The organism is Nonomuraea sp. NPDC003214, from assembly GCF_053590035.1.
In genome coordinates, this window is sequence record NZ_JBSFSX010000014.1 from 110,115 (window position 1) to 164,519 (window position 54,405).

Annotated in this window: 55 protein-coding genes (1 of these 55 cut by a window edge); 28 read left to right on the forward strand and 27 right to left on the reverse strand. The window is 72.6% G+C overall.

Translation table 11 applies throughout. The annotated features are described in order from the left end of the window. Positions 1-30 precede the first annotated feature (30 nt). The 5 genes from ACWDXC_RS36150 (at position 31) to ACWDXC_RS36170 (ending at position 5,088) form a co-directional block, all read left to right on the forward strand. Positions 31-450, forward strand: a complete 420-nt coding sequence (locus ACWDXC_RS36150) for a nuclear transport factor 2 family protein (protein ID WP_219506419.1) — start codon at positions 31-33, stop codon at positions 448-450. An 18-nt stretch (positions 451-468) separates the two neighbouring features. Beyond that, positions 469-1,719: an FG-GAP repeat domain-containing protein gene (locus ACWDXC_RS36155; protein ID WP_449989825.1), complete on the forward strand. Its 1,251-nt coding sequence runs from the start codon at positions 469-471 to the stop codon at positions 1,717-1,719. A 75-nt stretch (positions 1,720-1,794) separates the two neighbouring features. Then, positions 1,795-3,840 carry a sensor histidine kinase gene (locus ACWDXC_RS36160; protein ID WP_449989827.1) on the forward strand — a complete coding sequence of 682 codons (2,046 nt, stop codon included), beginning with the start codon at positions 1,795-1,797 and terminating at the stop codon, positions 3,838-3,840. 10 nt (positions 3,841-3,850) lie between these two features. After that, positions 3,851-4,087, forward strand: a complete 237-nt coding sequence (locus ACWDXC_RS36165) for an AbrB/MazE/SpoVT family DNA-binding domain-containing protein (protein WP_231619066.1) — start codon at positions 3,851-3,853, stop codon at positions 4,085-4,087. Beyond that, positions 4,084-5,088, forward strand: a complete 1,005-nt coding sequence (locus tag ACWDXC_RS36170) for an alpha/beta hydrolase (protein WP_449989831.1) — start codon at positions 4,084-4,086, stop codon at positions 5,086-5,088. The genes ACWDXC_RS36165 and ACWDXC_RS36170 overlap by 4 nt, the downstream gene beginning before the upstream one ends. On the opposite strand, the gene ACWDXC_RS36175 is transcribed toward ACWDXC_RS36170, so the two are convergent. Both ACWDXC_RS36175 and ACWDXC_RS36180 read right to left on the reverse strand, forming a co-directional pair. After that, on the reverse strand, positions 5,085-5,447 hold the full coding sequence (locus ACWDXC_RS36175) for a peptidase inhibitor family I36 protein (RefSeq protein WP_449989833.1): 363 nt from the start codon (positions 5,445-5,447) through the stop codon (positions 5,085-5,087). The genes ACWDXC_RS36170 and ACWDXC_RS36175 overlap by 4 nt on opposite strands. Before the next feature lie 72 nt (positions 5,448-5,519). Next, on the reverse strand, positions 5,520-6,590 hold the full coding sequence (locus ACWDXC_RS36180; protein ID WP_449989834.1) for a hypothetical protein: 1,071 nt from the start codon (positions 6,588-6,590) through the stop codon (positions 5,520-5,522). 82 nt (positions 6,591-6,672) lie between these two features. Between ACWDXC_RS36180 and ACWDXC_RS36185 the strand changes: the two genes are divergently transcribed. Then, a complete protein-coding gene (locus ACWDXC_RS36185; RefSeq protein ID WP_449989836.1) occupies positions 6,673-7,587 on the forward strand; it encodes an SDR family oxidoreductase in 915 nt (304 codons plus the stop codon). Here the strand turns inward: ACWDXC_RS36185 and ACWDXC_RS36190 are convergent. Continuing rightward, positions 7,578-8,984 (reverse strand): MFS transporter, encoded by a 1,407-nt coding sequence (locus tag ACWDXC_RS36190; protein ID WP_449989839.1) that lies wholly within the window; start codon positions 8,982-8,984, stop codon positions 7,578-7,580. The two genes, ACWDXC_RS36185 and ACWDXC_RS36190, sit on opposite strands and share 10 nt — an antisense overlap. A 75-nt stretch (positions 8,985-9,059) precedes the next feature. On the opposite strand from ACWDXC_RS36190, the gene ACWDXC_RS36195 reads away from it, so the two are divergent. Continuing rightward, positions 9,060-9,659 carry a TetR/AcrR family transcriptional regulator gene (locus tag ACWDXC_RS36195; RefSeq protein WP_449989841.1) on the forward strand — a complete coding sequence of 200 codons (600 nt, stop codon included), beginning with the start codon at positions 9,060-9,062 and terminating at the stop codon, positions 9,657-9,659. A gap of 11 nt (positions 9,660-9,670) precedes the next feature. Here the strand turns inward: ACWDXC_RS36195 and ACWDXC_RS36200 are convergent, their stop codons facing one another. From ACWDXC_RS36200 to ACWDXC_RS36220, 5 genes are all read right to left on the reverse strand, one after another. Continuing rightward, entirely contained in the window at positions 9,671-9,988 is a 318-nt protein-coding gene (locus ACWDXC_RS36200) for a hypothetical protein (RefSeq protein ID WP_449989844.1), read from the reverse strand. A gap of 217 nt (positions 9,989-10,205) precedes the next feature. Beyond that, positions 10,206-10,382, reverse strand: a complete 177-nt coding sequence (locus ACWDXC_RS36205; RefSeq protein WP_364180675.1) for a zinc ribbon domain-containing protein — start codon at positions 10,380-10,382, stop codon at positions 10,206-10,208. After that, positions 10,379-11,566: a hypothetical protein gene (locus tag ACWDXC_RS36210; RefSeq protein ID WP_364180677.1), complete on the reverse strand. Its 1,188-nt coding sequence runs from the start codon at positions 11,564-11,566 to the stop codon at positions 10,379-10,381. Before ACWDXC_RS36210 ends, ACWDXC_RS36205 begins: the two co-directional genes overlap by 4 nt. Positions 11,567-11,731: 165 nt before the next feature. Then, a complete protein-coding gene (locus ACWDXC_RS36215; RefSeq protein ID WP_449989848.1) occupies positions 11,732-12,058 on the reverse strand; it encodes a hypothetical protein in 327 nt (108 codons plus the stop codon). A gap of 117 nt (positions 12,059-12,175) precedes the next feature. Further along, a complete protein-coding gene (locus tag ACWDXC_RS36220; RefSeq protein WP_449989851.1) occupies positions 12,176-12,745 on the reverse strand; it encodes a TetR/AcrR family transcriptional regulator in 570 nt (189 codons plus the stop codon). A 67-nt stretch (positions 12,746-12,812) separates the two neighbouring features. Between ACWDXC_RS36220 and ACWDXC_RS36225 the strand changes: the two genes are divergently transcribed. Both ACWDXC_RS36225 and ACWDXC_RS36230 read left to right on the forward strand, forming a co-directional pair. Further along, the gene (locus tag ACWDXC_RS36225; RefSeq protein WP_449989854.1) at positions 12,813-13,274 is read left to right on the forward strand and encodes a DoxX family protein; all 462 of its coding nucleotides are present in this window, start codon (positions 12,813-12,815) and stop codon (positions 13,272-13,274) included. A gap of 22 nt (positions 13,275-13,296) precedes the next feature. Then, positions 13,297-14,193, forward strand: a complete 897-nt coding sequence (locus tag ACWDXC_RS36230) for a VOC family protein (protein WP_449989857.1) — start codon at positions 13,297-13,299, stop codon at positions 14,191-14,193. Between the two features lie 59 nt (positions 14,194-14,252). On the opposite strand, the gene ACWDXC_RS36235 is transcribed toward ACWDXC_RS36230, so the two are convergent. After that, positions 14,253-15,395, reverse strand: a complete 1,143-nt coding sequence (locus tag ACWDXC_RS36235; RefSeq protein ID WP_449989860.1) for a methyltransferase domain-containing protein — start codon at positions 15,393-15,395, stop codon at positions 14,253-14,255. A gap of 77 nt (positions 15,396-15,472) precedes the next feature. Further along, positions 15,473-16,705, reverse strand: a complete 1,233-nt coding sequence (locus tag ACWDXC_RS36240) for an MFS transporter (protein WP_449989862.1) — start codon at positions 16,703-16,705, stop codon at positions 15,473-15,475. A gap of 91 nt (positions 16,706-16,796) precedes the next feature. Here ACWDXC_RS36240 and ACWDXC_RS36245 point away from each other — a divergent pair, with 91 nt between their 5' ends. Beyond that, positions 16,797-17,393 (forward strand): helix-turn-helix domain-containing protein, encoded by a 597-nt coding sequence (locus ACWDXC_RS36245; protein WP_449989864.1) that lies wholly within the window; start codon positions 16,797-16,799, stop codon positions 17,391-17,393. Here the strand turns inward: ACWDXC_RS36245 and ACWDXC_RS36250 are convergent. Genes ACWDXC_RS36250 through ACWDXC_RS36265 form a run of 4 tightly spaced genes read right to left on the reverse strand, consistent with a single transcriptional unit; the run spans position 17,385 to position 20,700 of the window. Beyond that, positions 17,385-18,248: an aminoglycoside phosphotransferase family protein gene (locus ACWDXC_RS36250; RefSeq protein ID WP_449989867.1), complete on the reverse strand. Its 864-nt coding sequence runs from the start codon at positions 18,246-18,248 to the stop codon at positions 17,385-17,387. The two genes, ACWDXC_RS36245 and ACWDXC_RS36250, sit on opposite strands and share 9 nt — an antisense overlap. 37 nt (positions 18,249-18,285) lie before the next feature. Further along, on the reverse strand, positions 18,286-18,801 hold the full coding sequence (locus tag ACWDXC_RS36255) for a VOC family protein (RefSeq protein ID WP_449989870.1): 516 nt from the start codon (positions 18,799-18,801) through the stop codon (positions 18,286-18,288). 26 nt (positions 18,802-18,827) lie between these two features. Next, positions 18,828-19,784: a helix-turn-helix transcriptional regulator gene (locus ACWDXC_RS36260; protein ID WP_449989873.1), complete on the reverse strand. Its 957-nt coding sequence runs from the start codon at positions 19,782-19,784 to the stop codon at positions 18,828-18,830. 22 nt (positions 19,785-19,806) lie between these two features. Further along, a complete protein-coding gene (locus tag ACWDXC_RS36265) occupies positions 19,807-20,700 on the reverse strand; it encodes an MBL fold metallo-hydrolase (RefSeq protein ID WP_449989876.1) in 894 nt (297 codons plus the stop codon). Between the two features lie 83 nt (positions 20,701-20,783). Here ACWDXC_RS36265 and ACWDXC_RS36270 point away from each other — a divergent pair, with 83 nt between their 5' ends. The 7 genes from ACWDXC_RS36270 to ACWDXC_RS36300 all read left to right on the forward strand — a co-directional run bounded on the left by ACWDXC_RS36270 (position 20,784) and on the right by ACWDXC_RS36300 (position 28,261). After that, positions 20,784-21,659, forward strand: coding sequence for a LysR family transcriptional regulator (locus ACWDXC_RS36270; RefSeq protein WP_449989879.1), 876 nt, complete (start codon positions 20,784-20,786; stop codon positions 21,657-21,659). A gap of 30 nt (positions 21,660-21,689) precedes the next feature. After that, the gene (locus ACWDXC_RS36275) at positions 21,690-22,289 is read left to right on the forward strand and encodes a dihydrofolate reductase family protein (RefSeq protein ID WP_449989882.1); all 600 of its coding nucleotides are present in this window, start codon (positions 21,690-21,692) and stop codon (positions 22,287-22,289) included. Between the two features lie 82 nt (positions 22,290-22,371). After that, a complete protein-coding gene (locus tag ACWDXC_RS36280) occupies positions 22,372-23,085 on the forward strand; it encodes an ABC transporter ATP-binding protein (RefSeq protein ID WP_364180703.1) in 714 nt (237 codons plus the stop codon). Further along, positions 23,082-23,825: an ABC transporter permease gene (locus tag ACWDXC_RS36285; protein WP_449989885.1), complete on the forward strand. Its 744-nt coding sequence runs from the start codon at positions 23,082-23,084 to the stop codon at positions 23,823-23,825. The genes ACWDXC_RS36280 and ACWDXC_RS36285 overlap by 4 nt, the downstream gene beginning before the upstream one ends. Positions 23,826-23,858: 33 nt before the next feature. Beyond that, a complete protein-coding gene (locus ACWDXC_RS36290; RefSeq protein ID WP_449989887.1) occupies positions 23,859-24,134 on the forward strand; it encodes a hypothetical protein in 276 nt (91 codons plus the stop codon). Between the two features lie 186 nt (positions 24,135-24,320). Then, complete coding sequence (locus ACWDXC_RS36295) at positions 24,321-26,432, forward strand: ATP-binding cassette domain-containing protein (RefSeq protein ID WP_449989890.1); 2,112 nt, start codon at positions 24,321-24,323, stop codon at positions 26,430-26,432. A gap of 11 nt (positions 26,433-26,443) precedes the next feature. After that, positions 26,444-28,261, forward strand: coding sequence for an ABC transporter ATP-binding protein (locus ACWDXC_RS36300; protein WP_449989892.1), 1,818 nt, complete (start codon positions 26,444-26,446; stop codon positions 28,259-28,261). Positions 28,262-28,802: 541 nt separating this feature from the next. Here ACWDXC_RS36300 and ACWDXC_RS36305 read toward each other — a convergent pair. Continuing rightward, complete coding sequence (locus tag ACWDXC_RS36305; RefSeq protein ID WP_449989895.1) at positions 28,803-30,182, reverse strand: extracellular solute-binding protein; 1,380 nt, start codon at positions 30,180-30,182, stop codon at positions 28,803-28,805. After that, on the reverse strand, positions 30,179-31,969 hold the full coding sequence (locus ACWDXC_RS36310) for a hypothetical protein (RefSeq protein WP_449989898.1): 1,791 nt from the start codon (positions 31,967-31,969) through the stop codon (positions 30,179-30,181). The genes ACWDXC_RS36305 and ACWDXC_RS36310 overlap by 4 nt, the downstream gene beginning before the upstream one ends. Positions 31,970-32,200: 231 nt before the next feature. On the opposite strand from ACWDXC_RS36310, the gene ACWDXC_RS36315 reads away from it, so the two are divergent. Continuing rightward, a complete protein-coding gene (locus tag ACWDXC_RS36315) occupies positions 32,201-34,786 on the forward strand; it encodes a hypothetical protein (protein WP_449989900.1) in 2,586 nt (861 codons plus the stop codon). A gap of 52 nt (positions 34,787-34,838) precedes the next feature. Here the strand turns inward: ACWDXC_RS36315 and ACWDXC_RS36320 are convergent, their stop codons facing one another. Next, positions 34,839-36,005 carry a DUF418 domain-containing protein gene (locus ACWDXC_RS36320; protein WP_449989902.1) on the reverse strand — a complete coding sequence of 389 codons (1,167 nt, stop codon included), beginning with the start codon at positions 36,003-36,005 and terminating at the stop codon, positions 34,839-34,841. A 143-nt stretch (positions 36,006-36,148) separates the two neighbouring features. Here ACWDXC_RS36320 and ACWDXC_RS36325 point away from each other — a divergent pair, with 143 nt between their 5' ends. Further along, positions 36,149-36,838: a ThuA domain-containing protein gene (locus tag ACWDXC_RS36325; protein WP_449989905.1), complete on the forward strand. Its 690-nt coding sequence runs from the start codon at positions 36,149-36,151 to the stop codon at positions 36,836-36,838. On the opposite strand, the gene ACWDXC_RS36330 is transcribed toward ACWDXC_RS36325, so the two are convergent. Then, complete coding sequence (locus ACWDXC_RS36330) at positions 36,839-37,276, reverse strand: anthrone oxygenase family protein (RefSeq protein ID WP_449989908.1); 438 nt, start codon at positions 37,274-37,276, stop codon at positions 36,839-36,841. 148 nt (positions 37,277-37,424) lie between these two features. Here ACWDXC_RS36330 and ACWDXC_RS36335 point away from each other — a divergent pair, with 148 nt between their 5' ends. From ACWDXC_RS36335 to ACWDXC_RS36345, 3 genes are all read left to right on the forward strand, one after another. Then, positions 37,425-37,619, forward strand: a complete 195-nt coding sequence (locus ACWDXC_RS36335; RefSeq protein WP_357586009.1) for a hypothetical protein — start codon at positions 37,425-37,427, stop codon at positions 37,617-37,619. A 93-nt stretch (positions 37,620-37,712) separates the two neighbouring features. Next, positions 37,713-38,051: a DUF4190 domain-containing protein gene (locus ACWDXC_RS36340; RefSeq protein ID WP_449989911.1), complete on the forward strand. Its 339-nt coding sequence runs from the start codon at positions 37,713-37,715 to the stop codon at positions 38,049-38,051. Positions 38,052-38,092: 41 nt separating this feature from the next. Further along, positions 38,093-40,642, forward strand: a complete 2,550-nt coding sequence (locus ACWDXC_RS36345) for a polysaccharide lyase family 8 super-sandwich domain-containing protein (protein WP_449989914.1) — start codon at positions 38,093-38,095, stop codon at positions 40,640-40,642. A gap of 14 nt (positions 40,643-40,656) precedes the next feature. Here ACWDXC_RS36345 and ACWDXC_RS36350 read toward each other — a convergent pair whose 3' ends face one another. Beyond that, positions 40,657-41,823, reverse strand: coding sequence for an acyl-CoA dehydrogenase family protein (locus tag ACWDXC_RS36350; RefSeq protein ID WP_219500055.1), 1,167 nt, complete (start codon positions 41,821-41,823; stop codon positions 40,657-40,659). Positions 41,824-41,901: 78 nt separating this feature from the next. Next, entirely contained in the window at positions 41,902-42,066 is a 165-nt protein-coding gene (locus ACWDXC_RS36355; RefSeq protein ID WP_449989917.1) for a hypothetical protein, read from the reverse strand. On the opposite strand from ACWDXC_RS36355, the gene ACWDXC_RS36360 reads away from it, so the two are divergent. Beyond that, positions 42,065-42,712 carry a YciI family protein gene (locus ACWDXC_RS36360; RefSeq protein ID WP_449989920.1) on the forward strand — a complete coding sequence of 216 codons (648 nt, stop codon included), beginning with the start codon at positions 42,065-42,067 and terminating at the stop codon, positions 42,710-42,712. The genes ACWDXC_RS36355 and ACWDXC_RS36360 overlap by 2 nt on opposite strands. A 25-nt stretch (positions 42,713-42,737) precedes the next feature. Here the strand turns inward: ACWDXC_RS36360 and sigJ are convergent, their stop codons facing one another. Then, positions 42,738-43,646 (reverse strand): RNA polymerase sigma factor SigJ, encoded by a 909-nt coding sequence (gene sigJ, locus ACWDXC_RS36365; protein ID WP_357586021.1) that lies wholly within the window; start codon positions 43,644-43,646, stop codon positions 42,738-42,740. Positions 43,647-43,747: 101 nt separating this feature from the next. On the opposite strand from sigJ, the gene ACWDXC_RS36370 reads away from it, so the two are divergent. Continuing rightward, positions 43,748-44,182 (forward strand): hypothetical protein, encoded by a 435-nt coding sequence (locus tag ACWDXC_RS36370; RefSeq protein ID WP_449989923.1) that lies wholly within the window; start codon positions 43,748-43,750, stop codon positions 44,180-44,182. A gap of 7 nt (positions 44,183-44,189) precedes the next feature. On the opposite strand, the gene ACWDXC_RS36375 is transcribed toward ACWDXC_RS36370, so the two are convergent. Then, positions 44,190-44,318: a hypothetical protein gene (locus ACWDXC_RS36375; protein WP_364180746.1), complete on the reverse strand. Its 129-nt coding sequence runs from the start codon at positions 44,316-44,318 to the stop codon at positions 44,190-44,192. 82 nt (positions 44,319-44,400) lie between these two features. On the opposite strand from ACWDXC_RS36375, the gene ACWDXC_RS36380 reads away from it, so the two are divergent. Next, positions 44,401-47,583: a hypothetical protein gene (locus tag ACWDXC_RS36380; protein WP_449989926.1), complete on the forward strand. Its 3,183-nt coding sequence runs from the start codon at positions 44,401-44,403 to the stop codon at positions 47,581-47,583. Between the two features lie 24 nt (positions 47,584-47,607). On the opposite strand, the gene ACWDXC_RS36385 is transcribed toward ACWDXC_RS36380, so the two are convergent. The 3 genes from ACWDXC_RS36385 to ACWDXC_RS36395 are packed head-to-tail and all read right to left on the reverse strand — an operon-like array spanning position 47,608 to position 50,631. Further along, the gene (locus ACWDXC_RS36385; RefSeq protein WP_219500065.1) at positions 47,608-49,113 is read right to left on the reverse strand and encodes a tripartite tricarboxylate transporter permease; all 1,506 of its coding nucleotides are present in this window, start codon (positions 49,111-49,113) and stop codon (positions 47,608-47,610) included. Positions 49,114-49,133: 20 nt separating this feature from the next. After that, positions 49,134-49,595 (reverse strand): tripartite tricarboxylate transporter TctB family protein, encoded by a 462-nt coding sequence (locus ACWDXC_RS36390; RefSeq protein WP_364180753.1) that lies wholly within the window; start codon positions 49,593-49,595, stop codon positions 49,134-49,136. Between the two features lies 1 nt (position 49,596). Next, entirely contained in the window at positions 49,597-50,631 is a 1,035-nt protein-coding gene (locus tag ACWDXC_RS36395; protein ID WP_449989930.1) for a tripartite tricarboxylate transporter substrate-binding protein, read from the reverse strand. Positions 50,632-50,778: 147 nt separating this feature from the next. On the opposite strand from ACWDXC_RS36395, the gene ACWDXC_RS36400 reads away from it, so the two are divergent. Then, positions 50,779-51,453 (forward strand): response regulator transcription factor, encoded by a 675-nt coding sequence (locus tag ACWDXC_RS36400; protein WP_364180759.1) that lies wholly within the window; start codon positions 50,779-50,781, stop codon positions 51,451-51,453. 6 nt (positions 51,454-51,459) lie between these two features. After that, a complete protein-coding gene (locus ACWDXC_RS36405; protein ID WP_449989933.1) occupies positions 51,460-52,860 on the forward strand; it encodes an ATP-binding protein in 1,401 nt (466 codons plus the stop codon). Between the two features lie 5 nt (positions 52,861-52,865). On the opposite strand, the gene ACWDXC_RS36410 is transcribed toward ACWDXC_RS36405, so the two are convergent. Then, positions 52,866-53,789, reverse strand: coding sequence for a TAXI family TRAP transporter solute-binding subunit (locus tag ACWDXC_RS36410; protein ID WP_219500077.1), 924 nt, complete (start codon positions 53,787-53,789; stop codon positions 52,866-52,868). Positions 53,790-53,833: 44 nt separating this feature from the next. Here ACWDXC_RS36410 and ACWDXC_RS36415 point away from each other — a divergent pair, with 44 nt between their 5' ends. Beyond that, entirely contained in the window at positions 53,834-54,190 is a 357-nt protein-coding gene (locus ACWDXC_RS36415) for a hypothetical protein (protein WP_449989937.1), read from the forward strand. 3 nt (positions 54,191-54,193) lie between these two features. On the opposite strand, the gene prfH is transcribed toward ACWDXC_RS36415, so the two are convergent. Then, positions 54,194-54,405 carry the 3' portion of a peptide chain release factor H gene (prfH, locus tag ACWDXC_RS36420; RefSeq protein ID WP_449989940.1) on the reverse strand. 397 nt of this gene lie beyond the right edge of the window, so 212 of the gene's 609 nt are visible here — the last part of the coding sequence; its start codon lies off the right edge, out of view — the gene reads right to left on this strand; its stop codon occupies positions 54,194-54,196.

Below are 54,405 nucleotides of genomic sequence, written 5' to 3' on the forward strand. Positions count from 1 at the left end.
CTGGTCGTTCGAACGGGGAGGAAGCACCGCATGTCCACACGTGACGTCGTTCAGGAGCTGCTGCGCAGGATCGGCGAGGGCGACCCCCGGCGCATCGCGGAGCTGTACGCCGACGACGCCGACTGGAAGCTCGACTGGCCGGAGGCCGAGCACGGCCGCGCCGCGACCCCGTGGATCCGCCACCGCGTCACCCGCGCCGACGCCGAGGCGCACTACCGGGAGATCGCCGAGCACCACGTGCCCGAGGAGGTCGCCACGGTGGTCGAGCGGGTGCTCGTCGACGGGGAGCACGCCGTCGTGCTGGGGGAGATCCGCCAGACCGCCCGCCCGACCGGCCGGGCCTACCGGTCCAGGTTCGCGCTCCACCTCACGGTGGAGGACGGGCTGGTGACGCGGCACCACGTGTACGAGGACAGCCTGGCGGTGGCGCAGGCCTTCGACGGCGCCTGAGCCGTACGATGGGCGGGTATGAGGCGAGTCGTCGGCGCGGTGCTGCTGCTGGTGACGCTCGCCGCCTGCGCACCCCCGCCCGAGACCCGCAGCCTGCCTGCCACGTCCGGCCCGCCTGCCACGTCCGGCCCGCCGGTGACCTCCGGTCCGCCTGCGACGCCCGGCCCGCCCACCACGTCCGGTCCGCCCGCGACCTCGTCCGGCCCGCCGGCGGGAAAGCCGGTTGGCCGGGGCCGGCCCGGCGACCTTGACGGCGACGGCTACGCCGACCTGGTCTTCGCCTCGGGTGACCGCCTCGACGTCGTCCGCGGCTCCCGTACCGGACTGGACCCCGCCACCCGCGTGTCCGTGCCCGCCGACCGGTTCCGGGTGTGGCTGATCAGCCAGAGCGTCCATGCCGACCTCGACGCTGACGGCTACGGCGACGTCGTGGTGCACGGCGGCCCGCCCGACGGGGAGATGGCCCCGCACGTCCTCTGGGGCGGCCCGCAGGGCGTCGGCCTCGTCCCCGTGCGCGTGGGCAGGAAGAGCCTGCTGCATCCGGTGACCGGCGACTTCGACGGTGACGGCGTGGCCGACGTGGCGGCCCCGGCCTCGGGGCGCAAGACCCTGGTGCTGCTGTACGGCCCGTTCACGCGTGAGGGCGTCCCGGCCCGCGAGGAGACCCGGCCTTCCCCGTCAGGAGGGGAGTTCTGGCGCCTGGCCGCCGGGCCGATCGGCGCGGGGCGCCGTACCGGGCTGCTCGTGTACGAGGGCGACGACGGCGAGCAGGTCGCGAGCCGGCTCGTCCGGGGGCCGGGGGAGCCGGTCCGCAGGCTGAACGCGGGGATGGCGTCGGCGTTCGGCGACTTCGACGGCGACGGCCGGGAGGACGTCGCGGTCGGCGACGACGGCGGACGCAACAACGAGCCCGGGTTCGAGACCGAGCCGCCGGGCGTGGACCGGACCCTGACCGTCTACTACGCGGGCGGCCGCGTCGAGAGCCTGCGCGGGGCCAAGGGCGGGGCGGTGGCGGGCGACTTCGACGGCGACGGTGACGACGACGTGGCCTTCGGCGGGTTCTGGCCCGACACGCCCTCGGGGCCGCGCCTGTTCCGGGGCGGTGCCGGGGGGTTGCGGGACGCGGGGCCGATCGGCGCGGGGCGCGGGCTGTCGCCGCTGACCGCCGGGGACTACGACGGTGACGGGGACGACGAGCTGGTGCTGGCGTCGGAGAAGAGCGTCGCGGTGTCGGACGGGCGGGGGGCGATGAGGTCGTTCAGCAGGTGAGCAACCTTTTTATGACGATTTATCAATACGAAGCCGTGCATAATGCGTCCAGCTCCAGGAGAGGCAGGGACCAGCATGGCTCGGAACGCCATCGTGGCAGCGCGGGCCGCGGCCGTCACCTTGGCGGTGCTGTCCCCGCTGCTCGAACTCGCGGCGCTGGCGATCTGGCAGTCGCTGCCGCCCGAGTGGACCCCGGCGCAGACCGCGACCCCGCAGTCGGCCGCCGCCCTGGCGTTCCCCGTGGTCGGCGCCGTCCTGATCTTCCACCGGCCCAAGCTCGGCATGGCGTGGGTCATGTGCCTGGGCGGGCTCGCCGGCGCGGCCAGTGACATCACCAACGCGCTGCTGTTCCACTACGCCGACCTCGGCCGCTACGAGGTGTCGAGCTGGCTGCGGATCGCGACGCTGATCCCGTGGGGGATCTGCGGGGCGACGCTCACCGCCGTGCTGCCGCTCTACTCGCCCGACGGCCGGCTGCTGTCGCCGCGCTGGCGCTGGGTCATCGTCCTCAGCGTCGCCGGGCTCAGCCTGAACATCCTGCGCGCCGTCGTGCGCCCCGACCCGTCCCTCGCCGACTACCCGTACCCGGTCGTCATCACCAACCCGCTGGCGGTGCCCGCGCTGGGCCCGTACCTCCAGGTGATGACCGTGGCCGGGTGGACGCTCATCTACACCTCGATGGCGCTGGCCGCGTGCTCGATGGCGTTGCGGATGTGGCGGGCCGACCCGGTCGGCAGGCGGCAGATCGGCTGGCCGATGTACGCCTTCGCGGGCTACATCGTGTTCCTGCTCGTGGGCGGGGCCGTGCCGGAGCTGATGTGGCTGTCGATCACCTGGGCGGCGCTGATCCCGGTCGCGATGGCGTTCGCGGTGATGCGTTACCGGTTGTACGGGATCGACACCGTGGTCAGCCGCACGTTCGTGGCGGCCGGGCTGCTCGTCGTGGTGAGCGCCGTGTATTTCGGCGTGGGCGCCGTCTCCTCCGTGCTGGTCTCGGGGTACGACCAGATCGCCGGTCTGGCCTCGGCCCTGTTCGCGGGGGCGTTCTTCCAGCCGTTGCGGCGGTGGTTGCAGCGGCTGGTGGACCGGTTGCTGTACGGCAGGGTCGGTGACCCCGCGCTGCTGGCCGAGCGGCTGACCCAGGCGATCCGGCGGGGTGATCCCGCCGAGGCGCTCACGTCGGTCGTGGCGGTGCTGAAGGACGGGCTGGCGGTGGAGGGCGTGGCCGTCGAGGTCGCCGACGGTGAGCCGCGTTACGTCGAGAACGGCCGCGTCGGCGCCGCGCCGCGGCGGGTGCCGCTGGTCTGGCACGGTGAGCAGGTCGGCCGTCTGCTGGTGGGCGCGCCCGGCCCGCGGCGTTTCCCGGCCGCGCACAACGAGCGCGTGCTGGCCACGCTCGCCCCGTACGCCGCCGACGTGGCGCACGCCGTGCGCATGGCCGCCGACCTGCAACGCTCGCGCGAACGAATCCTCAGCACCCGTGAGGAGGAGCGCCGCCGCCTGCGCCGGGATCTGCACGACGGGCTGGGGCAGAGTTTGTCGAGCATGGCGATGATCATCAACATCGCGCGCAGCCGGCTCAAGGACTCGCCCGATTCGGCCGACGCCCTTCTGCAGGATCTGCGTACCGGCATGGACGCGGTGGCCGGTGACGTCCGCGAGCTGGTGCACGGGCTGCGCCCGCCCGCGCTCGACGATCTGGGCCTGGCCCGGGCGCTGCGTGAGCTGGCGGGGCCGCAGGTGCCGGTGCGGGTCGAGGGGGCGCTGTCGGATCTGCCGGCGGCCGTCGAGGTGGCCGTCTACCGGATCGTGCAGGAGGCGCTGACCAACATCCGGCGGCACGCCGAGGCCGAGACCGTCACCGTCACGCTGCGCCGGGAGCGGTGCGTGCTGCGGGTCACCGTCACCGACGACGGGCGCGGCCTGCCGGAGTCCCACCGGCCCGGCGTCGGGCTCTCCTCGATGCGGGAGCGGGCGGCGGAGCTGGGCGGGATCTGCGTCATCACCGGCGAGCCGGGCCGGGGGACGCGGGTGGAGGTGATGCTGCCCCTGCCGACGACGGTCTCGGCGGTGGCGCCGGCCGGGACGGCGGTGCGTGCAGAAAGTAGGAAAAGTAGGTAAAGTCGCACCTATGACCGGAAAAATGATCGAAGGGCCGGATGGCCGGTACATCGTGGGCACCGTGAAGATCAGCGAGAAGGGTCAGATCGTCATCCCCAAGGACGCCCGTGACCTGCTCGGCATCGAGCCCGGCGACACGCTGCTCGTCCTCGTCGACCCCAAGCAGGGCATCGCGCTCGTCGACAACGAGAGGTTCCGGCAGTTCGCCACCGGAGTCCTCGCCGCGCAGAGCGAGCCGGAGCAGTGACCCCACCGGTGAACCCCTACCACGGCCTGCGCGAGCCGCTGCCCGCCGCGCTGTCCGGCTTCCGCCAGGAGTCCGCCGAGCTCGACGGCGTGCTGATCAACTACGTCCGCGGCCCCGAGTCAGGCGCCCCGCTCCTGCTGATCCCCGGCCAGATGAGCCTGTGGAGCAGCTACCGCAGCGTCATGCCCGAGCTCGCCCGCCGCTTCACCGTCTACGCCGTCGACGTCCGGGGCCACGGAGCCTCCTCGTGGACCCCGGGCGACTACTCGTGGGACTCCGCCGGCGGCGACCTGGCGAGGTTCCTGCGCGACGTCATCGGCAGGCCCGCGATCGTCAGCGGCAACTCCTCGGGCGGCGTCCTCGCCCTGTGGTGCGCCGCCAACATCCCCGACCTGGTCGCCGCCACCGTCCTGGAGGACCCGCCGATCTTCTCGGTCGAGATGCCGCGCTTCCGCGACCGCGACCGCTGGGTTTACGCCAGCCTCGTCCACACCGCCGAGGTCGCCGAGAACGGCCGCCCGGCCGACATCTTCCGCCAGGACATCCCGATCGCCGAGGACAAGAGCATCCGGATGCCCGACCGGTTCGTCGACCTCCTCGACCGCCTGGTCACCCGGCACGCCCGCCGCCACCCCGGCCGCCCCGCGAGCCTCGGCGTCCGCTGGCTGCCGCGCTCCCTGGACGAGACGGTCCGGGCGGTCTCGATGTTCGACCCCGACTTCGCCAGGGCGTTCGTCGACGGCCGCTTCTACGGCGACTTCTCCCACGAGGCCGCCCTCCGGGCGGTGAGCGGCCCCGTCCTCCTCATGCACGCCAACTGGAACCGCTTCGTCAAGCACGGCCTCGTCGGCGCGATGGACGACGACGACGCCCGCCGCGTCCGCGACCTCGCCCCCCAGACCGTCTACCGCCGCATCGACGCCAGGCACGTCATCCACGACGACAAACCCCGCGCCTTCCTCACGGCCCTGACGGACTTCGCCTCACACGCGCGGGTCTAGCACTCCCCGCGCCACGTCACCTTGGTCACCGTGCGGATCGAGGCCGGCGGCGCCGGGATGTTCCCCTTGCCGTCCGGGTCACCGAAGTGCACGCACTGCGTCCCGACGAACGCGACCGTGAGGTTGACGTGGTCGTAGCCCTCCTGCGCGTAGGCGTTGTTGAAGTAGGACCGGGCGGAGACGCTGCCGCTCCAGTTCTGGTTCGTCTTGAACGACATGCCCTCGCTCTGGTTGTAGCCGTAGTAGAAGCAGATGTAGCCCTTCGGGCAGCTCTCGGCGGCCTGCGCCGCCGACGGCACCACCGCCAGCCCCCCGAACGCGACGGCGGCGGCCAGTGCGGTGAAGACTCGATTACGCATGTGTCACCCTTCTCGGTAAGAACCCCGTGAGGTGATCTTCACGCGCCCGGCATCCCCTGTGAACCTGTGTCCTTACAGGGGGATCACCCTGGGCAGGATCGGGGCGTCGAACCAGGTGGGCTTGTGTTTGCGCAGCAGGGCTTCGCCGTCGCGCTGCCAGGAGAAGCCGGGCTTGTTCAGCAGCTTGCGGAAGACCTGGTCGGCCTTGGCCGGGTCCGGGGCGGCCAGGCGGCGCAGGATGCCGGGGCCGGTGTCGGCGCCGCGCAGGTAGCCGCTGATCACGTCGCGGTACGGGCGGCGGACCAGGAGCGACGGGTCGGCGAACGCCGCCTGGGCGAGGTCGAAGCCCGGGAAGAAGCTGAGCCCCTCATCCTCGTCGAAGACGACCGCGAGGCTGGGCGCGCCGGACAGGCCGAGGTCGGGCAGCTCGGGCTCACGCCATGCGCCGGGCTCGCCGCCGTTGCGTTCGTGGTCGTGGCGGTAGAAGGCCAGGATCGTCTCCTGGACCGCGTCGCCGGCGACGATCACCAGGTCGCTGCCGTACAGGTCGATGAAGGAGGCGCGCTGCCGCGCCTGGAGGGCGCGGGCCTGGGCGAGTTTGTCCGGGTTGCGGAAGACCATGCGCGGGTTCTGCAGTTGGAGGGTGCGCACGCCGGCGAGGACGGCGGCGACGTCGTCGGCGGAGTAGGCCGTCGCGGCGCCGCTGATCATCCAGTCGTCGCCGACGGGCACGAGGCCGCCGACCATGACGACGCCGGGCGTGAGCTGTTCGACGCCCTCGGCGCCCATGTTGGACCTGATCCGGTAGGTCAGCTCGTCGACGTGGTTGACGGCGATGACGCCGTCGTCGCCGTACGGCTCCTTGATCTCGAACACGCCCTGGACGTAGTCGGCCCACGACAGCAGCAGCGCCCGGTCCGCGCCGGTGAAGCGCTCGGCGAACGAGCCGAGGACGGTCTGGCCGCCTTCGAGGCGTTCGGTGAGGACGAAGGCGTCGAGAGCGGTCGAGAAGACCATCTCGTCACCGACCCCGTCGGGGAACGCGCGCTGGATCATGTTCCGGGTGGCCCGCTGGAACCTCGGCGACCTCGCGTACTCCGACAGCTCGCCCTTGAGCTCCGCGGCCCGCTGCATCAGATCCATGCGCCCAACCTAGCGCCGGGCCGCCGCCGAAGTCCGGGAAAAGATGACAGACGCTGTCGGGTATCGCGGTTACGTTCGGCTCATGCACAACACGTTGAAGGGCAAGGTCGCGCTGGTCGCCGGGGGGACGCGGGGCGCCGGTCGGGGCATCGCGACGGAACTCGGGGCGGCGGGGGCGACGGTGTACGTGACCGGCAGGACCACCGGCGAGAGCCGCTCGGAGTACGGCAGGCCGGAGACCATCGAGGAGACCGCCGCCCTGGTGACCGAGGCCGGCGGTGAGGGCATCCCCGTCCGGGTGGACCATCTCGAACGCGACGAGGTGCGCGCCCTCGTCGAGCGGATCGAACGCGAGCAGGGGCGGCTGGACGTCCTGGTCAACGACATCTGGGGCGGCGAACTGCTGGCCGAATGGGACTCGCCGCTGTGGGAGCACGACCTGGACAAGGGGCTGCGGCTGCTCCGCCTGGCCATCGACACGCACATCATCACCAGCCACTACGCGCTTCCGCTGCTGATCAGGCGGCCGGGCGGCCTCGTGGTCGAGATGACCGACGGGACGAAGGCGTACAACGACGACAACTACCGGGTGTCCTTCTTCTACGACCACGCCAAGAGCGCGGTGATCAGGCTCGGCTTCGCGCAGGCGCACGAGCTGCGGCAGCACGGCTGCGCGGCGGTGACGCTGACGCCGGGCTGGCTCAGGTCGGAGCTGATGCTGGACCTGTTCGAGGTGACGGAGGACAACTGGCGCGACGCCACGGCCCGCGAGCCGCACTTCGTGATCTCCGAGACGCCCCGCTACGTGGGCCGGGCCGTCGCCGCGCTGGCGACGGACCCGGACGTGATGCGGTGGAGCGGCCAGTCGCTGTCCAGCGGGCAGCTCGCCCGCGAGTACGGGTTCACCGACGTGGACGGCTCCCAGCCGGACTGCTGGCGCTATCTCGTCGAGGTGCAGGACCCGGGCCGCCCCGCCGACGCCACCGGCTACCGCTGAGCGGGCAGGGTCAGGATCACCAGCACGAGCGCCAGGGCGGTGATGCCCAGGCCGACCGTGAAGGCGGCTCCCATGCCGTCGGCGACGGCGACGGCCACGGCGTTGCCTGTGCTTCCCGTGTTCCCGGCGACCGAGGCGTACACGCTGGACAGGATCGCGATGCCGAGTGACGCGCCGGTGAGCATCGCGGTCTGGAGCACCCCGGCGGCCGCGCCCGTGTCGGCGGGGGCGACGGTGGACATGATCGCCAGGTTGAACGGCACGACGACGAGCCCGAGCCCGGCCCCCACCAGAAGCAGGGGGCCGGCGATGCCGGTGACGTACCCGGTCGTGGCGGAGATCGGGACCAGCCAGGCGACGCCCGCTCCGATCAGGGCCACGCCGGTGATCGCGACGGCCCTGGCGGTGAGCCGGGTGATCACCCGGGGCGCGCTCTGCGCGGTCAGCAGCATGCCGAGCGCCATGGGCAGGAACGCCAGGCCCGCCTGGAGCGCGTTGTGGCCGAGGACTTCCTGAAGGAACTGCACGATGAGGAACTGCGTGCTCATCGTCACCATGGGGAGCAGCAGGAGCCCGGCGAAGGCGCCGGCGCGGGCGCGGTCGGCGAACAGCCGCAGCGGCAGGATCGGCTGCCGCGCCCGCGCCTCGACCCGGACGAAGGCGGCCAGCAGTCCGGCGCCGCACGCCAGCGCGACGAGCGCGGTGACGTCCCGCCAGCCGTGCTCGGCGGCGCGGGCCAGCGCGAAGGCCACCGCGCCGAGCCCGGCGACCGAGGTCAGCGCACCGGCCACGTCGAAGCGCCCGGGCCGGCGCGGCGCCTCGGCGAGGACGCGCGGCGCCAGCGCGATCACGAGCAGCCCGATCGGCACGTTGACGAACAGCACCCAGCGCCAGGACAGCGCGGTGGTGATGATCCCGCCCAGGACCAGCCCGAGCGTCATGGCCGACGCGGTGACAGACGAGTAGACGCCGAGCGCCTTCGCCCGGGCCTCACCCTGGAAGTTCGTGGTCAGCAGCGCGAGCGTGCTCGGCGCGGCCAGCGCGGCGCCGAGCCCTTGCAGGGCGCGGGCGGCGACGAGCCATCCGGGAGTGGTCGCCAGCCCGCCGGCCAGGGAGGCGACGGTGAACACCGTCATGCCCGCGAGGAACATCCGGCGGTGGCCGAGGATGTCGCCCGCGCGGCCACCGAGCAGCAGCAGACCGGCGTAGACGAGCAGGAAGGCGTTGCTGACCCACGACAGCCCGGCCGGGGTGAATCCGAGACCGCCCCGGATCTCGGGCAGCGCGACGTTGACGATCGTCGCGTCGAGCATCAGCACCAGTTCGCAGGACACGATGACGGCCAGCGTCACCGCGCCGGCGCTGCGGACGGCGGTTCTTTCGCGCAGGCGGGACACGTTCACTCCTCAATAGGGAACCAGGTGGTTCACTATAGGGCGCGGGTAGGGTGGGATCGCAAGGAGGAGGTGCTGATGGCCACCACGGCCGAACGGTCCGCCCGGCCCGAGCCCGCGTCACGGCGGCGCGGCGAGGAGCTCCGGCGAGTGATCTTCGATGCGGTGATCGAGCAGCTCGGGACCGTCGGCTACGCCAAGCTGAGCACCAACCGGATCGCCGCGGCGGCGGGCACCGGCAAGGCGGCCCTCTACCGGCGCTGGCGCAACAAGGACGAGCTGATCCGCGACGCGCTGCGCGAGCTGATCCCCGGCCCGCCCGAGGTCACCCCGGCCACGCCGCTGCGCGACGGCCTGGTGATGCTGCTCTCCTACCTGAACCGGGTGCTGTACGACTCCAACGGCGCGGCCTTCCAGGCGGTCGCCGCCGCGGGCGTGGCGCAGACCACGCAGCTACGCGCTCTCTTCCGCGAATCGGCCACGGAGCCGTGCGAGAAGCGGATCGCCGAGCTGATCGGCATGCACGGCGGCGCCGCCCCGGGCCGCAACGAGACGGCGATCGCCACGGCGGGGCCCGCGATGATCTTCTACCACTGCCTCAGCGGTCAGCCCAGGAGCACCGACGAGCAGATCGAAGCGATCGTCGACGACCTGCTGCTGCCCCTCATCGGCGCCTGAGCTCCCAGGGCTCAGCGGCACACGCCGCTGATCCGGCACACCTTCTTCGCCATCTTCCTGGCCGGGGCGGTGACGTGCTTCTTCGGGAGGGCATGGGCGTACACGAACAGGGCGCGGCCACGGCGCCCGGCCAGCCACGCCAGCCCCGACTCGCGGGTGACCAGCACGGCCTCGTCCCCGATGCGGACCCGCTGGGCGACGAACCGAGGCTTGCCGCCTCCCGGGCATCGCTTGAGGTCAGCCCGGAGCCGGTCGAAGGCGGCATCGGCGGACCTGGCGCTCCGGTAGAGCACGAGTTGCTCGGCGCTCAGTTCGGGCGCGCTGGTCAAGTGCGTGATCGTGCGCATCGCGACGCGGCCGTCACGGGGTGCGCGCCTGCACCTCGGTCAGCAGGAAGTTCCGGGGAATCCCGCCGTTCGCCGTCGCGCCCGTCCCGGTCAGCACGGTCCCGGCCATCAGCGCTGTCGCCAGCATCTCTTTGATCACAAGGCATGAGATGTACGGCATGCCGGGAAAGTTCGGCCGGTGACCCGGGCGGGCCCCGGCTCAGTCGAAGTCGAAAATGGAGTGCTTGTCGTAGAAGTGGAGGATGTAGCGGCAGCGCGTGCAGATCATCAGCGTCATCCGGTGGGAGGTCATCCCCCACCGGCTGTCGAGGCGGCCCTGCTCCTGCTGGAACTCGGTGCCCTGGCAGAGGGGACAGGCGAGCTGAGGTCTCGTCATGTCCGGTGAACGCGCGGCCTGGGCGCCCGGGTTCCGGGCCGCTTGGTGGCCCAGGCGATCCGCTCCTTGGCCGTCCCGCGCAACCCCGGCTTGGCCCGCCGCGCCACGTACTCCAGCTGGGCCAGCGCCGTGGCCGTGCCGATGTCGCCGAGCACGCCGGTGACGTCCTTGGAGATGTTCGCCGGGCCGTTCAGCGCCAGGCAGCCGAGCCGGCCGGTGACCTCGTCGTCGGCCAGCCAGATGAGCTGATCGACCACCCAGCGGTTGCCGGACGGCGCCCCGGCGGCCTCCCACGCCTCGTACACGGCCCAGCCGAACGCCGCCAGCGACGTGCGTTCGCACAGGTCGAGCACGTCCTGCAGGCCGGGATAGATCTCGGCCGGGGCGTTCCACTGGACGCCGGGCGACAGCGTGAGCGCGCCGACCAGGTTGCGCACCGCGTCGGCGGGCAGCGGCCGGCCGTCGCGCAGCCGGACCTCGGGCAGCGTGTCCACGTCCAGCCAGGAGAGGGCGCGCGGCCTGCTCGTCGGCGCGCCCCCGTCCAGAATCAGCGTGACAGCGTCCGCGACCTCGTCGCCGTAGGTCCTGGCGGCCGCCACCACGGCCGCCCTGCCGTGCCCGGAGACGATGTGGAACAGCGCCGCCCCCGCCTTGTCGCGCGCGGCCCGCCTGGTGCCGAGCGCGTCCGGCACCAGGTACGGCACCGCCGCCGTCCCGTGCCGGGCGAACCACTCCCGGGCGTGGTGGCGCGTCGCGGCCCTGCCGAGCCAGGCGGCCATCAACCGGGCCACCTCGACGTCGCGGAACGGCATCAGCGCCCAGCCGGACCGGTGAGTCTTGGCGTTGGGGAACACCACGGGAAGGGCGTCGGCCTCGAACCGCACGGTGACGGTCCGCAGGATCGAGAAGTCGGACGAACGCCTGAGCTTCAGCTTCCAGCTCCCCAGCAGCGGCCGGACCAGCTCCTCCGGAGCCAGCTCGAACAGCGAGAACTGCGCCGATTCGCGGACGATTCGCCCGTTCACGAACTCCCGTACGACGCCCTCCCATCCCTCCCGCTGGAGGACCTCCTTGAGCTCGGCCGTCAGATGGGAACGGCCGGGAAGTCCTTGCCTGAGCTCCTCGCGTTCCCCCGGTAACCAGTCGACCACCCGTCCCGCGGGAGGCAGAAGCCCCGGGATCACCGGGGGCTTCCGCTCCCACGGGGGAGTGACCAGAAGGGGAGGAAACGCGTCGCGCATATGTCAGCCTTTCGAGCACAGGACTTCGGCGACGGCATTCCTACCGAAGCCCGGTATGTCGCGAGCATGTCGTCTCCGGGGCACGGCTCCACCGGTGGGGACGACCGCCTACAGAGGACAGGTGCCGCCGGCGTAGACACGAATACCGGAGATCTTGTGCGGCTGCGAGTACGTTTCCGTCTCGCCCGGCTGCAGACAGCCGATGTTCACGCCCTCGGCGGGGACCAGACGCGCCGCGTACGGGCTGCTGTTACGCGCGGACGTGATCTCGCGCGCCAGCGGGATGTAGCCGGGCGACGGGGTGACGCAGACGGACTGGATGCCGGAGTAGAGGCAGATGGAACCGCTGGTGGCGGCGGCGGGTGCAGCCATCCCGATCGTGGCCAGGAGCGCGGCGGCGGCGATGCCCGCCGGCAGGTGTTTCCGTGCTCGCATTCTCGGACCCTCCTCATCGGATTCGTGGTCGTGAGAAACGATAGATCGGGCCGCTTTACTTTTGATTTCACCGCACTTTCGGCACCGGGTCGGCTCCCGCCTGCCGCCCGGGATTCTTCAGCGAAGGGCGCCGAAGACGAGCCGGATCATCGAACGGGCGAGCGCCTCCGGGTCGCCGCCGGAGCTCTCCGGCAGGGCGCCGCTCAGCCACAGGCTCGCGAAGCCGTGGGCCAGCGACCAGGCGGCGATCGTGGTCATCCGGTCGTGCTCCGCGCCGGGTGACAGCGTCCGCGCGCTGTCGACGAGCACCCCGGCCGCCCGCTCCTGCGCGCTCCGCACGTCCGGGTCGTCGGCGCAGTAGAGCTCGGGCCGGAACATCACCTCGAAATAGGGCCGATGGTCGATGGCGAACCGGACATAGGCGACACCCACCTCCCACACGTCGGCCGCCGCCTCCTCCAGCGCGTCGGAGAACAGCGTGAAGCCCTCGACCGCCACGGCCGTCAGCAGCCCCTGCTTGTCGCCGAAGTGGTGGGCGGGGGCGGCGTGCGAGACGCCCGCGCGGCGTGCCAGCTCGCGCAGGCTCCACCCGGCCGGGCCGGACTCGCCGATGGCCTGGAGCGCGGCGTCGATGATGACGCGCCGCAGGTTGCCGTGGTGGTAGGACGGCTGGCTGATCTCCCTCACCTCCGCTGTGACGCCCTCACCTTATCTTGACATTGACAAGATGGCGACCCGTCCTCCAATCTTGCCGATGACAAGATTGGAGGACGGGATGGTTCCGTTCATCGCCCTCACGGGCGGCTTCGTCGTCCTGCGACTGCTCGGCGTGGCCGGCGTCGACGCCCTGGACGCCTGGCAGCCCGCCCTGCGCGGCGCGCTCGCCCTGATGCTCGCCTTCACCGGGGTGCCGCACTTCCTGCCCTCGTGGCGGCGCGACTTCGCCGCGATGGTGCCGCCGGTGTTCCCGCGCCCCGCCCTGCTGGTCACCCTCACCGGCGTCCTGGAGCTGGCCGGCGCCGCCGGGCTCCTGATCCCGCGCCTCGCCCCCTACGCGGGTGCCTGCCTGGCCCTGCTCATGATCGCCATGTTCCCGGCCAACGTCTCGGCCGCCCGCCGCGGCCTCACCCTCGGCGGGAAGCCCGTCACCCCACTGCCTGCCCGTACGGCCCTGCAGGTGCTCTTCGTCGCCGCCGCCATCGCCTCGGCCGTGTGATCCCGCACCGGAGGACATCACCATGAACCACCGCGAAGCCCCCGACATCGACTACATCGACCACACCGTCCTCATCACCACCGACCTCCCCGCCGCCTCGGCCCGCTTCGCGGCGCTCGGCTTCACTCTCAGCCCCGCCTCGCCCCACCACCTGGCCGAACGCCCCGGCGGCCCGCTGATGCCCACCTGCACGGCCAACCGGTGCGCCTACTTCGGCCGCTCGTTCATCGAACTGCTCGGCATCGTCGACCCTGCCGCCCCTGACCCGTGGGGCGTACACCACCTGCGGCGCACCTACCGCGGCCTCCTGATGACGCTCGGCTCCCGCGACATCCGCACCACCGCTGCCCGGCTCCACGCCGCCGGACTCGCCTCCACCGGCATCCGCGCCCTCGAACGCCAGGTCGACACCCCCGACGGCCCCCGCACCGTGCGCGCCGACAGTGTCCGCGTCGACCCCGCCCACACCCCCGGCGGCGCACTCCAGGCAACCCAGCAGCTCACTCCTCAGCACGTCCACCAGTCCCGTTACCTCGACCACCCGAACGGCGCCGTGGGCCTGCACAGCGTGCTGCTCGTGGTGCCCGACGACGAGCTGGACGTGCACGAGGAACGCCACGCCCGCGTCCTGGACACCGACGTATGGATCGACGGCACCCGGCGGGTGCTGCCCCTGCGGGAGGGGCGCGTCGAGATCATCCCGCACTCGTCCCTGGACGAGGTCCTCCCCGGGCACGTCCTGCCCGGCCTGCCCCTGCTGGCGGCCCACACCGTGGCCGTACGCGACCTGGGGCACGCCCGCAAGCTCGTCGAGGGCAACCAGATCGCCACCCGCGCCACGCCGGACGGCTTCTACGTCCCGGCCGACGACGCCTGCGGCGTCCCCCTCGCCTTCACCCAGGCCGGGACCACCGGCTGAGACGTCTGGGCAGACGCCTGCCCGCCACCCGGTTCCGGCGGCGGGCAGGCGGTCTCAGGTCATGCCGGGCACGAGGGGCCGATGACGCGGTCCGGGGTGTCGAGCCAGATCTGCTGCCCTTCGGCAGTGACCGTGACGCCGTAGCGGTCGCGGGCCGGCCGGCCCCATTCCACCCAGGTCAGGTACGCGTCGGTGACCTCGTCCCACAGCCGTCTAGTCCCATGGCTCGCCACGGCGAACTCGCGGCGGCCCTGTCGGTAGCCGGTCGTCGCCCATGATCCGTCGCCGTCCCATACCCGTACCTCCATCGTGTCGTCACCTTCACTGGTCGTCGCGCTCACCACGCCGGGCACCAGGGCGGCTATGGCCACGTCGGCTCCGTAGTCGTCCCAGGCGACGTCGCGGGGGTCGATCGGCGTGGTGCGGTGTTCGGGGCGGGTGCCGAGGCGGTCGGGGACCGGGTGGCGCTGGGCGCGCATCATCATGTAGCCGGCCGATCCCACGAGCCGTCCGACCGCCCGGTCGCGGCCCACGGTGAGCCGCAGCAGGTGGCCGTACGCCCAGCCGGGTGACCACGGCGTCACGATGACGCCGCCGGGGCGGGTCTGCTCGACCCACGCCCACGGGACTCGCTGGACGCCGCAGGTCGCGTGCACGCGATCGTACGGAGCTCCGGCGGCGTGGCCGAGCGCGCCGTCGCCGACCACCAGGCGGGGGCTCCGCCCGCAGACGGCGAGGTTCTTGGCGGCCTGGTCGGCGACCGCCGGGTCCACCTCCACGGTGGTGACATGGTCGTCCCCCAGCCGGGCCGACAGCAGGGCCGCCGTCCAGCCGGTGCCGGTGCCGACGTCCAGCACCCGCTGCCCGTCGTGGACGTACAGGTGGGCGAGCGAGGCGAACACGGCGCCGGGGGCCGAGAGCGACGACGTCCACGAGCCCTCGCCCGTCGCCGGGTCGCCCGCGCCGTCGTCGGCCTGGGTGATCAGGGAGGCGTCGGAGTAGACGCTCTCCCACCAGGCGTCGGGGTCGGTGTCGCGGTCGATCGCGTGGCCGGCGCCGCCGCCGTCGGGGACGGCCCAGCCGCGCGCCGGGGCGAACACGTGCCGGGGCGCGGCGTCGTACGCCTTCCGCCACTCGGGCGGCAGGTCACCGGCCGCCTCGAGCCGCTCGGCCAGGAGCCCGCGGAGCCCGGCCTCGGTCATGTCGATCTCCCTCGCCTGGACGGACGCCCAGCGTGACCGTATGACTACCGTGGTGGTTGGGCAAGGCGTCCGTCAGGCTAGACATGCGTGGCCCTGCGGGAGGTTGTGCGGTCGAGGAGGATGAGCGGGATGAGGGCGGCGGCCAGGGCGGCGCCGATCCAGGGGACGGCGGTGAGGCCGGCGCCGGTGTTGAGCGCGGCGCCGGCGAGCACCGGGACGAGGCTGATGCCGAGCTGGAACGCGGACACCGTGGTCGCTCCGGCGAGCGTCGGCGCGGCCGAGGCGATGGCGAAGACGCGGGCGTAGATGGCCGGGTTCAGGACGAACCCGGCGATCCCGAGCAGCAGGACGAGGGGGACGACAGCGAGCGCGTACCGGGCGAGCAGGGCGAGCAGGACGGACACGACGAGGATGCCGATCGCCCCGGTCAGCAGCGCGTGGAAGGGACGCCGGTCGGCGATCCTGCCGCCGGCGGACAGCCCGGCGAACGCGCCGATGCCGAACAGCGCGAGGACCGCGGGCACCCAGACGCCCGGCAGGCCGGTGACGCCGGTCAGCAGCGCCGCCAGGTAGTTGAACGAGATCATGTACGCGGCTGTGCTGAGGATGGTGGCGGCGAGGACCGTCCACAGCTGTGGGCGGCGCAGGGTGCGCAGCTCGCGGCGTACGCTCGGCTCCACGCCCGCGCTGGTGGCGGGCATCGCGACCAGGGCGGCGAGCGCCCCGGCGGCGGTCAGGGCGACGACGAGCCAGAAGCCGCCCCGCCAGCCCGCGAGGTGGCTGACCAGCGCGCCGGCCGGGCCGCCGGCGATCATCGCGAGGCTGAGCCCGCTGACGACGACGCCGGACGCGCGCGCGGTGCGGTCGGGTGTGACCAGGCCGACGGCGGTGACGGCGGCGACGGCCCAGTAGCCCGCGTAGGCGAGGCCGCAGGCGAAGCGGCTGGCCAGCAGCACCGGGTAGTCGTCGGTCACCAGCCCGATCGCCACCGAGGCGGCGAAGACGGCCTGGGTGGTGACCAGCGTGGTGCGCCGCGGCCAGCGCAGGCTCAGGATGGCGAAGGGCGGCCCGCCGACGACGACGCCGGCGGCGAAGGCGGAGATCAGCGCGCCGGCGGCGGGCAGCGTGATGCGCAGGTCGTCCGCGACCGCGGGCAGCACCCCGGCCAGCAGGAACTCCGCGCTGCCCATCGCGAACAGGCTGAAGGCCAGCAGGTAGACGCCGAACGGCAGCCTTCCCCGCGAGGCCGGCGGGGGATCGCCGGCCTGCCGTGTGCTGTCGCCGCCCGGTTCCTCGGTTGTCTTGATCATGGTGATCACCTCCGCGCCGATGGTGCTGGGGACGCGGATCGGGCAGCAACTTACGTTGCCATTTCTGGGACGCTCGCGGTGGAATGGGCCTATGGACGAGCAATCCCCGGACCGGCCGCCGATCGCCGCGACGCTGGCCGAGGTCGGCCCCCGGCTCCGGCGCATCCGCGAGCGGCGCGAGGTCAGCCTGTCGGCGCTGGCCGAGGCCACCGGCATCTCCAGGAGCACGCTGTCCAGGCTGGAGACGGGCCAGCGCCGCCCCAGCCTGGAGCTCCTGCTGCCGATCGCGCTGGCCCACCAGGTGCCGCTGGACGAGCTGGTCGGCGCGCCGGCGGTCGGCGACCCGCGCGTCCACATCAGGCCGCGGGTGCACAACGGCCGTACGGTGATCCCGCTGACCACCCAGCCGGGGCCGCTGCAGGCGTGGAAGTCGATCATCCCGGCCGACCAGAACCGGCCCGAACTGGTCACGCACGAGGGTTACGAGTGGCTGTACGTGCTGTCCGGGCGCATGCGGCTCGTCGTGGGCGACCGCGACCTGGTCATGAAGGCGGGGGAGGCGGCCGAGTTCGACACCCGGCTGCCGCACTGGTTCGGGCCCGCGGGGGAGTCGCCGGTGGAGGTGATCAACCTGTTCGGCCGCCAGGGGGAGCGCATGCACGTCCGCGCCAGGCCGCGCTCACGCTGAGGGGTCCAGGGCGGCGGTGATCTGGCGGGCGGTCTGCGCGGCGACGCGCGGGCTGGTGGCGGCGTACGCGGTGTAGGCGTTGAGGCCCGTCGCCAGCGCCCAGCCGCGCCCGCGCAGCCAGGTGGCGTCGTCCACGCCGAGCGCCGCGCGGAAGACGGCCCGGCTGCCGGGTGACATCAGCGTGAAGGCGATCATCAGGTCGCAGGCTGGATCGCCCACGGCGAGCCCGCCGAAGTCGATCACCGCGCTCAGCCGCCCGCCGTCGACCAGCAGGTTGCCGGTGTGGAAGTCGCCGTGCACCCACACCGGCGGACGGTCCCAGGCGGGCGCGGTCAGCGCCGTGTCCCACAGCGCGGTCATCGCGGCGGCGTCGAACACGCCGCCGGTCTCGGCGATCGCCGCCCGCGTGTCGCGGTCGCGGCCGGACAGCGGCTCGGTGCGGAGCCCGGCGCGCGGCGGCACGGGGGTGAGTCGTTGCAGCGCGGTCAGGAACGCCGCCAGCTCGACGGCGGCCTCGGCCGAGTCGCCCAGCGTCTCGACGGTCGCCACCTCGCCGGTCAGCCAGCGCGACACCGCCCACGGCCACGGGTAGCCGAAGGCGGGCTCGCCGACCGCGACCGGCGCCGGGACCGCGAGCGGCAGGTGCGGGGCCAGCCGGGGCAGCCACGCGGCCTCCTTCGCGGCCTGCCCGATGGCGCCGTCGTGGCGGGGCAGCCGTACGGCCAGCTTCTCGCCCAGCCGGTAGATCACGTGGTCGGAGCCGGCCGGGTCGAGCAGCTCCAGCGGCAGCCCGGCCCACTGCGGGAACTGCGCGTCGACCAGGCGTCTGGCCAGCGTGTCGTCGATCAAGGGCACGTACGGCTCCTGCGGTCGGGACGGGGTCCGGACCATCTCAGTCCGTACGCGGGCCCCTTGTCGACCGGATTTCGCCGCCGAAGAAGTCGGTCTCCGGGTTCTGCATGTACTCCATGGCCGCCGCGAACCCGGGATCGCTCCAGCGGCGCTCCAGCTCCTCGGCTGTCACGTCCTCGATGCGGGTCTGGATCCACCACAGATTGCCGTACGGGTCGCGCACCCGGCCCACGAGGTCGCCGAAGGCCAGGTGGGTGACCTCGCTGACCACCACGCCGCCGGCCTTGACCGCCTGCCGCAGCACGGCCCGCGCGTCCTCGACGTACAGGCGCAGGAACGCGGGCGTCGGCGGCCAGCCGGGAGGCGAGTCGAACAGCATCACGATCGCGTCGCCGATCCGCACCTCGGCGTGGCCGATGACGCCGCTGTCGTCGACGACGCGGCCCAGCTCCTCGGCGCCGAACGCCTCCGTCAGGTAGTCGATGAGGGCGGCGGTGTCGGGGGAGATGATCCACGGCGTCACCGTCGTGTAGCCCTCGGGCTTGAAGTTCGTCATGCCCTCGACCGTAGGAGCCGTATAGGTCAGTTTCTGTCCTGAGCGGCACGCAGGGTTCTGGCGGCCAGGGCGCGCAGGTGTTCGACCAGCTCGGGCGGCTCGTGCACGTCGAACTCGCAGCCGATCGCCAGCAGCCGGAACGCCAGCCAGTCCAGCGTGTCGCCGCGGCTGCGGATCAGGCAGCGGCGCTCGTCCAGGGGCTCCAGCTCGGTCGCGTCGCCGAGCCGCACCGCGACCTGCTCGATCGGCGCGTGCAGCGTGGCGACCGCCTGGTAGGTGGGCGCGAGCGCGTTCAGCCGGGAGGTGACGAAGTCGGCGGCGTCGTCGGCGGGGAGCTGCCGGGGCGTGGCGCGGGCGCCGGTCGGCCGGGGCTCCTCGATGCGGTCGACGCGGAACGTGCGCCAGTCGTCCCTGTCCAGGTCGTACGCCACCAGGTACCAGCGGCGGCCCACCGTGACCAGGCGGTGCGGCTCCACGTGACGCCTGCTCTCCCGCTCCGCCCGGTACAGGAAGCGCAGGCGCTCGCCGTGCGCGGCGGCCGTGGCGAGCACGGTCAGGAGCTCCGGGTCGATGCCCGGCCCGGCGAGCTGGGGCGCGGGGGCGGTGGCGGTGTTCAGCGCGCCGACGCGGTGGCGCAGCCGCGACGGCAGCACCTGTTGCAGCTTGGCCATGGCGCGGACCGACGCCTCGTCGATGCCGTCGACGGCGTGCCGGGTCACGGTGCGCAGGCCGACCGTGATGGCCACCGCCTCCTCGTCGTCGAGCAGCAGCGGCGGCATCGCGGTGCCCGCGACCAGGCGGTAGCCGCCGTCGCCGCCCCGGGTGGCCTCGACGGGGTAGCCGAGCCCGCGCAGCCGTTCGATGTCGCGGCGAATGGTGCGCCCGGTGACCCCCAGACGTTCGGCCAGCTCGCTGCCGGGCCATTCGCGCGGGGACTGCAGCAGGGACAGGAGCTTCAGCAGTCGTGCGGAAGTGCCGGACATGCTCCCCAGGATGCCACCGGGGTCAGGCGGCGCACATGCAGACGACGCCCTTCTCGATCCACTCGCGGCCCTCCCAGTCCGGATGCCGTTCGATCATCAGGGCCGTGATCTCGGCGACCATCGTCTCCTCGCTCATCGCGGAGTCGCGGCGCGCCCAGGTCTCGTCGCGCAGCAGCCGCAGGTAGTCGCGCACGTCGGCCAGCAGCTCCGGCCCGCCGCAGTCGCCGTGACCGGGCACCACCACCCGCGGGCGCGCGGCGATCAGCCGTTCCATCACGCCGATCCAGCCGAGGCCGGACACGTCCGTGTCGTGCGGCGGGAACCACGGGAAGATCGCGAACTGCCCCGCCTCGACCAGGTCGCCGGTGAACATCACCCCGGCGTCCGGCACCGTCACCACCTGGTCGCCGCGGCTGTGCGCCCGCCCGGTGGCCTCCAGCCGCACCGTCCGCCCGCCCAGGTCGAGCTCGTACGAGCTGTCGTAGACCAGGTCGGGGACGGGCAGCTCGACGCCCTCCAACTGCCGGGCCACCGGCTCGCCGAGCCCCCGGAACATCTCCAGGTAGCCCGCGCCCTTGGCGGCCAGGTCCTCGGCCTGGGCCCGGTTGATCAGGTACGTGGCCTCGCCCGCGAACGCCTGGGCGCCGAAGGCGTGCTCGGGGTGGAAGTGGGTGCTGGTCAGGTAGAGCCTGCGGCCCTTGGCGTACTCGGCGGCGAAGCCGAGCACGGTCTCGGCGTTGCGCGGGCCCATTCCGGTCTCGATCACCAGCACGGAGTGCGTACCGCCGACGAGGCCGACGTTGGGCACGAGCTGGACGCGCCGGTCCGGGATCACCACCAGGTCGCGGGCGAGTTCCCGCACGTCGGTGAGCTGCACGACGGGTTCGGTCATGGGGCCGGTCATGGAGTCGGTCATGGGGTCCAGTGCAGCGCGCGGCGCGCGGCGGCGTCCAACACCGGTCGCGCAGCGCCGATACCGTCCGGGTATGGTCGCCGGTGATGGACCTGCGTTCGCTGCGCTATTTCGTGGCGGTGGCCGAAGAACGACACTTCGGGCGCGCCGCCGCGCGGCTGCACATGACCCAGCCGCCGCTGAGCCGGGCCGTCAAACGGCTGGAGGCCGATCTCGGCGCCGTCCTGCTGCACCGCACGCCCACCGGGGTCACGCTCACCGACGCCGGAGCCGTCCTGTACGACGAGGCGCGGGCGCTGCTGGAACAGGCCGAGCGGCTGCGCGCCAGGGTCTCCACCGCCACGCTCACCATCGGCACGCTGGCCGACAGCGTCGAACAGGCGGGCGACCGGCTCGTCGCCGGGTTCCGGGCGCGGCACCCGGCGGTCCGCATCCACATCCGCGAGGCCGACTTCACCGACCCGACCGCCGGGCTGCGGGCCGGGCTGGTCGACGTCGCGCTCACCCGGACCCCGTTCGACGAGACCGGCATCGCGGTGCGCGTGCTCCGGACCGACCCCGTCGGGGTGGTCCTGCGCGCCGACGACCCGCTCGCCGGGCGCGACAGCCTGCGCCTGCGCGATCTCGACGGGCGGCGCTGGTTCCGCCTGCCCGAGGGGACCGACCCCGTGTGGCGCGCCTACTGGGTCCGCGGCGACGGCCCCGTGGTGCGCACCGCCCAGGAGTGCATGCAGGCCGTGCTGTGGAACGGCACGGTCGGGCTCACGCCGCTGGCCCACGAGCTGCCCGACGGGCTCACCTCCGTCCCGCTCACCGACCTGCCGCCCAGCCGCCTCGTCCTCGCCTGGCGGCGCGGCGACGCCAACCCGCTCGTCAGGTCCCTCGTCGCCTTGCAGGATTCTCTTCGGAAAAAAGTTCCCGGCCGTGTCAAGGACGCGCAATCGGCTACGACCTCCTCATGAGAACGAGCCTCACGAGCTGAAGGAAAGACCATGAGCAAGGTGACCTGCGACCTGGCGATCTCCCTCGACGGCTACGCCGCCGGGCCGAACCAGACCCTGGAGAACCCGTTCGGCGACGGCGTCGGCGACAGCCTGCACGAGTGGATGTTCGCCGACCCCGAGGCCGAGGAGGTCAAGGCCATCACCACGGCCGGCGCGTACATCATGGGACGCAACATGTTCAGCCCCGGCCGCGGCGACTGGGACCTCGACTGGAAGGGCTGGTGGGGCGACGAGCCGCCCTACCACGCGCCGGTCTTCGTCCTCACCCACCACGAGCGCGAGCCGCTGGAGATGCTCGGCGGCACCACCTTCCACTTCGTCACCGACGGCATCGAATCGGCCCTCGACCAGGCACGCAAGGTCGCGGGCGCGGCCGACGTCGCCATCGCGGGCGGCGCCCACACGGTGAACCAGTATCTGGCCGCCGGGCTGATCGACGAGCTGCGGCTGCACATCGCGCCCGTGGTCATCGGAGCGGGGGAGCGGCTGTTCGACGGCGTCGGGCCGATGACGCTCGAACCCGTCAAGGTCTCCGGCAACAGCATGGTCACCCACGTGACCTACCAGCGACCTGGGTCTACGGCCTGACGTACCCAGGTCTACTTTCCGGTCGGCAGCGCTCGACCCGGGACTGATGAGGTACGCGCCCGAATTCGATGAACTTGGGCGCATGATCGAGCTCAGCAACCTCACCAAGGCCTACCGGGATGTGAAGGCGCTCGACGACGTGTCGTTCACCGTCGAGGCCGGCAGCGTGACCGGGTTCCTCGGGCCCAACGGCGCGGGCAAGTCGACCGCGCTGCGCATCCTGGCCGGTCTCGCGCGGCCCACCTCGGGCTCCGCCACCGTGCTCGGGCGGCCCTACGCCGCGCTGCCCAACCCGGCCGCCCAGGTCGGCATGCTGCTCGACGCCGGAGCCCAGCATCCCGGCCGCACCGGGCGGGAGGTGCTCACGCTCGGCGCGATGACGCTCGGGCTGCCCAGAAGGCGCGTCGAGGAGGTGCTCGACCTCGTCGGCCTGTCGCGCAAGGAGAGCCGCCGCACCGTGGGCGGCTACTCCCTCGGCATGCGCCAGCGGCTCGGCATCGGCCACGCGCTGCTCGGCAGCCCGCGCGCGCTCATCCTCGACGAGCCCGCCAACGGCCTCGACCCGCAGGGCATCCAGTGGATGCGCGGGCTGCTGCGCGGCCTCGCCGACGCGGGCTGCGCCGTGCTGCTCAGCTCCCACCTGCTGCACGAGGTGGAGCAGGTCGCCGACGACCTCGTGCTGATCGGCCGGGGCCGCGTCCTCGCCCACGGCAGCCCCGCCCAGCTCAGCCAGGGCCGCACCCTCGAAGAGACCTTCCTCGACCTGACCTCCCACGCCGACCGGAGCCACGCATGACCGCCACCGCCGCGCCGATCCCGTTCCCCAGACTGCTGGCCGTCGAGACGCGCAAGCTCTTCGACACCCGCAGCGGCAAGGTCATGACCGCGATCCTGGCCGCCCTGACCGTCGCCGCCATCGCCGCCCGCGGCCTGGTCGCCGGTCCCGACTACCAGTTGCTCCTCGGCACCGCCGGGATCGGCTACGGCACGCTGCTGCCGGTGCTCGGCATCCTCACCGTCACCGGCGAGTGGAGCCACCGCACCGCGCTGACGACGTTCGCGCTCGAACCCCGGCGGTGGCGGGTGATGGCGGCCAAGTGCGTCCCGCCGCTGGTCACGGCCGTGGTCGCCGTCGTGTTCGCGATGCTGGTCGCGGTCCCGGTCACCGCCGTGATCGCCGGGGTCGAGGGCGTGGCGGCCTCCTGGGAGATCGACGTGGCCGCCCTGCTCGGCTGGACCGTCAGCTGCGTGCTCGGCGTCGCCATGGGGCTGGCGCTCGGCCTGCTGCTGCTCAACGCGCCCGCCGCGATCGTCATCACCCTGACCTCGACCCTCGTGTGGAGCACTGTCCGCCTGCTCGGCGACGTCGGCGCGACGCTCGCCGAATGGCTCGACCTCAACACCGCCGCCACGCCTCTCATGGACGGTGAGCTGACCGGTGGTGACGCCCTGCGGCTCGCCGTGGCGGCGACGTTCTGGATCGTGCTGCCGGGGGTGGCCGGGATGATCCGGGTGGCTCGGAAGGAAGTGACCTGACATGGGGTGGCTTGACGTGGTTACGATCACCGGATGTCCAAGAAGGCGCCGATCTCCCGCAGGGTGCTGCGGGTGATCGCTGCGGGGGGCAGCGTGTGCGCCCTGGTCGGGGTGGTCCGCCTCACCGTCCCGGCCACCGCAGGCACGTCGCCGGGCCCGGGGGTGGGGTCGGCGACCGGTGCGGGGGTGGGTTCGCCGGTGGGGGCCGGGGAGCCTGGTGGGGTGCGGCGGCAGCTCGCGTTCCTGCGGTCGGCGCTCGACGCCGGGGCGGGCGACGTCGACTCCCCGCTGCGCGCAGCACGAGGGTGAGCCCGCCGGCGGGGGCTTCCGGAGCGGTGCGGATTCCCTGACCCGGGCCCGGCGGGGATGGGCGCTGGGCCTAGGGAAATGCGGCGTACCAGGCATTTTTGGGTGGAAAAGCGTTGGGAATCTGTCGGTGCCGGGTGGTAGAAAACAGGGTCGTTGTCCGCTGTTCCGCGGCCGGGGGGCTTGCACGTGACCACCAGCAGTTCGGAGTTCTCCGTCGACGGTCCCCGCTACAACCGGCGCGGCCCGGTGCGCTGGCTGTGGTCACACCTGCGCCGCCACCCGCTCCAGCTTCTCGGCTTCCTCGGCGGGTCGCTGGTCATGGTGGTGCTCAACGCCATGGTGCCGCAGTTCACCGGCGGGGCGTTCGACGCCGTGCTGGGGGAGCGGGCCGAGGCGATCCACGCGCTCGGGATGATCGCGCTCACGCTGCTGGCCGTGGTGACCGTGCGGGGGCTGTTCGACCTGGTGGCGCGGCTGTCGAGCGAGGTGCTGGCCAAGCGGCTGGAGCGCGACGCGCGTGACGAGCTCTACGTCAGCCTGCTGGGCAAGAGCCAGACCTACCACAACCGGCAGCGCGTCGGCGATCTCATGGCCCGGGCGGCCAACGACATCCGGCAGCTGTCCATCATGATCACTCCGGGGATCGACCTGATCGTCGACTCCGGGCTCACCGGGCTGGTGCCGCTGTTCTTCATCGGCGCGATCGATCCGCGGCTGCTGCTGGTGCCGGGGGTGTTCGCGGTGCTGTTCGCGGGCGCGCTGTGGCACTACATGCGGCAGCTCAACCCGGTGGCCACGCGGATGCGGGAGGAGTTCGGCGACCTCAACGCCGGGCTCAACCAGGCCGTGCGCGGCATCGAGGTCATCAAGGTGACAGCGCAGGAGGGGCAGGAACGGCGCAGGTTCCGGGTGAACGCCCGCCGCTACCGCGACTCGTTCGTACGCAACGGGCTGGTGCAGGCCCGCTACCTGCCGACCCTGCTGTTCGCGTTCGCGATGGCCGGAGGGCTGTGGCACGGCCTCCACCTCCAGGGCACCGGCGTGATCACGCTGGGCGAGCTGGTGTCGTTCATGGGGCTGCTGGCCATGCTGGGGTTCCCGACGCAGATGTCGATCTTCACGTTCTCGCTGGTGCAGCTCGGCATCGTGTCGTCCCGGCGCATCCTGAACGTCATCACCTCCGAGACCGAGCTGGAACAGCGGGCCGACGCCCACAGCGCGCCGATCACCGGCGAGATCGCCTTCGAGAACGTGACCTTCGGGCACGACGAAGGCGACCCGGTGCTGCGCGGCGTGACGTTCACCGTGAAACCGGGCGAGACGGTGGCCATCGTCGGCGAGACCGGGTCCGGCAAGAGCACGCTGACGAAGCTGGTGCCCCGCATCTACGACGTCACCGAGGGGCGCATCCTCGTCGACGGGGTCGACGTGCGCGACTGGGACCTCGACTCGCTGCGTTCGCAGATCTCCACGATCGAGCAGGACATCGTGCTGTTCTCCCGCTCGGTCGCCGAGTTCATCGCCGAGCTCGACGACGGCTACGACACCGTCATCGGCGAGCGGGGCGTCACGCTGTCAGGCGGGCAACGGCAGCGGCTGGCGATCGCGCGGGCGCTGCTGACCGACCCGGCGATCCTCGTGCTCGACGACTCGACCAGCGCCATCGACTCCGCCACCGAGGACAAGATCCAGCAGGCGATCGGGCGTATCCTCGACGGGCGCACCACGCTGCTCATCACCCACCGGCTCTCGCAGATCCGCTGGGCCGACAAGGTCCTGCTGCTCAGGCGCGGCGAGCTGGTCGACTACGGCACCCACGACGAGCTCATCGAGCGCAGCCGCCTCTACCGGCGGATCTTCTCCCACTACGACGAAGCCGGCGTGAACGACGCTCCCGTCCGCGAGACGACGGAAGCAACCGATACGGCCTCCGAGACGGGAACGGCCGAAGCGGCCGATACGGCCTCCTCGCCCGGAGCGGCCGGGACGACCCGCTCGACCGGACCGGCCGAGACAGCCCGCTCGACCGGACCGGCCGAGACGGCAGCAGCTGACGCGACGGGAGTGGCGGAAGCGGACGACGCGGCGGAAGCGGCTGATACGGGCTCCTCAACCGGAGCGGTCGGTGCCGCGCGCTCGCCCGGAGCAGCCGGTACGGCCCCCTCGACCGGAGCGGCCGGGACGGCGGAAGCGTCCGAGGCGGCCGGAGCCACCGAGGCGGTCGGCGCTGCCGAATCGGCCGATGCCGCTGGGATGACTGAGAACGTCCAGGGTGGGGCGCGGGGAGGGCAGCGCTGATGGGGTTCCTGATGGACGGCCTTGAGGCCGAGGACTACGACCGCACCTACAACGACCGCGATCTGCTTCGCCGCATCCTGTCCTACTTCCGCCCCAAGCTGGGCGCGATGTTCGTGGTCGCGACGATGATCGTGCTGACGTCGATGACGCAGGCGGCGATGCCGCTGGTGGCGAGCTGGGCCGTCGACGCGATCAGCGACGGGACGATCGGCGAGGTGGGCTGGCAGCTCACGCTGGCCCTGCTGCTGGCGGGGGCGCTGGGCTGGGCGTTCAACTACGTGCGGCAGCGCAACAGCTCCAGGGTCACCGGGGACGTGGTGTTGCGCCTGCGTGAGGACGCGTTCGACGCGGTGCTGGAGCGTGACCTGTCGTTCTACGACGAGACGCCGTCCGGCAAGATCGTCAGCCGGGTGACGTCCGACACCGACGACTTCGCGACGGTGTCGACGTTGACGATGGACCTGATCAGCCAGGTGCTGATGGTGGGGTTCGTCACGGTGCTGCTGTTCGTCCGGAGTGTGGAGCTGGCGCTGCTGACGCTGCTGGTGGTGCCGGTCGTGATGGGGCTGGCGCTGCTGTTCAGGCGGTTGGCGCGGGCCAGCACCCGTAAGGCGCAGCGGTCGCTGAGCCGGGTCAACGCCAATCTCCAGGAGACCATGGGCGGCATCGCCGTGGCCAAGAACTTCCGCCAGGAGCAGCAGGTCTACGACGAGTTCCGGCCGATCAACCGGCAGAGCTATCAGGTGACGCTGCGGCAGGGGTTCGTGTTCTCGGCGATCTTCCCGGTGCTGTTCCTGGTGGCGGGGCTGGCGTCGGTCGCGCTGGTGAAGTTCGGCGGTGACGCGGTGCTCGGCGGCGGGCTGACGGCCGGTGACTGGTACCTGTTCCTGCAGGGGGTGTCGCTCTTCTGGTTCCCGCTGACGTCGATCGCGGCGTTCTGGTCGCAGTTCCAGCAGGGGCTGTCGGCGTCGGAGCGGGTGTTCGCGCTGATCGACGCGCCGCCCCGGGTGGTGCAGACGGCGGCGGACGACCCGGGCAGGCTGGCGGGCCGGATCGAGTTCCGGAAGGTGACGTTCGGCTACGACGCCGCCCACCCGGTGCTGCGTGACTTCGACCTGGTGATCGAGGCCGGCGAGACGGTGGCGCTGGTGGGCCACACGGGCGCGGGCAAGTCGACGCTGAGCAAGCTGATCACCCGGTTCTACGAGTTCCAGGCGGGTGAGCTGCTGATCGACGGGCGGGACATCCGCAGCCTCGACCTGCCCGCCTACCGCAGGCAGATCGGTGCGGTCCCGCAGGCTCCGTTCCTGTTCAGCGGCACGGTGGCCGACAACATCCGCTATCCGAGGTCGGCGGCGACCGACGAGGAGGTGCTGGCCGCGGCGACGGCGGTGGGCGGCGGCGACTGGGTCGACGCGCTGCCGCACGGGCTGCGGACCGACGTGGGCGAGCACGGCAGCGCCCTGTCGATGGGCCAGCGCCAGCTCGTCGCCCTGGCCAGGCTGCTCGTGCAGGACCCGGCGATCGTGGTGCTCGACGAGGCCACGGCCAGCGTCGACCCGTTGACGGAGGCCCAGATCCAGGAGGGTCTCGATCTGGTGCTGGCGGGCCGTACGTCGATCGTGATCGCGCATCGGCTGTCGACGATCGAGCACGTCGACCGCATCATCGTGCTCGACCACGGCCGGATCGTCGAGGAGGGCGACCACGCGACGCTGCTGGCGCGGGGTGGCCGCTACTGCCAGGTGTACAACACGTACTTCCGTCACCAGTCGCCCAACTATCGGGCGGGCACCGGCTTCGTCCCCGTGGGCGGCCCAGCCGATTGAATGATTCATGTTTCCGTTCCGGTGTTTTCCCCCGGTCAGCGGAATTTCCGAAACATTCTGTAGTGGGATGATTACGGGGAATTTCAGGCTTGACAGGCGCTTTGTTGGGGCCGAAGCTTCATGAAGACGGCGCTGATCGAGCGTTTGTCAGCCGCCATTCGCAGCGTTCGCGGAATTTCCTGTGGCGTTCTGCTGGACGCTCGGTGGCTGGGGGGTGGAAGGGTGTTGCGGCGGCCTCTTCGGGGGTCGCCGCAACACCTATAAAGTCGCGCAACGCCTATAAATCGGAATAAATTCCCCCGATATAATCGCCGGGCGCCCTCTTTTACCCGGGGCATGCGTTTGCCGCGGGGCCGGTATTCCTTCCCTCGCCCGCCGCCACCGCGCACACCGCGAAACGGGAGCGCGTCGCATTCACCCAGCCGCCGGAGCCGAAACTCCGCACCGGCCGCATCGGCGGGTCCGATCGGCTGGATCGGCTGCACCGGGCGATGGCCAAGTTCCGCGATCCCCGGGTCCGGCGCTGACGAAGGCGGCCCGGTCAGCAGGCCGGGCTGTCGCCGGTGACCCTGCCGTCCAGGGCCTCCCGCAGCATGTCAGCCGACGCCAGGAACGTGTCGCGTACCACCTGCTGCTCCCACACGCCGCGCGCGCACCGCCGGAACGACTCGCTGAACTGGGCGTAGTAGGGCGATTTGGGTCTCGGCTCGGCTCGCTCGACCGACTGCCTGGTCGCGGCGGCGAGCGCGGCGAGCTCCTGCGCGGTCGGTGCGATGATCTCCGCGCCGCCCTCGTACCGGCACGGCGCGCCGCGGCCCGCCTGGAAGCCGTCGTAGACCGAGGCCAGCACCGGCCCGTAGCCGCCGCAGGCGAACAGGTGGGACTGCACCTCGTCACCGGTGAGGTGCTCGATGAGGTGTTTGGCCGGTTGCAGCTTGTCCGGGGGGATGTGCGCGGAGATGGCCAGCACCGAGCCGCCGAGGACGCCGCCGCGCCCCGGCGGGGGGTGCACCCGGAAGCGCAGCTTGCCGTGCTCGTCGCGCATGCGCGGGTCGGCCGCGAGCTGGTGGTAGGCGATCGGCCAGTTGCGCATGTAGGAGACGGGCCGGACGCCGACCCAGCCGTCCTTGAACGCGGTGGTGCTCGCGTCCTCGTCCAGGTGGAGGGACTCGCGCAGCACGGGCACGTCGGCGCCGGTGCCGAACGCCTTGCGGGTGGGCGACTTCAGCGCTCCCCAGCTCGCCTCGTCGAGGACGACGCCGGTGCGCTCGGAGCCGTCGAGCACCCGCCCGCCGCCGAACTCGATCGTCTCCAGGAAGTTGATCGTGCCGGCCTCCTTGTCGCCGAGCTGCAGCAGGTAGCCGCCGGAGGTCACGTCGGTCCGGCGGTACTCCAGCGGCGCGTCGGCGGCGAACGGGACGCCGTACTGCTTTCCGTCGATCTGGGCCGCCCGCAGCGGGCCGGGCAGGAACTTCTCGGGGTGTTCCAGGTCGATCGGCCGGATGTAGCCGTGCCTGGCGAACTCGGCCACCCACGCCAGGTCGAGCACGAGCACGTGATACTGGCAGCTGCCGGCCTGGGCCAGCGCGGCCATCTGGGCGCGCCGCACGTCGGTGCTGCCGGACAGCTCCAGGAGCTTGGCGGGCGGATGGCCGGGCGGCTTCTTGACGCGGTTCCACTCGTCGAACTTCTCGCGCCGGACGCTGCCGGTGCTGATGTCGTCGCCGGTGGCCACGAGCAGGACGCCCTCGTCGCCGCAGTCGGCGGGGGCCGTCGTCGGCACCGGGACCGGCGTGACGGGCGGCGTCGGCTTGGCGGCGGGCGGCGCGGCGCCCGAGGGCCAGAACACCCGCATCGTGAACGCCACCACGAGCGCGCACGCGAACAGCACCGCGAAGGGGCGCAGGTCCTCGCTTCTCATCGCCAGCTCCGAACCGTGATGATCGCCCGGGTGATCGTCTCCGTCACCCGGTCACCCGCCAGCACGCAGCGGTACGGCTTGCGGGTGCCGATCAGCTCCGGCACCGCGCACCGGTTCTGTCCGAAGACGACCACGTACAGGCCGGCGACCGAGGAGGCGTCCTGGAGCGCCCTGCCGATGGCCAGGGCCGCGCCGTCGCCGTTCTCGTTGTCGAACAGGCGGCCGTCGGTGAGCAGCACGACGGGCGAGGCCGCCGACGTGCCCCGGTCACCGAGCCTGCGGAGCGCGGCGGAGACGGGCGCGTCCCACCGGTCGAACGGGGTGTCCTCGATCATGGCGGAGACGGCGCCGAGCTGTTTGCGCGTGCTCTGGGCGGCGATCGCGGTCACGTCCGCCCGGCCGCCGGCCTCCGGGCTGCCCAGCGCGAGCACCTCGACGTGGTCGCGCGGGCCGAGGATGCGGCTCTGACCGCGCAGCGCCTCGGCGGCCTGGACCCGTACGGGCCGGTCCGCCGAGCCGGAGGTGTCGACGAGCAGCCGCAGGTCGAGCTCGGGCCGCAGGTGGTCGAGCAGCCGGGTCTCCAGCTGGGCGAGCCTGCCCTTGTCGGCCTTGACCGTGCCCGCCACCTGGGTGCCGGGGAAGAGCTGCCGCGCCTTGAGCCATTCGCCGAACTTCCTGACGAGCTCCTGCCGCCCCTTGGACGCCTGGCCGCGCAGGCTCACGCCGACGTAGTGGTATTCGAGCTTGCTGAACGCCGGATGGTGGACCGCGATGAGCCGTTCGCCGCCGCCGGTGCCCGCGCAGCCGGGCACCCGGCCCGCGTTGTAGTCGTCGACGGTGTGGCTGGGGACGAGCAGGGCGATCTTCGGCCCGCCGGGCAGCTCCCGCGCGGCGGCGTTGGGCGCCGACAGCCGGCTGAACTCGCACAGCAGCGCGGTGACGGTGTCGGCGCCGAGCCCTTCGGCGACGAGCTCGTTCTCCAGCTTCTCGTACGCGCCGGGCGAGAGCTGCAGCCCGCGGACCAGGTCGTCGGTGCCGATCAGCGCGCTCATCGAGGTCTCGGGGAACGGCCGGGCGATCGTCATGCCCATCTTGTCGCGCAGCGTCGCCCACACCTCGGACAGGGGATAGCGGTCGGGGTACTTCTGGTGGTCGAGCAGCTCCTCGCGGCGGCTCTCGGTCATCGCCAGGACCAGCTCGTCCTGGCCGACGACGAGGTCGGAGCCGCCGTCGCCGAGCCAGGGGACGCCGTCGCCGCGCAGCTCGTCGGGCCCGGTCGAGGAGGTGGCCACCCAGGCGTCCGGCTGGAGGTCGTACAGGCGGGCGTACGGGCGGCCGCGCCGGTCCTCGACGCGCTCCCAGTTGTTGGCGAACGCGTCACGCAGGTGGATCGGGGGAGGCACGGCGGCCACCGTCATGTGGACAGCCGGGCATCCCTCGGCGTCGCGGTTGTCGTGCACGTACTGCCTGGTGAGCCGGTCGAGCCCGGCCAGGTTCTCGGGGGCGGTGATCAGCCGCAGCTCGGTCGGGGCGGGGCAGGCGCGCTCGGGCTCCGGGCTGATCAGGAAGCCCGCCCACAGGCCGGTGAGCGCCACCAGCACGCCCGACGCGATGCGTGAATGCCGCCTGACGAATATCGGAATGACTCTAATGAGAGATATGGCAAGAAAAAAGAGCGCGATGCCGCCGATCGTCAACAGGGACACATAGGGCGGCAGCGTGTCGTAGAAATTGATGAGCGGCTGGAGAAGGAAGCCCAGGACGGTGCCCACGACGGCCGCGATCATCGGCTCTCCGATGCGCTCCCACCGTCTTCGGTTACCTGGCTGATTATCGCCAATAGGTGCCATATGAGGGGATGCCTTCATGTGATCCGGGATACAGCCGAGCCTAATCCCAAACGAGCACACGCACGCCCCGGTTCGCCGACGGCTGTTTTCCCGATTTCCGGCGGGTGACCTTCTAAGCCTTTACAGTCCTCACCACCTGCACATGTCGAGGGCTCCACGGGGGCGGCGGTGGAACTGCAAGAGGTGCTGGCGGAGCTCGCGATCAGGGACCGCCTCCGGCGCGGCAGGATCCGGTACGGCAGGCGTACCGGCCCCCTGGTGCTCCAGATCGAGGGCGGCGAGGCCGAGACCCGGGCGTGGCTGGAGGAGTTCCACCGGTCCTACTCGGGCGTCGCGCCCGTCAACGAGCCGGCCGACGTGCCCGCCGCGCCCAAACAGGTCGCCGACGAGCTGCTCGACATCGCCCAGGGCTGCGGCTACGACGGGCGGCCCGCCTACCACCTGCCGATCGTGTTCCCCCGGTTCGCGGTCGCCTACACGGTGCTCGTCGCCTGGGAGCCGGACGAGTCGCGGCGCACCAGGGCCGACCTCAACGCCGAGCTGGAGGAACGGGTCAAGCAGGCGATCGGCGAGGCCCGGCGTGACGTGCTGCGCCGGGTGCGCCAGCGCTTCGGCGGGCTGACCCGCGACCCGTACGTGGAACAGCAGCTCGGCGGGCTGGTGGGGTTCGTGCTGCGGGTGGCGGGGGCGTTCCGGTTCCCGCACTTCCGCACCGTGCGCTGGTACCGCACGAAGGGGTTCGGCACCCGGCCGCTGCGCACCACCCGGGTGCTCATCCGCGAGCTGGCCACCTGGCGGAAGAAGGAGGCGCACGAGCAGGAGCTCCTGCTGGTCGACGCGATGCTGGCCGACATCGACGCCCACTACGGGCTCTTCCGCCGCCTCAACCGCGCGCGCCGGCCCGTCGTGCTGCTGCCGGCCGTGGACCGGGTGCCCGCCCGGCGCGTGATCAGGGACACGCTGCTCGCCGCCTACGACGGCAAGTCACGCGGCCTGCGCGTGCATCCCGTCGTCATCGCCACCTCCGCGCCCGGCGGGGCGCCGCCGCCGCGCGGCGACAACGAGCCGGTCGCGGCCGACGCGCTGGCCGAGGCTGTTCCCGCGCTGTTCGCGCGGCGGCGCGAGGTCGCCGAGGAACGCAGCCGCGACCGCGACGTGCCGCTGCCCAGCAGGCTGCTGCGGGTGACGCTCGGCGCCGGCGCCCCCGCCAGGAAGCAGCGCGTCGGCCGCACAGGCCCGGTCACCGCCGCGACCGTCGCGCTGGCCGGGGCGGCCCTGCTCGGCTACGGCGCGTTCGTCGTGTCCGGGCCCGAGAGCTGCGGCGAAGGGCTGGAGCTGATCGGCGCCGAGTGCGTGGGCGTCTCCGACGGCACCGACGTGTTCATGCCCGCCGTCAAGGGCATGCGCGAGGTGTTCGGCAGGATCGAGGCGGAGAACGAGCGGATCGCGACCGCCGAGCACGCGACCGTCGCGCTGATGATCCCGATGGAGTCCGGCATCCCGGCCGTACGCGAGCAGATCCTCAGCGAGGTGCAAGGCGCCTACCTGGCCCAGCTCCGCGTCAACGGCCCCGAATCCGCCAAGCCGCCCATCCGCCTCGTCCTGGCCAACCCCGGGAACGGCTACGCCCACTGGCGCGCCGCCGTGGACAAGCTCGTCACCCGCGAACCCCGGCTGCGCGTCGTCGCCGGGTTCAACCTGAGCCTCGGCGACACCCGTGCCGCGATGGCCCACCTGGCGCAGCAGGGCATCCCCGTCGTCGCCGGCCTCGTCACCTCCGGCGACTTCGCCAACCCCGAATCCCAGAACCGGGCGGCGGACCCGTTCCCCGGCTTGACCCGCGTCGTCTCGACCGCCCGGCAGCAGGCCGACGCCCTGCTCCGCGCCGACCCCGCCCTCGCCGGCGCCGGGACCGCGCTCGTCGCCGACACCCGGCCCGGCGACAACTACAACGCCTCCCTGCGCCAGGCGTTCACCGAAGCCAGAAAGGGCAGGACCGGCTCCGGGGTGCAGGACATGACCTTCGCCTCACCGGGGCTGGAGGCAGCCGGCATCACACCGAACAAGTTCGCCGACTTCGCGCTCAACCTCTGCCAGTCCAACGCCCGATTCGTCTACTTCGCCGGCCGGGCCTTCCACCTGAAGCTCTTCATCAAGACCCTCGCCGGCACGTACTGCGCCGGCAAGAAGTCCTACACCGTGATCACCGGCTCCGACGCGACCACGCTCGCCAGCCGCCTCAGCGACGCCGAACGCGCCCTGCTCCGCGGCGACCCCGGCGTCGGCAGGCCCGCCGTCTCCGTCGAGTACGCCGCCCCCGCCCACCCCGACGCCTGGACCGCCGAGGGCCCCGGCCTGCCCCGCTACCTCGCCGAACCCCGCCAGGCCATGCTGGAGCTCCGCGAGTCCGCCGCCGCGCTCGGCAACGTGGACCTGACCGACGGCCGCGCCATCGTCACCCACGACGTCATCCTCACCGCCGCCCGCGAACTGGCCAAGGCCGTCGCCCTCTACGGCACCGAGCTTCCCACCACCGACCAGATCAAGGACGGCCTCCCCAGCCTGCACGCCGCCTACCGCATCCAGGGAGCCAGCGGCTGGATCTGCCTCACCAACGCCGGCAACCCGTACAACAAGGCGCTCCCGGTCGTCCGCCTCGACGCCGCCACCGGCCGCCCCCACCTCAAGACCGTGGCCTGGCCCCTGGGCACACCCCCCGAGAACAACTGCGTCGTCCCCCAGACCACCCCCTGACAGGCCGGCATTCGGTGGCGGAGATCGCATGGCTGGGCCAGGAGTTCGCGGCTCAGACGCGATCGGCTGCTCGATCAGGGCGGGCAGCCGCCGCCGGAGCCCGGTAGGCCAGGCGGCGCAGCAGGATCTCGGCGGGGCCGCGGTGCCCGGCCCGGCGCATGAGCTCGGCGGCGGCGATCGACGCCACCCAGGTGGCGACCGCCACGCCCGAGGCGCCCGCGAGGCCGAGGTCGTCCTGGAGGCCGAGCCCGTACGGGAAGAAGACGGCGACGAACACGATCGACTGGAAGAGGTAGAAGCTCATCGACCGCTGGCCGAGCGCCTGGACGGCGGTGGACACGGCGTTGCCGGGCCGCAGGGCGACGAGGGCGATGATCGCGGCCATGCCGATGCCGCCCGCGTAGCCGGTGAGCGGCTGGGCGATCGCGGCGGCCCACAGGGCGGCGGCCGAGGGGTCGGTCCAGAGCCCGGTCTGCATGAGCGCGGCCGGGAGGGCGCCGGCGACGGACACGACCGTCGTCACCCAGGCGGCGCGGACGAGGAACGGCCGGTCGGGCTCCTCCAGCAGCCGCCGCCGGGCGGCCCAGACGCCGGCGAGCACCCCGGGCACCACCATGAAGACGCCCGCGACCAGCGCGAACGGCCAGGCCGTCAGCCGTTCCGCGAACAGCTCGGCGAACCCCTTGGTGCCGGCGGCGATGCTTCCGGCCTCGTAGGTGGACCGGCCCTGCGACATGGGGAACCACATGGCGAGCGCCACCAAGGCGGTGCTGGGCACCAGGACGATCCCGGCGGTCACCAGGAGCGTCGAGTCCTTGGCCCGCACCAGGCCGGCGAGGAGCACGGACGCGATCCCGTACGCGGCCAGGATGTCGAGCGGCACGAGCACCGCCACGTGCGCGAACCCGATGGCGACCAGCCACCACCCGCGCCGGCGCAGCAGCCTGCGCACGGCCGCCGGCTCGCCGCCCCGCGCCGCCTGCCGCTGCGACAGCTGCACCAGCGCGTAGCCGAACAGGAACGCGAACAGGGGCCGGGCGTGGTTGTTGACGAAGAACTGGTGGAAGACGCCGACGACGTCGTTGAGCAGGCCGGGCCCCCGGCCGACCGTCTCGACGTAGAGCGGTGCGTGCGCGAGCGCGATGGCCAGCAGCATGATCCCGCGAGCCAGGTCGGGCGCGGGCGCCCGTTCCGCCGATGATGTGGGAATGCCCTGCATGCCTTCGTCCTCCTCAGCCGGATACCCCTGGACGGTAACGGGCCAGGTCAGGAGGCCGGAATGCTGCTGGGCGCAGAATGGGGGTGCAGCTAGGTGCACTCCTGCTCTCGCCCGGGCGCGCCCGGTGGTGCGACGATCGGCGCATGAGAGCACTGGTGGTCAGGGGCGGCTGGGCAGGGCACGTGCCGGTCGAGGCGACGGAGCTGTTCATCCCCTTCCTGGAGAAGAACGGGTACGAGGTGCACCGGGCCGAGTCGCCGGCCGTTTATGCGGATTCGTCGTTCATGTCCGGCGTGAATCTCGTCGTGCAGTGCTACACGATGGGCACGATCGAGCCGGCCGAACTGCGCGGGCTGGAAACCGCCGTCCGCGCCGGGACCGGGCTGGCGGGCTGGCACGGCGGCATCGCCGACTCCTTCCGCGCCTCCGCCGACTACCTGCACCTGATCGGCGGCCAGTTCGCCTGCCACCCCGGCAGGCACCCGGACGAGGAAGGCGCGGGCACCGAGGAGCACAACTTCGTCCCGTACACCGTGAACATGCTCCCCGAGGCCGCCGACCACCCCATCACGGCCGGGATCGCGGACTTCGACCTGGTCACCGAGCAGTACTGGGTGCTGACGGACGACTACGTCGACGTGCTCGCCACCACCACGCAGCGGGTCCGGCCGTGGGACCCGTGGCACCGGGAGGTCACCTCGCCGGCGATCTGGACGCGGCGGTGGGGCGACGGCCGCATCTTCGTGGCGACCCCCGGGCACAGCCTCGACGTGCTGCGGCACGACAGCGTCCGCACCGTCATCGAACGCGGCATGCTGTGGGCCGCCCGCTGATCACAGGTTGACCAGGCCGACGCCGACCAGGACGAGGCTCGCGAAACAGGCCACGGCGCGCACGGTGTTCCAGAGCACCCAGCGCGGCGAGTAGTCCTTCCACGGCAGCGTGCCCGCGTCGACGGCGTTGTTCATCGGCACGTTGATGCCCGCCGTGACCAGGAACGAGCCGACGAAGTTCACCCCGGCGGCGACGAAGAACCACGTCGCCGCCGGGCCGTCCGCCAGCAGCCCCGCCACCAGCGTCACCAGCGGCGCCCCGATGAACGCGACGTAGAGCCAGGGGTTGAGGATCTTGCGGTTGATGCTGCGCATCACCGTTTCGGCCTGCGCGGGCTCGACGGCATTGAGCGCCGGCATGACGGACATGGAGAAGGCGTAGAAGAGGCCCGCGAGGGCGCCGTGCAGCACGAGAGCGAGGAGAGGCAGAACGAGCATGCTGGAATCATGACGCACCCGGGATGAGACGGTCCATGCACACCCCGCTCAATCCCATACGCGAGAGTCCACGGGATGACAGTTGTCATGCGCAGCCGGTGACAGCATGATCTATTTCGGGGACTGCGCGCCGGGCGAGGATATGGGCATGACGAACAAGCAGACCACCTCCCCCAACTGGAAGCTCGGCATGGCGGCCGGCACGGCGATCGGCCTCGGCTTCGGCACCACCATCGGTGACCTCCTGCTCGGCGTGTCGCTGGCCCTCTGCTTCGGCGTCGCGCTCTCGTACGCCTTCGGGGCCAAGGACGCGCAGCGGGCCGAGCAGGCCGAGCAGGGCTGACGGAGCCGGTGCCGCGCTCGCGGCGGGCTCTTGAACGGGTGCCCGAAGTGGTGGACTCTGGCGGCCTGATGGTCATTCCTGATCGGAGGCCGCATGAGTTCCGTATACGAGGGCGATCCGCACGGCCGGCAGACGCCGACGTCGGGGCTCGCCACCGCCAGCCTCGTGTTCGGGATCCTCGGGCTGATCGGCTGCGGGTGCCTGTTCGGCATCCCGTCGATCGTGGCCATCGTCCTGGGGCACGCGGCCACCGGCAAGACGCGGCCGGGGCTCAGGGGCGGACACGGCCTGGCGGTGGCCGGGCTGATCCTCGGCTACGTGATGCTCGTGCCGGCGATCGTGGTGTCCGGGACCATGGTGTACGCCTTGATCACCGAGCCGGCGATGGTCGCCGGTTGGATCAACGGCCTCTTCTCGGCACTGGGCGCATGATGGCTCCATGCCTGCCGTTCCTGGGCGGGCAAATGTAGATCATGTATGGTGAGCGCGGCATATCCACCAACGGCCTGGAGCCCGCCGTGCCGCACATGTCCCGCCGCCAGGTTCTCTCCCTGCTCCCCGCCGCCGGCCTCCTCTCCCTGACCTCTCCCGCGCGTGCCTCCGCCGTGTCCGCCCTCGCCGGGACGGATCACGCACGGCTGCTGGCCAACACCGTGTCGATCTTCGCCGGCACCCCGGACGTCAACGCCCGGCCCGAGGTCGCGGGCAAGGTCGCCGCGATCGTCAGGACCGCCGCGCAGCGGCTGACCGCGATGGACCAGGCGGGCGACGGCGAGCTGTTCGCCGGTCTCGCGCTCGGCTCGAACGACGTCAACCTGCGGCAGGCGTACCAGTATCTGTACGAGATCGCGCTCGCCACCCGCACGCCGGGCGGCGAGCTCGACGGGGACGCCACGGCGCAGCGCCGCGTCGCCGACGGCCTGCGCTGGCTGCACGAGCGCCACTTCGGCGACCAGGCGGCCGGCTACTACGGCAACTGGCACAACTGGGAGATCGGCATCCCCACCCACGTCACCCGGACGCTGGTGCTGCTGCCCGAAGCCGTGCGCGGCGACCTGACCGCCACGTACCTCCCGACGATGGACGCCTACCTGCGCAACGGCAAGAACGGCGACGTCGACCTCGACTCGCGCTTCCACACCGGCGCGAACCTGGCCGACATCACCGCCAACCGCATCCTCCAGGGCGCGCTCACCGGCGACGACGCCCGCATCGGCAAGGCCGTCGCCGACCAGGCCACGGTCTTCGCCACGATCGACCCGTACGACCTCAAGCACGGCGTCACCGACGGCTACTACCGTGACGGCTCGTTCATCCAGCACCATTCGGTCGCGTACACCGGCTCCTACGGCCGCATCCTGCTCACCCGCGTGGTGCAGACGCTCAAGATGCTGGAGGGCGCGACCGGCGACGGCGGGGCCGGGCTGGCCCAGGTGGTGTACCGGTGGGTGGCCGACGGGTTCGCCCCGCTGATCTTCGAGGGCTGGATGATGGAGATCGTCAAGGGGCGGGCGGTGTCGCGCACCACCACCGGCTACACCGACGTCGGCGTGATCGTGGAGGCCATCGCCGACCTGACCGGCCACGTCGGGGCCGCCGAGGCGCTCGCGCTGAAGAAGTACGTCCGCCATCTCCCGGCCGCCGACACCGCCGCGTTCGTCTCGCCGGTCAGCCTGGCCCGTTACGCCGACATCCGCGCCGACACCGCCGTTCCGGCCGCCGACCTGAACGCGCCCGAGCGCTCGGTGGCGTTCAACGCCATGGACCGCGCCGTCCACCGCCGCCCCGGCTACGCGTTCGCGCTGGCGCGCAGCTCGGAGCGGATCAGCAAGTACGAGTACATGAACGGCGAGAACCTGATGCCCTGGTTCCAGGGCGACGGCGCCTACTACCTCTACCTCGCGGGCGAGGACCAGCGCGAGGTGTTCGGCGTCGACTACTACACGACCGTCTCCCCGTACCGGCTGGCCGGGGTAACCGCGCCGGTGGAGGAGCGGCGGACGGTGCCCGACCTGTACGGGCGGTTCTGGTACGAGAACCCGGGGCACCCGCTCGGCTTCACCTCGTCGTCGGAGTCGCAGAACACCTACGTGTACTTCCCGCGCGGCGGCAACGCGTTCTCGGGCGGGGCCACGCTGGGGGCGTACGGCGTGGCGGGCATGGTGCAGTCGGACGACGTGGCCTACACCGCCAAGCAGGGGGGCATGCTGCCCGGCGACTTCGTCGCCTACCGCAACGCGCGGGCGACCAAGTCGTGGTTCATGCTGGACGACGAGGTCGTGGTGCTGGTGGCGGGCGTCTCGGGCCAGGGCGGGCGCGACGCGGTGACCACGGTCGACAGCCGCATCGCCGCCCCGGGCGACGCCGTCGCGCTCACCGGCGAGGGCTGGGACGGCGGCGCCTGGCAGCCGGGCGCCGCGACGCCGCCGCGCTGGCTGCGTTACGCCAACGCCGCCCGGGGCACCGCGATCGGCTACGCGTTCCTCACCAGGCAGCCGGTCGCCGCCGGGCTGGAGACGGTGACGCGCAGCCGCCGGGTCGTCCGCGCGTCCAACCCGGACACGGCGGTGACCAAGAACGTGTTCACCGCCTCGATCACCCATCCCGCCGACGGCGGCGTCCCGGCCGTCGCGTACGCGCTGGTCCCGAACGCGACCGAGGCCCGCATGCGCGGTTACGCGCCTCCGGAGGTGCTGGCCAACGACCGGCACGTGCAGGCGGTCAAGCACGAGGGGCTCGGCCTCGTCGCGGTCAACGTGTTCGCCGACGGTCCTCGCCACGCCGAGCGCCTGGTCGTGGACGGCCCCGCGTCCGTGATCGTCCGGCGTGGCAGGCGTACGACGGTCGCCCTGTCGGACCCGACGATGAAGCGCGACAGCGTCTCCGTCGTCATCCACGGCCGGCCGCTGCGGCTGGTCACCGCCGACGAGGGCGTCACGGTGCGGCGCGTGCCCGGCGGCACGCTCGTGCGGGCGGCCACCCGCCACGCCTACGGTCGCACGTTCACCGCCACCCTCCGCTGACCTCCGGACCGGTCTCACGGCTCCAGTGCGAAGATCACCCACGACTCGCCCGGGGCCAGGCCGGCCAGCTCGCGCCCGCACTCGCGCAGCACCTGGGGGCCCGAGGTGATGTGCGCCGTGCCGGCGTGCACGTCCCTGAACAGCCGCTGGACCAGCCCGTCGCGCAGGGCCGAGGTGCCGCCCGACGCGTAGACGAACCGGGCCACCTCGGCGACCGTCGAGGTGACGTGGTTGAGCGCGAGCCGCACCATCGTCTCCTGGCGCACGTCGAGCGTCCCGCCCGAGTCCAGCGTGCGTTCGGCGTCGGCCCACGTCTCGTGCACCAGCGCCTTCGCGGCCCGGTACGCGGCCTCGGTCCTGGCGAAGTCGGCGTGGAAGGCGTCGCTGCCCGCGATCTGGCCAGGCCGCCCGGCCCGCGCCCCGGCGTAGCCGATCAGCTCGTCCAGCAGGCGGCGGCCCACGCCGAGCGCCCAGCCCGAATGGCAGATCAGCGCCTGGTCGAGCAGGCCCAGCCGGTAGAGGGCGCCGCCGCGCAGCGGCTCGCTCTGCGTGAAGAGGTGCGTCTGCGACTCCGGCACGAAGGCGCCGTCGATGGCGTAGTCGATGCTGCCCGTCGCGCGCAGTCCCAGCACGTCCCAGTTGCCGAGCTGCTCGGCGTCCTCGATCGGCGTGATGAAGATGCGCACCTCGTCGGTGCCCTCGACGGCGCCCAGGCTGTGCACGTACTGGGCGTGCCGCATGCCCGAGGCGAAGCTCCACCGGCCGCTCAGCCGGAACCCGCCGTCCTCGCGCACGGCCGCGCCCGGCCGGGTGCCCTGGCCCGCGAAGAGCGGCATCCGGGGGCCCTTGAAGATCCGCTCCACGGCCTCGTCGCCCAGGTAGGCGCCCGCCGTGCCGTTCTCCAGCGTGGTGGCCATGACGACCCAGCCCGTCGACGGGTCGGCGTAGGAGAGCTCGGCGAACACGTCGAGCAGCTCGCGGGGGGACAGTTCCGCGCCGCCGAGCGGCACGGGCACCCAGATCCCGAAAAGTCCTGCTTCGTGGAGGGCGTCCACGACCGGCTCCGTGAGCTTCCCCTGCGCCTCGGCCGCAGCGGCGTCACGCTCGATCAGCGGGCGCAACGCGCGCGCCCGGTCCAGTACGTCGGTTCCGGCGGTGTGCAGTCGCGGCGTGTCGCTCATGTCCAGGTGCTCCTGTTCGTGATCGTCGGCCTCTCCCTCCGTCAGATCACGTAACGCCCCCCTTGTCCAGAGCCCGCCCTACGACAGCTCCAGCACGAGCGCCACCAGCACCACGATCGCCAGGGCGACGGCGCCCATGACCACCTCGGCCTTCCTCAGCGCCCGTCGCACCGCGCGCTTGTGCCGCGTCGCCCGCCGCACGGCGCGCTGTCCCCGAAGCCTCGCGATCTTCTGCCGGTCCATGCTGTCGATTCTGCGGCATCCGCTGACCAGGTCATATGATCCGTTAGTGGAATATTTCATATATTGCCGGGACCGGACCGGTTCGATGCCTCGGCGGATGGAACTGGTCGAGGCGCACTGGTCGTTCATGGACCCGTACGGCGACGTGATGATCGCGCGCGGGCCGACGCTGTTGGACGAGGAGACGGCGACCGGCAGCGTGCACGTCGTCGACCTGCCGGACGCCGCTGCCGCGCGGGCGTTCGCGTTCGACGAGCCGAACTACCGGGCGGGCGTGTACGGCGACGTGCTGATGCGCCGCTGGCGGACGATCGCCGGCGGCCGGATGTGGGACTACACCGGCGGCGTCGACGGCTACGAGCGCTTCCTCGTCATCGGTCACGCCAGGCTGGGCCAGGGCGCCGCCCGCGAGAGCCTGGACGACGACTACCGCCGCTACCTGACCGGCCCCGGCCTGGGAGATCGGGTGATCGTCGCGGGCACGCTGCTGTCGGAGGACGGCGCCGAATGGATGGGCACCGCCCTCATGGCCGAGCTGCCGGACCGCGAGGCCGCCGAGGCCGTGCTGCCGCAGAGCCCCGGCGGGCGGGCCGGGCTGTACGAGAGCGTCGAGGTGCACAGCTGGGAGTTCGGCGGAAGGCGCTAGGCGGGCGCCGGTCAGGGCCGGGCCGCTAGCCGGTGGTCCAGGGGCGCAGCTTCTCCGGGTTCCGGACCGCCCAGATGTGCTTGATCCGGTCGCCGACGACCTCGAACGCCACGACCACCACGATGACGCCGTCCAGCTCCGCCACCAGCCCCGGCTGCCCGTTGACCGTGCGCTCCAGGACCGACAGGCCGCGGTTGGCGAGCCTGGCGAACGTGTGCGCGATCTGCTCGTTGCCGTGGATCGGCCGGAGGATGGCGCTGGCGAGGCCGCCACCGTCGGCGATGCCCGTGGCGTCCGGGTCGAGGAGCCCGATGAGCGCGTCGATGTCCTGGCGCTCCCACGCCTCCTTGAACTTTCTGACCACGTCGGCCTGCCGGGCGGGCGGGGTCGGCGGGTCGGCGGGGGAGCGGGCCGCGCGGACGCGCCGCCGCGCCGACGAGGCGAGCTGGCGGCAGGCCGCGGGCGTGCGGCCGACGATCTCGGCCACCTCCGCGAACGGGTAGCGGAACACGTCGTGCAGGATGAACGCCACCCGTTCGGCCGGCGTCATCGAGTCGAGCACGACGAGGAAGGCCATGTTGACCGACTCGTCCAGCGTCACCCGGTCGGCCGGGTCGCCTCCGGCGGGCGTGCTGGTCCACTCGCTGCTGTCGGGCAGCGGCTCGGGAATCCACTCGCCCACGTACCGCTCCCGCCTGGCCCGCGCCGACCTGAGCAGGTCGAGGCAGATGCGGCTGGCCACCTTCGTCAGCCACCCGCCGGGGTTGCCGACCTCCTCCTGCTGCTCGCGCGACATGGCGTACCAGCGGGCGTACGTCTCCTGCACGACGTCCTCGGCGTCGGCCAGCGAGCCCAGGAGCCGGTAGGCGAGGTTGATCAGCTGACGCCGCTCGCTCATGATCGCGCTGAGGCCCGGGTCGGGCGGGCTGGTCATCCTGGCTCCCTCGGTCGCTACTGCCCTCCCTACCCCGACGCGGCAACGGGCCCGATCGTGAGGCGTCTTGCGGAGAACGTCACATCAGTAGCATGTGCCCCATGCATCCCCCCGCACCGCACCAGCAGTGGACCCAGCCGGGGCAGGCGCACCTGGCCCTCGACATCAAGGCGCACGCGCTCGGGTTCATGCTCAAGATGATCTCCCCGGTGATCGTCCTCAACGGCCACCGGATGCTGGGGCGGTGGGGGCGCAACGTGATCCCGCTCCCGCCCGGCCAGTATCACCTGCACGTCCACCTGCCGTACCTGATGCCGGCGCAGATCGGGCCGGCGGACGTGTCGATCTGGCTGCAGCCGGGCGGGACGCTGGACGTGGAGTACCGCGCGCCCCTGTTCGCCTACTCCAAGGGCGCCCTCGGCCCCGCGCCCCAGCCGTGGAACGGCATGGGATGCATGATCGGCCTGCTGGCCGTCGCGGGTGGCCTGCTGCTGGTGCTCGTGCTGGTGATCATCTCGGCTGTCGTGTTCTCCTGAGCCGCCGTCATCGGTGCTGCAGCCACCAGACCGCCAGCCCGACCAGCGCCGACCCGGCCGCGGCGGCGAGCCCGCGTACGAGGGCGAACAGGGCGGTGCGGCTGAGCCTGGCGACGATTCCGCGCTTGCCGGCCATGGGGTTCTCCTTGCTCTCGTCCGGAAGTGGATGAAGCGCAACAATGGATCAAAAACGCGGCGGCGCACCGGGAATGGGGGCGATGAGGGCAGAAGACGCGACGCGGCTGGTCGGAGGCCCGCCCGCGGCGCCCGCAGCGGGCGCCGGGCAGCGGCTGCGTGACGAGCTGGCGGCGCTGGAGGAGCGGGCGCGGCGGGCCCGCAAGGCCGACGGCGAGCCGGCCTCGCGCAAGGCGGCCGTCCGCGAGGTGCGCCGCCGCACCGGGGCCACCCTGCACGACCAGCGCATCGCCTCATGGCTGCACCCCGACCCGGCCAGGAGGCGCGTGCCCGGCGACTCCGACCGCGTCTGGGACCTCATCGAGATCTGGAGCGAGTGGGCCCGCGTGCGGCCGAACCGGCAGCGGTGGAACGACCTCGTCGAAGCCGCCCAGGACGAGCGGCGTCCCGTCGCGGCCGCTGCTCCGCCGCCGGGCCGGCCGCTGCCCCGGGTGGCGGACCCGTTCGCGCTGGGCGTGCACCAGGCCGTCGAGGTCAGCGGCCACGGCGGCCTCCCGGAGCTGCCGCCGTACCTGCCCCGCGAGCACGACCAGCGGCTGGGCGAGGTCGCGCGGCGCGCGGCCGGAGGCAGGAGCGGGCTGGCCGTCCTGGTCGGCGAGTCCTCGGTGGGCAAGACCCGCGCCTGCTGGGAGTGCCTCAGGGCGCTGCCCGCGAGCTGGCGGCTGTCGGCGCCGGAGTCCGCGGAGGCGCTCCTGGCCGAGCTGGACGCGGTCGCGCCGCGTACCGTCGTGTGGCTGAACGAGTCGCAGCGGTTCCTGCTCAAGTCCGACCACGTCGCCGGCCGGCTGCGCGAGCTGCTGCACGACCCCGACCGGGCGCCGGTCCTGGTGCTGGGGACGCTGTGGCCGCAGCACTGGGACACACTCACCACGCCGCCGCCGCGGCCCGAGGCCGAGGACCCGTACGAGCGCAGCCGCCGCCTGCTGATCGGCGGCGCGATCCGGGTGCGCCCGGCCTTCTCCGCCGCCGAGCTGTCCGCCGTCCGGGCCTCGCCCGACGCCGGCCCCCAGCTCCGGCAGGCCCTCGACGGGGCCGAGCGGGGGCGGATCACCCAGTATCTGGCGGGCGTCCCGGTGCTCATGGAGCGCTACGACAACGCCCCCGCGGCGGCCCGCGCGCTGATCCACGCGGCCATGGACGCCCGCCGCCTCGGGGCCGGGGTCGCGCTGCCGCTGGGGCTGCTCCGCGACGCCGCCCCCGGCTACCTCACCGACCAGGAGTGGAACGAGGCCGGTGACGACTGGCTGGAGCGCGCGCTGGCCTACACGTCGGCGCCGTGCCGGGGCGTGGCCGGGCCGCTCACCCTCAACCGCCCGCGTCCGGACGAACCCGCCGAAACGCCGAGCTGCCGGCTGGCCGACTACCTCGAACAGCACGGCAGGCAGAGCCGCCGGTTCGCGGTCCCGCCTGAGGCGTTCTGGCGGGCGGCGGCCCGGCACGTCACCTCGGCGGACGACCTCCACGCCCTGGCCACCGCCGCCCTGCAGCGGCTGCGCTACCGTCAGGCGGCCCTGATCGCCGGCCGGGCCGCGTCCGCGGGCCGGTTCGACGCGCTGTACAGGGTCGCGCTGCAGCTGGAGACCGGCGGCAACCGGGACGGCGCGGAACGGCTCTACCGGATCGGGGCGGAGGCCGGGGACGCCGACGGTTTCTACGGGCTCGCCATGCTCCGCGAGGAGGAGGGCGACCAGGCCGAGGCCCAGCGGATCGTCCTCGCGGCCGGCGACGAGCTGGTGGAACGGTACGTCGAGGCCCACTGGCGCTTCGGGAACACCGCCCACGCCGAGCGGTTCGCCGTCCGGGCCTACGGGCTCGGGCATCGGCGCGGGCTCTGGGCGGTCGCCGCCCGCATTCCGATCGGTGATCGGGAAGGTCAGCGCCGGTTGTACCGGATCGCCGCCGACGCGGGGGAGGCGGAGGCGTTCGCGCTGCTGGCGGCGGTGACGGACGATCCGGCCGAGGCGGACCGGCTCTACCGGGCCGCCGCCGACGCGGGCGTCGTCGACGCGATCTGGGAGATGGCCTGGCGCTCGGACGCCGAATGCGAGCATTACGTCACGCAGGCCCTGGCCGCCGACGACTATCAGGTCAGGCCCTACGCGCACGCCGAGAGCCTGGTGGTCAGGCGCGAGCAGGCAGGCGACCGGCAGGGCGCCGAGCGGCTGAACGCCGTCTTCGCCGCGGCCGGGCTCAGCGCGCTCGACCGGATCGCCGAGCTGCGGATGGACGCCGGGGACGACGCGGCCGTCATGCCGCTGGCGCCGGAGCTGGCCGCCGGGGGATTCACCGGGCCCCTGGGACGGCTGGCGCTGCGCCGCGCCGACGCGGGCGACGCACCCGGCGCGGAACGGGTCGCGCTCCTGGCCCGCGACGCCGGTGACGTACGGCCGCTGCGCACGCTGGCCCGGCGGGCCGGGTTCGGGCGGGAGGCGGAACGCCTCTGCCTGCTGGCCGGGGACCACGCCGGGCTCCGGGCGATCGCCAGATGGCACGAACGGCGCGGGGATCCCGGCGAGGCGGCGCGCGTCCACCGGGCGGGCGCGGACGCGGGCGACCTGCTCGCCCTGCAGGCGCTGGCCCGCCTGCGCGAGGCCGCGGGGCACCCCGACGAGGCCGAACGCCTGGCCACCAGGGCCGCGGCGATGGGCGACCCGCGGGCCCTGCGCACGCTCGCCTGGATGCGGGAGCGGCGCGGCGACGGCCGGGCGGCCGAACGGCTCGCCGCCGAGGCCGCGGCACGCGGGAGCACGGCCGCCCTGCGCTCCCTGGCCGTCCTGCGTGAGCGTGCGGGCGACCACGCCGCCGCCGAGTCGCTCGCGCACCGCGCGGCCCGTCACGGGGACGGCCACGCGCTGGCGGTGCTGGCACGCCTGCGGCGGCGAGCCGGCGCCCGGGAGCAGGCGGCCCGGCTGGCGGAGAGCGCGGCGGCGGTGAAGCCGGCCGCGCCCGCGCCCAGCCGGGCGGTGGCCGAGCCCGCCCCACGGCGGAAGGTGGCGCTTCCACCCCGCGACCCCTTCGCCGACGAGGTCCACTCGCTCCTGGACCTGGCCTGGCGCAGCCCCGAGGCCGAGGCCGAGGAGCTGCTCCGCCGGGCCGCCGACGCCGGCTACGGTTATCCCCTGCTGCGCCTGGCCGAGGAGCGGGGGTGGGACCTGCTGCCGCGCTACGGCCTCGGCGCCGACGGGCGGACCGCCGAGCCCTGGTGAGCCCGGGGCCCTGCCCGGCGGCTCCTAGTCCTCCTCGGCGAACACCACTTCGCGGCGCTTGCGGATCGCCGGCAGCACGGCGACCACCAGCGCCGCTGCCGCCAGGGCCAGCAGCACCGCCGAGATCGGCCGCGTCAGGAACACCGTCGCGTCGCCGCGCTCGATGATGAGCGCCCGCCGCAGGTTCTCCTCCAGCAGCGGCCCGAGCACGAAGCCGAGCAGCAGCGGCGCCGGCTCGCACCCGCACTTGATCAGCACGTACCCGAGCAGCCCGAAGAACACGATCGCGTACACGTCGTAGGCGTTGAACCCGAGCGAGTACGTCCCGATCGCCGCGAACAGGATGATCATCGGGAACAGCACCTGGTACGGGATCCGCAGCATCCGCACCCAGAGCCCGATCAGCGGCAGGTTCAGCAGCACGAGCAGCACGTTGCCGATCCACATCGACGCGATCAGGCCCCAGAACAGCGCGGGCTCCTCGGTGATGACGTTCGGCCCCGGGGTGATGCCGTGGACGATGAACGCGCCGATCATCAGCGCCATCACGGGATGGGCGGGCAGCCCCAGCGTCAGCAGCGGGATGAACGACGTCTGCGCGGCGGCGTTGTTGGCCGACTCGGGCCCGGCGACGCCTTCGATGGCGCCGTGCCCGAACTCCTCGGGCCGCTTGGAGACGCGCTTCTCGACGGCGTAGGAGGTGAACGAGGCCAGCACGTGACCGCCGCCGGGCAGGACGCCGAGCGCGGCGCCCAGGCCGGTGCCGCGCAGGATCGGGCCGACGATCCGGCGCCGGTCCTCGCGGGTCGGCCACAGGTTCTTGACCTTGCTGACGATCGCGGTGCGGGTCTGCTCGTTCTCCAGGTTGCGCAGGATCTCGGCCACGCCGAACATGCCGACGGCGACCGACACGAAGTCGATCCCGCCGTACAGCTCGCGCTGGCCGAACGTGAACCGGGGCGTACCGGTGTAGATGTCCTGGCCGACGGTGCCGAGCAGGACGCCCAGGAAGATCATGGCCAGGGCCTTGAGCGCCGAGCCGCGAGCCAGCGCGATCGACACGATCAGGCCGAGCAGCACCAGCGAGAAGTATTCCGCCGGGCCGAACTGCAACGCGACCCTGGCCAGCGGCGGGGCCGCGACCGCGAGCACGACGGTGGCCACGGTCCCGGCGATGAACGAGCCGACCGCGGCGGTGGCCAGCGCGGCGCCGGCCCGTCCCTGCCGGGCCATCTCGTGCCCGTCGAGCGCGGTGACGGCCGCCGACGACTCGCCGGGCAGGTTGATCAGGATGGCGGTCGTCGAGCCGCCGTACTGCGCGCCGTAGTAGATGCCCGCCAGCATGATCAGCGCCGTGACGGGCTCGAAGCTGAACGTGATCGGCAGCAGCATCGCCACCGTCGCCGTCGGCCCGATGCCGGGCAGCACGCCGACAGCCGTCCCGAGCAGCACACCCACGAAGCAGTAGAGGACGTTCTGGACGAGCAGGGCGGTCGAGAGGCCCAGCGCGAGGTTGTCGAGTAGTTCCATGCCTCAATCCGGATTCCGCGTCAGAATCCCAGCCACGGGCCCCAGAGCGGGAGCCGTAGCTGCAGTCCGACGACGAAGATGAGCGTGGCCGCGAGGGTCAGCCCGGCGGCCACCGCCACGGCCATGAGCGGCCGTACGCGCTTGCTGGCCACCGTGGTGAGCAGGGCGGTCACCAACGACGCCGGGACGAACCCGAGACCCCGTACGGTGAAGCCGAAGAACACCAGCGCGAGCACGATGACGCCGACCGCCCGCCACGGGATCGGCCCGAACGCGATCACCTCGCCGGCCACCAGGCCCTTGACCACGATGGCCAGGCCCAGGGCCGCCACGACCGCGCCGACCAGCAGCGGGAAGGCGCCGGGGCCCATCCGCAGCGGGGTGCCCAGCTCGTAGCCGAGCGACCCTGCCACGAACGCGCCACCGATCAGGATGAACACGGCCCCGGCGAGCACGTCCGGGAAGGACCGGCGACGCTCCACGTCAGGACGCCTTGATCCCGGCGTCGGCGATGACCTTGCCCCAGGTGGTGAGCTGCTCCTCCAGCTTGGCGCGGTGCGCCTGCGGGGTCGCGGCCTCGGCCGCGACCGGCGCGGTGCCGAGCTTGGCCATCTGGTCGATGACCTTCTGGTCGGCCAGCGCGGACTTCAGCGCCTCGGACAGCTTCTGGACGACGTCCTGGGGTGTGCCCTTCGGGGTGTACAGGCCGTGCCACACGCTGACCTTGAGGCCGGGCAGTCCGGCCTCGGTGGTCGTGGGCACGTCGGGCAGGCTCTTGACCCGCTCGGGCGTGGTGACCGCGTACGCCTTGACCTCGCCGGCGGAGATCTGGCCGCTGGTGTTGGTCGTCTGGTCGCACATGAAGTCGACCTGGCCGCCGACGAGGTCGGTCAGCGCGGGCCCGGTGCCCTCGTACGGGACCTCCTGGAGCTTGACGCCGGTGGCCGTCTGGAACAGCAGGCCGCACAGGTGGGAGGCGGCGCCGATGCCGGCGTTGGCCATCGTGACCTTGTCGGCGTTGGACTTCACGTGCGCCACGAGGTCCTGGAGCGTCGCGGGGGCGAAGTCCTTACGGGCGACGACCGTCATCGGCACCTCGGTGACGAGCCCGACCGTCTCGAAGCTCTCCAGCGGCTTGTAGCCGAGGTCCTGGTAGAGGGCGGGCGCGGTGGACATGCCGATGTGGTGCATGAGCACGGTGTAGCCGTCGGGCTCGCCGCGGGCGACCTCGCCGGCGCCGATGGTGCCGCCCGCGCCCTCGACGTTCTGGACGACGATCTTCGCGCCGAGCTTGGCGGCCATCGGCTCGGCGATCATGCGGGTGACGGTGTCGGTCGGGCCGCCAGCGCTGAACGGCACGACGAACGTGATGTTCTGGCTGGGGTAGGCGCCGCCCTCGCCGCCTCCGCCGGTCGCGCCGCCCCCGCCGCCGTTGCCGGAACAGGCGGCGGCGAGCGAGACGACGCCGATCACGGCGATCATCCGGGCGGCGGCTGGATACCTGCTGGTCGTTCTCATATCGGGGCTCCTCGTCAGTGCGCGGCCTCAGTCTGGGGTGACAAGGGCGCGCATGGTGTCAGAGGAATCCCAAGGAATGCGGTGAATGTCAGAGAAATCCCAAGAAACGGCATGGCCCGGCCACTGACCCCGGCCGTACAATCCGGTATGCGGATCACCATCATCGAGGATGACGACCGCGTGGCGCGGGGTCTGGCGACCGTCCTGGCCCAGGCGGGCTTCGAGGTGCACCGCCTCGCCACGGCGGCCGAGGCCGTGCGCGCGGCCCCGTCCGACGTCGTCCTCGTCGACCTGGGCCTGCCCGACGGCGACGGCCTCGACGTGATCCGCAAGCTGCGCGACCGCCCCGAGACCGCCGTCATCGCCGTGACCGCCCGCTCCGAGGAGCACGAGCGCGTCCGCGGCCTGCGCGCCGGGGCCGACGACTACATCGTCAAGCCGTTCGGCGTCCCCGAGCTGCTGGCCAGGATCGACGCCGTCCTGCGGCGCACCCGGGTCGCCCGCGCGATGAGCCACCCCGACGGGCCGCTCGTCGTCGGCCCGATGCGCATCGGCGTCGGCACCCGCGAGGTCACCGTCGACGACGTCCCGGTGACGCTGACCCGCAAGGAGTTCGAGCTGCTCCTGCTGCTGGCCCGCCGGGCGCCCAACGTCGTCAGCCGCGACGTCATCCTCGACCAGATCTGGGGCGCCACCTGGGAGTCGTCGAGCCGCACCCTCGACACCCACATCGCCGCGCTCCGCCACAAACTGGGGCCCGCCACGCTGATCCGCACCATCCACGGGGTCGGCTACCGGCTGACGGCGGAGCCGAACGGCTGACGTCCCGTGCACCGCCGCCTGCTCGTCGTCCTGGTGCCCCTCGCGGTCCTGCTCGTCGCGGCCCTCGGGGTCCCGCTCGGCGTCACCGTCGCCGAGCGGGAGATGCAGGAGACGTACGTGGACCGGCTCAACGACGTCGGCAGGTTCGCGTCGCTGGCCGAGACCGCGCTGTCCACCGGGCGCACCGAGGCCCTCCAGCAGGAGCTGGCCCGCTACCACGAGCTGTACGGCATCCCCGTCGCCGTGATCGACAAATCGGGCGCCGTGCTGCTCGGCCCGGCTGACGCGTACCGGCAGGCGGCGCGGGCCGAGCCGACCCTGCCCCGGATCGTCACCGCCGCGCTCGCCGGGGCCAGGCCCGAACCGTCCGGGCAGTGGGCGCCCTGGGACGACTCCGCCTTCGTCGTCGCCGAACCGGTCGGCCGCGACAGCGAGGTCGTCGGCGCCGTCGTGACGATCTCCGACCTGACGAGGACGCGCTCGCGCATCCTGCTGCGCTGGGCCCAGCTCGCCGGCCTCGGGCTGCTGCCGCTGATCGCGCTCGTCGCCGTCGCCTGGCCGGTCTCGGCGTGGGTGCTGCGGCCCGTACGCGAGCTCGACGCGGCCAGCTCGCGCATCTCCCAGGGCGACCTCACGATCCGCGCCGACGCCGAGGCCGGGCCGCCCGAGCTGCGGCGGCTGGCCGAGTCGTTCAACACGATGATGGACGCGGTCGAGAACGCCGTGCAGCGCCAGCGCGCGTTCGTGTCGGACGCCTCCCACCAGTTGCGCAACCCGCTGACCAGCCTGCGGCTGGCCGTGGAGAGCCTGGAGCCGCACCTGCGGGCGGGCGACGACGGGCGGCAGGCGTACGACGTCGCGGTCGACGAGCTCAAGGCGATGCAGCGGATGCTGAACTCGCTGCAGGCCAGCGCCCGGATGGAGAGCATCCGCACGGCCTCGCCGGTGGATCTCGACGCGGTGCTGGCCACCCGCGTCGACCGGTGGCGGGCGCTGACGGCGACCGCCGGGCAGAGACTGGCGGTGGAGGTGCCGCCGAGGCTGCGGCTGCTGGAGCCGTCCGGCGGGCTGGGCAGCATCCTGGACGAGCTGATCAGCAACGCGCTGCGGCTGTCGGACGCGCGGGTGGTGCGGGTGAGCGCCGCCGAGACGGGCGGCGTCGTCGCGATCGCCGTCCGCGACGACGGCCAGGGCATCGACCCGGCCGAACGCGAGCAGGCGCTGCGCCGGTTCTGGCGCGCGCCCAAGCACCAGAACGTCACCGGCACCGGCCTGGGGCTGGCCATCTGCGCCGACCTCGTCGGCGCGGCCGGGGGCGAGCTGCGGCTGGAGGACGGCCTGCCGCGCCCCGACGGCACCGGCCACGGCTTCGCCGCCGTGGTCGCGCTGCCCGTCGTGCCCGGCTGACCCGCTCAGCGCTTGCGGTCGCGGAACCAGGCCGCCGCCCCCGGATGCAGCGGCGCCGTCGCCGTGGAGATCCCGGTGCGCACGTTGATGTGCCACGCCTCGGGCACCGCCGCGGGCCCGGCGCGGGTGAAGATCGTGTCGGTGATGGCGTGCACCAGCTCGTCCGGCAGGTCGTTGCGGACGAGCAGCACGTTCGGCACCGCGACCGTGCGCGCCGCGGGCACGCCCGCGTAGGCCGTCGACGGGATCATGGCAGGCGTGTACGGGCCCGGGAACGCCGTGATGAGCGCCCCCGCCTGGGCCGCCAGCGGGATCAGCCGGATCGCGTGCTTCTGCGCCAGCTCCGTGATCGCCGGCGTCGGGACGCCCGTCAGCGAGAACATCGCGTCGATCCGGCCGTCACGCAACGCCGCCGCCGACTCCGCCTGGCTCAGGTACAGCCACTCCAGCTCCAGCCGGGCCAGCTCCAGCGCCCGCCGCGAGGTGAACTCCGTGCCCGAATCGCGGGCCCCGAGCGACACCCGCCTGCCCGCCAGGTCCGCGAACTCGCCGATCGGCGACCCGGCCATGACCACCAGGTGCAGATGGCTGTCGTACAGGCGGCAGATCGCCGAGACGCCGTCCGGCGCGCGGCCGTCGGTCGTGATCAGCGCGTCCAGGCTCGTCAGCCCGAGCTGCGCCTCACCGGCCCGCAGCATCCGGATGTTGTCGGTCGACGCCCCGCTCGGCACCGTCGTCACCGTCACGCCCGGCACCTGCTCGGAGACCCGCCCGGCCAGCACGCCGCCGATCCGCCGGTACACCGCTCCCTCCGGGCCCGTGGCCAGCCGCAGCCGCGCCGGCTCCACCTCCGGCCGCCGCGCGCAACCGGCGGCCAGCCCTCCGGCGGCGAGCAGCACCGCCCGCCGGCTGAACGTCGGCTGCACCATGCCGAGATGATGGTGGGCCAGCCCGGCGTGATGCAATATGCCCCGTGAAGCAGATGAGACGGCTGACCGGCGAGATGCTCCTCTACTGTTTCGCCGTCGTCCTGGCCACCGGCGCCTACCTCGCCTGGTTCCGGCCCGACGGCGGCACGGTCGTGTACACCGGCCCCTACGAGCCGTTGCGCGGCGTCGAGCTGAGCTCCGCCTACGCGGCCGCGCTGGACACCGGGCTCGCCACGCCGGGCGGCCTGGCGATCCGCCACCTGCATCACAGCTCCTCGATGCTGCTGGCGGCGGGCGTCGCGGTCTGGGTGCTGCTCGGCCTGTTCCGCTACGTGCCGGCACTGCTGGCGGCGGGACCGGCCGCGCTCGCCGTGTCGGTCGTCCTCTGGCGGGGCTGGTGAGCGTCAGGGGCGTTCGACGCGGGTGGGGTTGCCGCGGACGAGCTCGTCGTGGACGCGGTGCCGCGCGGCGATGAGGGCACGGCCGGCCGCCTCGTCGTCGCGTTCGAGGCGCTCGCGCAGCAGGCGCATGGCGATGCGGCGGTTGAGGCTGAACTGGCGCTCGGTGTCGACCACGACGACGATCCCGGTGGGCCGGTGGGTGGCCCGCACGGCGG

What these genes read in the sequence shown, in the direction of transcription:
- ACWDXC_RS36150 (WP_219506419.1), top strand. Translation starts at nt 31, where the DNA reads ATGTCCACACGTGACGTCGTTCAGGAGCTGCTGCGCAGGATCGGCGAG.
- ACWDXC_RS36155 (WP_449989825.1), top strand. Translation starts at nt 469, where the DNA reads ATGAGGCGAGTCGTCGGCGCGGTGCTGCTGCTGGTGACGCTCGCCGCC.
- ACWDXC_RS36160 (WP_449989827.1), top strand. Translation starts at nt 1,795, where the DNA reads ATGGCTCGGAACGCCATCGTGGCAGCGCGGGCCGCGGCCGTCACCTTG.
- ACWDXC_RS36165 (WP_231619066.1), top strand. Translation starts at nt 3,851, where the DNA reads ATGACCGGAAAAATGATCGAAGGGCCGGATGGCCGGTACATCGTGGGC.
- ACWDXC_RS36175 (WP_449989833.1), bottom strand. Translation starts at nt 5,447, where the DNA reads ATGCGTAATCGAGTCTTCACCGCACTGGCCGCCGCCGTCGCGTTCGGG.
- ACWDXC_RS36180 (WP_449989834.1), bottom strand. Translation starts at nt 6,590, where the DNA reads ATGGATCTGATGCAGCGGGCCGCGGAGCTCAAGGGCGAGCTGTCGGAG.
- ACWDXC_RS36185 (WP_449989836.1), top strand. Translation starts at nt 6,673, where the DNA reads ATGCACAACACGTTGAAGGGCAAGGTCGCGCTGGTCGCCGGGGGGACG.
- ACWDXC_RS36195 (WP_449989841.1), top strand. Translation starts at nt 9,060, where the DNA reads ATGGCCACCACGGCCGAACGGTCCGCCCGGCCCGAGCCCGCGTCACGG.
- ACWDXC_RS36205 (WP_364180675.1), bottom strand. Translation starts at nt 10,382, where the DNA reads ATGACGAGACCTCAGCTCGCCTGTCCCCTCTGCCAGGGCACCGAGTTC.
- ACWDXC_RS36215 (WP_449989848.1), bottom strand. Translation starts at nt 12,058, where the DNA reads ATGCGAGCACGGAAACACCTGCCGGCGGGCATCGCCGCCGCCGCGCTC.
- ACWDXC_RS36225 (WP_449989854.1), top strand. Translation starts at nt 12,813, where the DNA reads ATGACAAGATTGGAGGACGGGATGGTTCCGTTCATCGCCCTCACGGGC.
- ACWDXC_RS36230 (WP_449989857.1), top strand. Translation starts at nt 13,297, where the DNA reads ATGAACCACCGCGAAGCCCCCGACATCGACTACATCGACCACACCGTC.
- ACWDXC_RS36235 (WP_449989860.1), bottom strand. Translation starts at nt 15,395, where the DNA reads ATGACCGAGGCCGGGCTCCGCGGGCTCCTGGCCGAGCGGCTCGAGGCG.
- ACWDXC_RS36240 (WP_449989862.1), bottom strand. Translation starts at nt 16,705, where the DNA reads ATGATCAAGACAACCGAGGAACCGGGCGGCGACAGCACACGGCAGGCC.
- ACWDXC_RS36245 (WP_449989864.1), top strand. Translation starts at nt 16,797, where the DNA reads ATGGACGAGCAATCCCCGGACCGGCCGCCGATCGCCGCGACGCTGGCC.
- ACWDXC_RS36255 (WP_449989870.1), bottom strand. Translation starts at nt 18,801, where the DNA reads ATGACGAACTTCAAGCCCGAGGGCTACACGACGGTGACGCCGTGGATC.
- ACWDXC_RS36260 (WP_449989873.1), bottom strand. Translation starts at nt 19,784, where the DNA reads ATGTCCGGCACTTCCGCACGACTGCTGAAGCTCCTGTCCCTGCTGCAG.
- ACWDXC_RS36265 (WP_449989876.1), bottom strand. Translation starts at nt 20,700, where the DNA reads ATGACCGACTCCATGACCGGCCCCATGACCGAACCCGTCGTGCAGCTC.
- ACWDXC_RS36270 (WP_449989879.1), top strand. Translation starts at nt 20,784, where the DNA reads ATGGACCTGCGTTCGCTGCGCTATTTCGTGGCGGTGGCCGAAGAACGA.
- ACWDXC_RS36275 (WP_449989882.1), top strand. Translation starts at nt 21,690, where the DNA reads ATGAGCAAGGTGACCTGCGACCTGGCGATCTCCCTCGACGGCTACGCC.
- ACWDXC_RS36280 (WP_364180703.1), top strand. Translation starts at nt 22,372, where the DNA reads ATGATCGAGCTCAGCAACCTCACCAAGGCCTACCGGGATGTGAAGGCG.
- ACWDXC_RS36285 (WP_449989885.1), top strand. Translation starts at nt 23,082, where the DNA reads ATGACCGCCACCGCCGCGCCGATCCCGTTCCCCAGACTGCTGGCCGTC.
- ACWDXC_RS36290 (WP_449989887.1), top strand. Translation starts at nt 23,859, where the DNA reads ATGTCCAAGAAGGCGCCGATCTCCCGCAGGGTGCTGCGGGTGATCGCT.
- ACWDXC_RS36300 (WP_449989892.1), top strand. Translation starts at nt 26,444, where the DNA reads ATGGACGGCCTTGAGGCCGAGGACTACGACCGCACCTACAACGACCGC.
- ACWDXC_RS36305 (WP_449989895.1), bottom strand. Translation starts at nt 30,182, where the DNA reads ATGAGAAGCGAGGACCTGCGCCCCTTCGCGGTGCTGTTCGCGTGCGCG.
- ACWDXC_RS36310 (WP_449989898.1), bottom strand. Translation starts at nt 31,969, where the DNA reads ATGATCGCGGCCGTCGTGGGCACCGTCCTGGGCTTCCTTCTCCAGCCG.
- ACWDXC_RS36320 (WP_449989902.1), bottom strand. Translation starts at nt 36,005, where the DNA reads ATGCAGGGCATTCCCACATCATCGGCGGAACGGGCGCCCGCGCCCGAC.
- ACWDXC_RS36325 (WP_449989905.1), top strand. Translation starts at nt 36,149, where the DNA reads ATGAGAGCACTGGTGGTCAGGGGCGGCTGGGCAGGGCACGTGCCGGTC.
- ACWDXC_RS36330 (WP_449989908.1), bottom strand. Translation starts at nt 37,276, where the DNA reads ATGCTCGTTCTGCCTCTCCTCGCTCTCGTGCTGCACGGCGCCCTCGCG.
- ACWDXC_RS36335 (WP_357586009.1), top strand. Translation starts at nt 37,425, where the DNA reads ATGACGAACAAGCAGACCACCTCCCCCAACTGGAAGCTCGGCATGGCG.
- ACWDXC_RS36340 (WP_449989911.1), top strand. Translation starts at nt 37,713, where the DNA reads ATGAGTTCCGTATACGAGGGCGATCCGCACGGCCGGCAGACGCCGACG.
- ACWDXC_RS36345 (WP_449989914.1), top strand. Translation starts at nt 38,093, where the DNA reads ATGTATGGTGAGCGCGGCATATCCACCAACGGCCTGGAGCCCGCCGTG.
- ACWDXC_RS36350 (WP_219500055.1), bottom strand. Translation starts at nt 41,823, where the DNA reads ATGAGCGACACGCCGCGACTGCACACCGCCGGAACCGACGTACTGGAC.
- ACWDXC_RS36360 (WP_449989920.1), top strand. Translation starts at nt 42,065, where the DNA reads ATGCTGTCGATTCTGCGGCATCCGCTGACCAGGTCATATGATCCGTTA.
- ACWDXC_RS36355 (WP_449989917.1), bottom strand. Translation starts at nt 42,066, where the DNA reads ATGGACCGGCAGAAGATCGCGAGGCTTCGGGGACAGCGCGCCGTGCGG.
- sigJ (WP_357586021.1), bottom strand. Translation starts at nt 43,646, where the DNA reads ATGACCAGCCCGCCCGACCCGGGCCTCAGCGCGATCATGAGCGAGCGG.
- ACWDXC_RS36370 (WP_449989923.1), top strand. Translation starts at nt 43,748, where the DNA reads ATGCATCCCCCCGCACCGCACCAGCAGTGGACCCAGCCGGGGCAGGCG.
- ACWDXC_RS36375 (WP_364180746.1), bottom strand. Translation starts at nt 44,318, where the DNA reads ATGGCCGGCAAGCGCGGAATCGTCGCCAGGCTCAGCCGCACCGCCCTG.
- ACWDXC_RS36380 (WP_449989926.1), top strand. Translation starts at nt 44,401, where the DNA reads ATGAGGGCAGAAGACGCGACGCGGCTGGTCGGAGGCCCGCCCGCGGCG.
- ACWDXC_RS36385 (WP_219500065.1), bottom strand. Translation starts at nt 49,113, where the DNA reads ATGGAACTACTCGACAACCTCGCGCTGGGCCTCTCGACCGCCCTGCTC.
- ACWDXC_RS36395 (WP_449989930.1), bottom strand. Translation starts at nt 50,631, where the DNA reads ATGAGAACGACCAGCAGGTATCCAGCCGCCGCCCGGATGATCGCCGTG.
- ACWDXC_RS36400 (WP_364180759.1), top strand. Translation starts at nt 50,779, where the DNA reads ATGCGGATCACCATCATCGAGGATGACGACCGCGTGGCGCGGGGTCTG.
- ACWDXC_RS36410 (WP_219500077.1), bottom strand. Translation starts at nt 53,789, where the DNA reads ATGGTGCAGCCGACGTTCAGCCGGCGGGCGGTGCTGCTCGCCGCCGGA.